This is a genomic window from uncultured Metabacillus sp. (genome assembly GCF_947503125.1).
Taxonomy (GTDB): Bacteria; Bacillota; Bacilli; order Bacillales; family Bacillaceae; genus Metabacillus.
On the sequence record NZ_CANNCR010000038.1, the window covers coordinates 1 to 43,898 of the forward strand.

Consider the following 43,898-nt stretch of genomic DNA (forward strand, 5'->3'; position numbering starts at 1 on the left):
AAACCGCCGATAAATCGGAAAACTCGCCGATAAAGTGAGCAAAACCGCCGATAAATCGGAAAACTCGCCGATAAAGTGAGCAAAACCGCCGATAAATCGGAAAACTCGCCGATAAAGTACGCAATTTCGCCGATATCCCAGAAAACTCGCCGATAAACCGCGCACTTCACCCATAAACCGATATTCCGCCCCATACCCAAATTCACCAAACCAAGCAGAATTACAAAGCAAGTGGAGGAGCTTAATCATGGAAAAGAAACGGATTGTTGTCAAGATCGGTAGTAGTTCGTTAACGAATGCCAAAGGGCAAATTGATCAGGAGAAATTTTCGGATCATGTTCAGGCAGTAGCCGCTCTTCGCAAAGCGGGTCACGAAGTGCTGCTAGTATCATCAGGTGCAGTGGCAGCTGGCTTTGCGAGACTCGGCTATCCAACAAGGCCGATTACATTAAAAGGTAAGCAGGCAGCAGCTGCAGTTGGACAAAGTCTTCTTGTGCAATCATATATTGAGCAATTTAGTCAATTTGATATTATCCCTGCGCAAATTTTGCTTACACGAAATGACTTTTCGAAGCAGGATCGTTATAAAAATGCTTATGCAACGATTTCAGAGCTTTTAGAGCGGGGGATTTTGCCGATTATTAATGAAAATGATACTGTTTCAGTAGAGGAGCTTACCTTCGGTGATAATGATATGCTTTCGGCACTTGTTAGCGGTCTTGTTCATGCTGATCAGCTAATTATTTTAACTGATATTAATGGGCTTTATGATTCAAATCCACGAACGAACCCGCTTGCACAAAAAATCGACTACATTCCTGAAGTAACAGATGACATGCTGAAAGCAGCAGAAGGAGCAGGGTCGAAGGTAGGTACAGGTGGAATGAAGTCAAAATTAATGGCGGCTAAAACAGCAATATCACTTGGTGTTCAAGTGTTTATTGGCTTAGGAAAAGGAAGTCAAAAGCTGATTGAGATTATTCAGGGTGATGGAAATGGGACCTATATCGGAAAGGAAGGCTTAGCCTCAATTAATAATAGCAGGCAGTGGATCGCATTTCATTCTGAAATATCCGGTACAATCTATGTGGACCAAGGCGCTGAGGATGCCCTTGTCTATAACGGGAAAAGTCTTCTGCCTGCAGGGGTCTACGATATAAAAGGGTCGTTTGAAAAATGTGATGTTGTTGAGGTGGTTGGACCAAATGGCTTGCTGGGCAAGGGCGAGGTTCTATTTTCTTCTGATGAGCTAAAAAACATCATGGGGAAACGAAGTGAAGAATTGAGAGAGGACAAGGTTCTTTCTTCAATTGTTGTGATTCATCGAAATAAATGGGTAAAAGCATAGGGAGGGAAAAAACATGAGTGAGGTTTTACAAAAGGGAAAAGCAGCAAAGGAAGCTAGTTTTGTAATGGTAGATATGTCTACAGAGGAGAAAAATGAGGCATTAGCCAAAATAGCGGATCAGTTATTAGTAGATCAGGCGTATATTTTAAAAGAAAATCAAAAGGATCTTGAAGCTGGAAAAGAGAATGGATTATCAGATAGCATCCTGGATCGCATCATGCTTAATGAAAAAAGGATCACGGATATGGCAGAAGCGATTCGCCTATTAATCGAATTGAAGGATCCAGTTGGTGAGACATTAGAAACGATTCAAAAAGACAATGGACTTCTGATCAAAAAGAATCGTGTGCCACTTGGTGTGATCGGGATGATTTATGAAGCAAGACCTAATGTTACAGTCGATGCCGCAACGTTAACATTAAAGACTGGAAATGCGGTTATTTTAAGAGGAAGCTCATCTGCAAGCTTTTCAAATAAAGCTCTTGTCAAAACAATTCACACGGCACTAGAAAAAAGCAATGTGCCAGTGAATGCTGTCCAGTTAATTGAGGATACAAGCAGAGAAACAGCAAAAGAGCTTTTCCACTTAAAAGAATATTTAGATGTATTAATTCCTCGCGGCGGAAAAAACCTGATCGATACAGTCGTTAGAGAGTCAACAGTCCCTGTTCTTGAAACAGGCGCTGGAAACTGCCATGTTTTCATTGATGAATCTGCAGATTATAAAATGGCTGAATCAATCGTGATAAATGGTAAAACACAGCGTCCATCTGTATGTAATGCAATCGAAACGATTTTAATCAATGAAAAATGGTTTGCACAATATGGCAAGGATCTCCTCGATTCACTTCATGACCAAGGTGTTGAAATTTACGGAGATGAAGCCGTAAGAAGTGTGTTTGCTGCTGCGAAGCCAGCAACAGAAGAGGATTGGTATACAGAATATTTAGCACTTTCGATCAGTGTAAAGGTTATTCAAAGTGTTGATGAAGCAATAAATCACATTAATAAATATGGAACATATCATTCTGAGGCGATTATTACTGCCGATCAGGAACATGCTGCCAAATTCTTAAATAAAGTTGATGCTGCAGCGGTTTATCATAATGCCTCAACACGTTTTACAGATGGCTCTGAATTTGGTTATGGCGCAGAAATCGGCATCAGCACTCAAAAGCTTCATGCACGCGGTCCAATGGGATTAAATGCCTTAACCTCGAGTAAATTTTATGTATATGGAACCGGACAGATTCGTCAATAAAACGGAAAGGGGCTGTACCTCAATTAAGGGGCAAGCTCCTTTTATTTTTACACTTAACGATTGATGGTAAAATAGTCATTAGATGAATGAAATCGAGCAAATTTATTGGGAGGGGAGACTTTGATCACTTACACTATTTATCCACAAGGTGACAAGGCGGTCACCGTAAATTTTGGTGATTACATACATATAGACATACACCGTAAAGTCATCAGTTTCACTAAATACATTGAATCCCACCCGTTTTCTGGATTGCTTGAAGTCATACCAAGCTTTACATCTGTCACGATTACATATGAACCCATCATGATTGAAGCTTCTGCGACGAATAATTCTCCGTTTGATATTGTTAGTAACATCTTAAAATCAATGCTATCTGAACTCCCTGAAACAATTGACCATCCAGCAAAAACAGTGACCATTCCAGTTTGTTACGGAGGAGACTATGGTCCAGATCTTCAAGAGGTAGCTGATTACCATCAAGTAACCCAGCAAGAGATCATCAGCATCCACTCAAGTCAAGTGTATTTAGTCTATATGATTGGTTTTGCTCCAGGCTTTCCTTATTTAGGAGGGATGTCGAAAGAAATTGCTACGCCCAGAAAGGCAACACCAAGGCTAAAAATCCCCGCTGGAAGTGTTGGCATAGGCGGTGAGCAGACAGGTGTTTATCCAATAGAAAGTCCTGGCGGCTGGCAGATAATTGGCCGCACGCCGCTGCAGCTTTTTCAGCAAGATGCGAAACAGCCAAGTCTTCTGCAAGCTGGAGATCTTGTCCGAATTCAACCAATCACACTACAAGAATTTAAAAGCTGGGGGGCTGATGGCAGATGACAATGAAACTACTGGAAGCTGGTCTATCAACAACTGTTCAGGATTTGGGCAGAGTCGGCTATCAGCAATATGGTGTTGTTGTGTCAGGTGTGATGGATGAGACTGCTGCAAAAATCGCGAATGTTCTTATTGGCAATATGGAATATGACGCGGTACTTGAATTGACCTTAATCGGACCTACTTTGCTTTTTCAGCAAAATGCGCTTATTTCCATTTGTGGAGCTGATTTATCTGCAACCATTGATGGCAAACCGGCGCCAATGTGGAAACCGGTCTATGTAAAAGAGGGAAGCATTTTGCGCTTTGGCCGTCCGCAGCTAGGCTGTCGTACCTATTTGGCTGCAGCAGGGGGATTTGATCTTCCAATTGTCATGGGAAGTCGCAGTACTTACGTTAGAGGTGGGATTGGCGGCTTTCACGGTCGTCCGCTTGACAAGGGGGATGTGCTTAAGCTGAACGGAATAAAAAGCAGTCATACAAGGGTGCTAGAGCAATTCCTTTGCAAGAGAATGAATTCAGCTTCGTTTTGTACGACAACTTGGACAGTCAGCTATCAAATGAAACCTAATTATCAGAAAGATCCGGTCATCCGATTTATAAAAGGGCCGCATTTTGAACACTTTACGGAAGCAACCAAGAAACGAATTTTGAATGATGCCTATCAGGTTACATCGAATTCTGATCGCATGGGCTACCGACTATCAGGTTCACCACTTGAATTAAGCAAAAATCTTGAACTGTTATCAGAAGCAGTGACAATGGGGACCATTCAAGTTCCGAAAGATGGACAACCAATTATTTTAATGGCAGATCGTCAAACCATTGGAGGGTATCCGAAAATAGGGTATGTTGCCAGTGTTGATTTTCCTGTATTAGCACAGGTTCTGCCGGGGAATCAACTGACGTTTCAGGAAATTAGTATTCTTGATGCACAAAAGCTGTTGCTTCAAAGGGAAAAACTGTTTTCAAAATGCAAAATTGGATTAATACAAGCGTTTAGGAGGATGAATGATGGCTCGGATTGATTTGAACTGTGATATGGGTGAGAGTTTTGGCAGATATACGATTGGATCTGATGAGGAGATTATTTCTTTGATTACATCAGCCAATATCGCATGTGGCTTTCATGCAGGGGATCCAAGTACGATGAGGAAAACGATTCGCCTAGCAATGGATTACTCCGTAAGTATTGGTGCCCATCCCGGATTAAATGATTTAAACGGATTTGGAAGGAGAACGATGGCAGTGTCAGCTGCTGAGGTATATGATCTTGTCGTATACCAAATCGGTGCCATTTATGGTTTTGTCTTAGCGGAAGGGGCAAAATTAAGCCATGTGAAGCCGCATGGTGCCTTATATAATATGGCAGCTGTCAATCAAGAACTGGCTGAAGCGATTGCCGAGGCGGTATATGATATCAATCCTGAGCTGATTTTATATGGGCTGTCAGGAAGTGAAATGATCAAAGCTGGGAAAAAAATCGGATTAAAAACAGCAAATGAAGTATTTGCGGACAGAACGTATATGGAAGATGGAACGTTAACACCGCGTTCAAAGGAAAATGCCTTAATTAAAGATAAAAACCAAGCGATTTCTCAAGTGCTCAAAATGGTAATAGAGCAAAAGGTGGGCACGGTGTCTGGTGTGGAAGTGCCGATCTCTGCTGACACCATCTGTATCCATGGTGATGGCGAAAACGCTGTTGAATTTGCCAAAAAAGTAAGGAAAACCCTTTATGAACACGGGGTAGAGATAAAAGCTATTTAGAATGGAGTAGCTTTACCTTGTAAAAAAATATTTTAGATTAAGAGTAGGCATGGTGATGATATGGAATTTTTCACGATATTAATTCCGATATTTTTTATTTTTGGTATAGGATTCGTTGGGCAGAAGAAGATTGGGTTTGATACGAAGCCCTTATCGGTGATGGCGATTTATTTAATGCTTCCTTTTCTGGCTTTTCAGACATTTTATACGACGGATTTAACGATTGATTATGCAATGATGACGCTTTATACGGTGGGATTAGCCTTTTCGATTATCATTGTTATTTATGTCATTTCCTATATTAGAGGATATTCCTTAAAGAAAACATGTGGAATGATCCTAGCTTCTGCATTTATGAATAATGGTAATTATGGAACACCTCTGATTTTCTTTGCTTTTGGAGAAGCCGGACTGCATTATGCCGTTATTTTGATGGTTATTCAGCAGCTGCTTATGTGCACAGTTGGTATTTATTATGCTGCAAAGGGATCGCCTGATGGAGGCGGAATAAAAATGGCTGTGAAAGAGGTTGTAAAGGTGCCGATCGTATATGGAGCCTTGTTCGGCATCCTTTTTCATCTCCTTGAGATTCCGATCGGGAGCTCTTTTATGGAAGCGATTGAGATGGTTGGAAATGCGGCCGTTCCAACCATTATGATTATTTTAGGAATGCAGCTTGCGAAAATATCTGTAAAAAAATTAGAGTTTGCCCCGCTCTCGCTTTCCTTAGGGTTAAGACTCTTTTTATCACCAGTCATCGCGTTTGGAATTACCCTAATCCTGCCGATTGATGATTTATTAAAGCAAATTATGATTGTCCTTTCAGCAATGCCGACAGCTGCAAATACAACGCTGTATGCCTTACAATACGATACGGAACCGCAATTCGTTTCAACAGCCACTTTATTCAGTACGGTTTTAAGCTTGGTTACATTGCCGGTTGTACTCTATGTATCTAGTTTGATTTATGGATAACTGCTGCAACAACGAAATAAAGGAGACACCGCGGGCTCAGAAACCCTTTAGGCAGCTCGCGGACCACCAGCTAAAGAATTGAGGGGCTGTAGCCGTTCCAATCAACAAAAAATACAATTGGTAAAATAAAGAATAAGAGAGTCGTAAAATCTCCAACAGCAGATTCAAGCTTTTTTATAATGATCCATGAATTTAAGAGACTATGCCTTTGTCGTGTAAAGAACATATGTCGACCGGTCCTCATCAATTTCAGCAGAAATTTTTCTGTATTCTTGTTCGTCTATCCATAAAAAATCATTTCCTATCAGGGATAAAGCCTCTTCATGTGAATATAAATCATATGTATAGATGAGCGGCGACACACTATACTCCTTATAGTCACGCACTTCCAGCGTAACATGGGTATAGCTTTCGGCATGTTCAATAATTGCTTCTTCCTCATCTAATTCTACATAAATAACGTAATATTCCTTTTCAAGACTTGCTGATGTCTTATGATACACCTTTTGATCTTTAATAAAATAATCACATAGTCTTCGACAAAAAATTTCAGTTGGTTCAGAAAATTCATAATGATACAATGCAGGGTAATTTTTTTGCTCATCATTTAAACGATATTCCAATTTATAGTTTTTTTTCATATTTACCTCCAAAGTCTAGGCTATTTCTACTATACTATATGAGGGTGGAAAATGATGTATGGACTTTGTGAATTATTTAAAATTAGTTAAACAGTTTTTAAGGAGTTTACTTAATTAGATCACTAGATTGTTATTTTTACAGTGGGGGGAAGACAATTGAAGAAGACAAATAAATTATTAACTGGAATCATTTCAGCAACGATGATGACGATTTCTGGTTGCAGTAATAATGAATCATTGCCGCCTGTTCCAGAGGGAACAGATTGTGATGATTGGGAATGGGAAGCAGATGAAGGGGTTTGGGAGTGTGATGATGATACTTCATCTCATTATGGTCATTATTATTACGGCGGAAAATTCTATAATTCCAAAAGCAGCTTAACCGCAAGCTCTACTTATAAAAGCTATAAATCGAGCACTTCCTTTAAAGGAGGCGGATCTGGATTTGGTAAAGGTTCTAGCGGAGGTTTTGGCGGGTAATGTCACACTCTTTTCATTTAGAAGAGCATTTGAGCAAACGGCGTGATGCTTATAGCAAAGTCAATCATTTTTGGCACGATTTATATGACAGTGAATATGCGTTATATGATATCGCTCTAATGACAGAACAGGAAATTGCTGACATTCACATAGCGACGCGACGCATCGGCCACATTTTTTTTAAAACAGGCAACTTGCTGAGAAGTTCATCAGACGAAACATTATTACAGTTGGATCTGCCGCACAGCATCCTACCCTTTATAAGGCATCGTGCATTACCCGTTGATTCAGTCATTTCCAGAGTTGATTTAGTTCAGACAGCTGATGGGCTTAAGATGCTTGAGCTTAATAGTGATACACCTACCTTTGAAAAGGAGGCTTTTTATGTAAATGCTGTCCTATGTAAAGAGTTTGGTGTAGAAGACCCCAATAAAGGTTTAGCAGAAATGTTAGGAAAAGAAATGCGTAAAGCGTTAGCAGAAATGCTGCACCGTTCAGAGATTGACCATGAACCAAACATTGTGTTTACATCACATGAAGCTCATGAGGAAGACAAATACACGACCTTGTTTTTAATGGAAACAGCCAATGTCCCGGCAAAATATGTTCCTTTACATAAGCTGACAATCAAAAAGCAAGAAGGGTTGTATGATGATGAAGGGAATAAAATTGACCTCCTATATCGACAAACCTATCCGTTAGAGCATTTGGTTGAGGATATGGATGAACAAACAAATGAAGAAATCGGGGTACAGCTACTTGAGCTTATTGTGTTAAACAAGCTGCACATGGTGAACCCCATATCAGCATTTTTACTGCAATCAAAGGCTGTTCAAGCAGTTATTTGGGGCATGATGGAACGTGATCATGCTTATTTTACAGCAGAAGAAAAGCAATGGATTTCAACTTATTTTTTACCTACTTATCTGGAAGAGGACATTTTCTTAAAGAGTGGTGTGAAGTATGTCAAAAAACCAAGTTTTGGTCGAGAAGGAGACACCGTATCCATTTACAAAGGGAAAGAAAAAATCTTAGAGGATGCTCATAAAACTTATGATAAATCATTGCCTGTTTTTCAAAAGTATATAGATCTGCCTGCCCAAGAAATAAAAACATGTGATGGAATGAACGAAGGAAAAGTGCTAATTGGAAGCTTTTTAATCAATGGAAAACCATCTGGCATCGGGTTAAGGGCAGGGAAGCAAATTACCGATAATAATGCCTATTTCTTGCCAATTGGACTAAAACGTTAAAGAAGGGACATGAGAATATGTCATTTTTAGATTTGTTTTTATCGACAATATCCTATATTGGAGTAGCTGTTGTGCTTTTAATCATTGGAATTGCCCTATTTGAAGTCACAACAAAGAATAAGGAATTTGAATTAATCAAAAACGGAAATAAGGCAGCAGTTTATGCTTTTGGCGGACGGATTTTAGGTTTAGCGATTGTCTTGTATTCATCTATTTCGAACTCTGTCAACATTTTAGATATGGTGGTTTGGGGAAGTGTCGCTATTGTTATTCAGATCATTATCTTTTATGCAGCCGAGCTGCTGACTCCAAAATTTAATATTACAAAAGCCATTGACGAGGATAATCAGGCAGTAGGCTTATTTTTATTATTTTTATCTGTTTCTATTGGCTTGATTATTGCTGCATCACTTACTTATTAACCAGTTAGAATGAAAGCGGGTGACCATTTATCATGTCATCCGCTTTTCTCGTCATGTTCCTCTTTATTTTCCTCCACTACCATCCCAGGATCAAAGTACTTGATTGCACTATAGCTAGCGGGGTCAATTGTCACGACCTCATCTGTTTCCGTTACAAAAGCGATCTCATATATTTTACCGATTTTTACATGTTCTAATTCTTCATCCCAGATAGACAAATTTGGACGTAGTAACCCTAGTGTCGCACAGCCTGTATCATGTTCCAGTTTAACAATTTTAAAGAAGACTGTTGCAAAATAATTAGTTGTTTCAGCTTTTCCCCATGTGAAAAAGGGATCTCCTTTTTGTGTTTGCAGGATAAAAGGAATGGTTTTATAGGCTGGAGCCTCAATTAATTTATGAGTTGATCGTAAATACTCAGCTCTTTCCTGCATTTGCTTGATTTTTTTTAGCGCATGCCAAATTGACGGCAGCGTATTTGCGTATTGCTTATTTGCATTTTCAGTCATCACTAACATCACCATCTTTCTTTAAAAACAATTTACGATAGGATATTGAATTTCTTAAAAATTGGTGTTAGTTCAATGTTAAACAGGCTTGTTTTAAGGAAAATTCATGAGAATGTTATGTTTTTTGTCATATTTTTACTTTTTTATTAATTTAGAATAGAATTGGAAGGCTTTGTAAATAGTAATAAGCAAAGAATGCGTGAGAACACACCACTAATTTTCATGAAAGTTAGATGTTTTAGACGTTAGCCAGTGTATTTTGAATGTTTGTATAGCAACTAACCATTGAATGAACTTTGAACGAAATTTTTAAAAATGAAGAATAGGAAGCTTTAATATGACGTCAAAAACAGAAGCAATATTTTGGAGCATAGCATTACCGGGTTTTGCCCAAATACTTAATCGAAAACTGTTAAAAGGCTTTGTCTTTATCTTTTTAGAATTCCTTATTAATGTTAACAGTAATTTTAACACAGCCATTATGGCTAGCTTCTTAGGGGAAATTGACAGAGCCGTAAACATTGTTAATTATCAGTGGCTCATGTTTTATCCATGTGTCTACATGTTTGCGATGTGGGACGCATTTAAAGATGCTGAGGGAGATAGATCACCATATTCATTTTTTCCCTTTGTCTTTGGTGCTTATTTTGTTACGGTCGGCTTAATGTATTCACCCGTTTTTAAAATAAATGGCGTTTTATTAGGACCTATCTGGCTGCCAATCCTTTCGCTTATTCCTGGCTTACTTGTTGGGTACATTATTTGGATGATTATTTACTTTGTTAAGAAGAATAAAAAGTGAACGTCTATCCCGCCTTTCTACCCAAGCATGTAGATAACGTTTTTACCAACTGCCTGAATACTCCATTTACTCTTTATTTTTATTTTTATTCTTATTACCCCAATAAAACCAAAGCCTTTTTCGAAATTTATATGAAGGTTTAGGTTTTTTGTTCTTTTTTAAAGGGTAGTAAAGTATAAATGATCGTAATTAAAATCAAATTTACATTTTATCAAGGCGTATTTCTGCTAAAATAAATGGATAGTGATACTTATCACGCATAAACCCCCACATTCAATGCTTTGTCGGATCAAAATCTTTAGGTAGACCCAAACCATATCTTTAATACAAGTTTTTAGATTATCTTTCATTTTTTGCAGGAGGATACCATGACATCGGAACAACAATTAATTCATAAGACTTTTTATGAGACGTTTTTGACTGATCATGATCAAAGACGGCCTTCTCAAGTGCTTGGAGAAGCTTATTATGAGGAGCAAAATCGTGATGAAAGCTTTGATTTGTCCTATATTCGTTATGCCCAGGGAGAAATTTATTACCATGATCAGGATTATGAAGCAGCCATTTTTAAATGGGAGAATATAAAAAATGAGCTAGAGCCATGGGCCATGATGAATATTGGGGATGCTTATTATCGACTAGGACTGCTTTCTTCTGCTGAAGATAAATACACGTCGATCGAAACAGAAGACAAAATATTAAGCAGTGAAGTGGCGCTTAAGCTTTTTTCGCTTTATCAAGAAAGAAATAAGGTGGAAAATGCTTATGACATTATTAAAAAGGTCTTACATATTAACCCAGATTATCCGCAGGTTACAAGAATCGCCAGGGACTTTTATGAAGAAAAAAATGATACAGACCATGCAGTTAAGCTTGCGGTTTCTGAATCCATTCGAACAGAGCGGGAAGAATGGTTCCAGGTATTAATTTCGTATGTGAAAGCAGGATATACGAAACAGTTTGAGCCTGAATTTTTTGCCGAAGCAATGTTAACGTTATTTGAAGCAAGTAAGAGCTCCTTTGCCCAATTTATTGGAGCATTGTGGGAAAGCTATCGAAATGAAACATCATACCTAACATGGCTAAAAACAATCAATGATTTCTTTTTTTCAGTCGACCTTGAAGAGAATGACTATTCTTGGGGTCAGACCACAGTGTTATTTGAAGAGACATTTCTTGAGTTAACAGATGGTTCTTATTATTTAAGAGAGCTGCACGATGTGATCCCGAATTTATTGGCAAATTGGCTGATGCTTTCAACTCGTGCTAATGGATTATTCCCTTCCGCAACCGTGTTGGCTTGGAATGAAATCTTTCCTGGTACTGTACTTCCAGATGCTGTTTATAAAGCAGAGACCATTATTTTTGAAGCTGACAACGGACAAAGCGGCATAGAAAATGCGCTGCAGCTTTATAATATAATTAATGCATGGGCAGAAACTCATTCTGTTGGGGTTGATCATAAAATAAATTGGTGGATGAAAGAAATGATCAATCCAAAAATAAAACATCATTTCCTTTTAGCTGGAAAAGCAGGAAGCGGAAAAACAACGTTTGTGCATTCTTTATTAGGTGATCAGCCATTCAAAGGGTCGACATCTTCCCTAGTGGTTCTGCATGATGATGATGAAATCTCAATGGAGCATATTTCAGCTGCTGAAAAACGACCTGTTCACAATCAACGTGAGTTAGTAGAACTTATGCAGGGGGAGGATCCTGAGCTCTTTCTTGTGAAGCGTCCATGTATATTCTTGCATGAGAATCAATGTGCAATCATTGATACACCGCCTGTAAATGGAAGCGTGGAAATGAGAAATGAACTTTTTGATTCCCTGCTTTTAGCTGACGGAATGCTCTATGTTCTTGATGGAACTTCTCCATTAACTGATAGAGAATATGATGTTTTATCCCAAATGAAAAAGTTTGCACCAAGCTTAAACGTCCACTTTTTGTTAAATAAAGTTGATTTAATAGCAAGTGATTCGGATGCTAAAGCCATTTCTGATGAAGTTAAGGCAAAAATAGCCTCACTTTATCCTGAAGCAGACGTTTTACCATATTCGTCCTTGCATCCTTTCCACCAGCAACTGAGCCAGCTTTCAACATTTATCAATACGCATTTCCAATATGATGTAAAAGAAAAGCAAGAGAAACGGACAGCAAAAGTATTAACACTCATCCGTAAAAGTTTAGCTAGTCTTTTACAAAAACGTGTTGATATGGAGAAGGGCTTGATTGACTCTATCCAGTGGAATGAAGATCTCTTAGGAAGGTTAAAGGGCTTTACAAATAAACTTACTGACCTTCAGCAGGAAAAAGTTGCTTCCATTTTAAAAGCATATAACGACTTTTTGAAAGAAAGCAAAGCTGAAGCAAAGGTGACCATTCCGAAAATGTTAAGGGAATGCAGTGAGCTGATTAAAGAAGACAGCGATCTTAAACAAATTCATCTTGTTCTAAATGAAAGTATGAATGCTAAAATTCAGGACTATTTTGAACAGCATATGCTACCAAAAATATGTGAAAGACTTGAAGATTGGATCACAACTTCTCAAGAAGAATTGCTTGATAGTCAAGCATACTTAGCTGAAATGAGCGAAACTTTTAATGATATTTATCAGGAAGAAAAGCTGCTATTGCAATGTGAGTTTACGATTATAGACGATTGGCGCCGTGATATTAATCGGATCACAGGTAGAATGCATTATGAAAAAGAAAATATTATGCTCAAGAATAAACCGGCTCAGCTCATTTTAAAAAGTGCTGGCAAATTATTTGGAGCGATCAATCAAAATAAAATGATGCTTGTTAATCAATATAAGAAGTATGTTGAAAGTGAAACATATGAGGATGTGACAAAATCCATTGTCACAAAAATCTTCTTGCCGTTTGAATTATTTGAAAAAGGATTAAGCCAAGATGTTTCTTCATTCTTTACTGGACCAATTCATGAGGTGAAGGAAACCATCGAAGAAACAGAGACAACGATTCAAGAGGGCAAAGAAGGGCTAAGCGAGATGAAAGCAAACCCAGAAATCTTCTATGATCCGTTGAAATTATTTGAGGTTAATCTTCTTCAACAGGAATTTATGCTTCGGGCAAAAAGAGATTATAGTCATACAGGATGATTGAATGACTGAGTTTGTATGGAAGAGCAGTTCTTCTGTACAAAGCTCAGTCTTTTTATATAAACGGAATGATTACTCTAAGATGGCAAATAATAAAAGGGCATATTCATATTTTAAAAGTCTCTAGGAGGCAAAATGGACAGGAATTATGCCATAGATTTTATTAAATTTTTCGCGATATTAGCAGTAGTCACTATTCACACTGTCCCAAAGGATAGCATCTTTGGACTGTTCGTTCTTGATAATCTTTCTAGATTTGCTGTTCCTTTTTTCTTTTCAACATCAGGCTATTTATTCGGGAAAAAAATGAAGCGAGATGGAAAAACTTTCAGGTACTTTAAAAGATATGTGCTTAAAATCTTAAAACTTTACGTTTGCTGGGTAGTTTTCTATGCCATGTATGATATTCTCATACTCGTCTTAAGCAGTCATGATTTACAGAGTGATGTAATGGACTATGTTAAAAATTTTACATTGCTGAATGTATTGTATTACGGAAAAGGGACAAGCGGATACCAATTATGGTTTTTACCCGCTTTAATATGGAGCATCACCATTATTTATCTCTTTTTTAAGATGAAGAAGATAAACATTCTCATCATCGTTGCATTTGTATTGAACATAATAGGGCTTTTTGGGCAATCCTATGCTATCTTTTATGAATTTCCACTAAACACCCGTGATGCTTTATTTATTGGCATATTTTATACGACGTTAGGTTTTTTCTTTGCGTTAAATCTTGAATCAGATGTTAGTCATTTAAGCAGGAAAGCATATCTGTCATTTGTTTCGCTTTTTTGTATTCTTCAAGTTGTCGAAGGCTTTATTTTAGAAAAGGTGATTGAGGCAAAAAACGGAGAATACTTTATTTCCACCATCTTTTTAACATTCTCACTATTTTCCTACATCTTAACGAATAAACAGCTGGGGAAGGGCAGGTTTCTTACAAGGATTGGAGCAAATGCTTTAGGGATCTATGCGATTCATGTCTTTTTTATTGATATGATCGATAAGACGTTAAGCTTTTTGCACTTGAATTCCTTTTCAGGTCATTTCGTCTGGAAACTAGTTGATACTGTCATAGTGTTTAGTTTATCCTATCTTGCGTATGGTTTTCTTCAACATGTGAAAGATCATATAGATCTGGGGAAATCGAATTAGCAGTAACAAGCGCCCAAAGCAACTGCTCTGGACGCTTTTGTTTATTTTATTTAGAAGCTTGTTGTTCAACAGCTAAAGATTCAGGTCTTTCACACGTACTTTCCATATGATAATGTGTACCATTATCTGACGCATCATGGAAACCGTGCATGGCTTCTAATACATGGAAGGCCAAATCTCCATTTGCACGGAATTTGCCTCCTTCAATGATTGCCATAGCCATATCAGCCACACCTAAACCGCGGCTGTTTTGGGAATATCCATATGATAAGGGAACCTCGACAAATTCTTTTTCATCACGTTTTCTTATCTTGACAGGACCGCCGAACGTATTCGGGTCTGGAACAAGCAGAGTGCCCTCGCTTCCGTAAATTTCAATTGGAGGTAGGGAGGTGCCGCCAAAGGCATCAAAGCTTGTTGTAATCGTCCCAATGGCACCAGATGCAAAATCAATGACACCGGAAATATGTGTCGGAGTTGCTACATTAATTTTCGTGCCGGCTTTCGGTTGGCTGCTGATTGTACGTTCCGGGTAACTAATTCGGGCTGAACCAGAGATTCTTTTAATCGGTCCTAATAATGAAACCAGTGCTGTTAAATAATAAGGACCCATATCAAACATTGGGCCGCCGCCAATATCGTAATAAAAGGCTGGGTCTGGATGCCAATGCTCATGTCCTCGGCCAATCATAAATGCAGATGCGCCGATTGGTTCCCCGATTTCTCCTTTTTCAATAAGATGAATAGCTGTCTGAATCCCAGCGCCTAAAAAGGTGTCAGGTGCACTGCCAACTAAAAGCTGATGCTTATTAGCTGTTTCTAAAATTTGCTGACCTTCTTCGCGTGTAACAGCAAGAGGTTTTTCTGTATAAACATGCTTGCCTGCTTCAAGGGCCTGGATACAAACAGCTGCGTGTGCTTTCGGTATCGTTAAATTAATAACTAATTGAATGTCAGGATCAGAAAGAAGTTCTTCAACAGAACAAGCCTTTGGAACGCCGTATTTTTCTGCTTGAGCTTGTGCACGCTGCTCATCTAAATCCGCACAGGCTATAAGCTCAAGATGATCGAACTTTTGTACATTCTCCATGTAAATGGAACTAATATTTCCGCAGCCAATAATACCAACTTTTAGCTTTTTCATAGTGTAACCCTCCATTGTTTTTATTCTATATAAGCATTGTTATAGTGAGTTAGGGCATGGAGCCTTGCGCTTTTCTTAAAAGGTAAGAAAGTATAAAATTTTAACTTAGTTTTTGTGTCTAGCTCCAGCGCCTAGCCCCTCTAGGGTCTAGCCACTCATGAATTGAAGGCAAAGAACACCTTCTATTCATGAGCGTCTTATTTGCCCTAGGCTGATCAAGGCGCTTGCACTTTTCTTATTGACTATCTCCCATTCCAGTGTAAACTCTTCCATTTCCGATGCTTGATGCACCAGAAGCTGCCAATTCTAGAGCTCGTTTCTTTCCTTCGGCAGCCCATAGGAAGCCGCGGCGCATAATGAGGGAAACCTCTGGCATGGCTACGATATTTGCTTGATGGCCTAATGAATTATAGAAGACATGTCCTTGTCCCCATCGTTTTGTCCATACGACAGGCATATCAACAGCTTTATTTGTTGCATGCGGGCCATCAACAACCGGGAAGCGTGTAGTGGCTAGAACCTCTACAGCCGGGTCCACATGAAGGTAATATTGTTCACTTACCACTTTAAAGTCTGTTAACCCTTCTAACAGCGGACTTGTCGAATGCTTGATATTGACCATATATTCCACACCATCATTACCAGGATGTGCTACCCAATTTCCGCCAGTCATAAACTGCCAGTCAACATTGTTACGGAAGGAATCACACATTCCGCCATGACATCCAGCTAAGCCGACGCCATTCATAACAGCTTCAGAAATATTTACCACATATTTCTTTTCAATTTCTCCCATCGTCCAGTGGGGAACGATTAAATCTAGTGATTTTAGCTTATCGGGATCTGCATAAGAATCTAGTGAACTTGAAACCTCTACTTGAAAGTTTTCCTCCTCCAGAATTCTTTTGAAAATCTCTGCAACTTCTTCTGGTTGATGACCATCCCAGCCTCCCCAAACGATTAATGCGCTTTTCTTCATTTGAAAACACTCCTTTTTTCTAAAATTAATAAGATTTCAGGTAGCAATTTTGCAACTTATGAAAGGAATCTTGCAACTTTTTGGATTATTCTAATATTCTCCTTTAAAAAGTTCTTTGTACTGTGGATAAGCGCCTTCGACATCCAGCTCCAGCGCCTAGCCCCTCGAGGTCATAAGACGAATTGGAACTGAAGGCAAAAAACGCCTTCTATTCCAATTCGTCTTATGCTTGTCGGGGCTGATCAAGGCGCTTCCGCTTTTGGTTTTAAACGTCAGAAATCCTAATCCACTGTCGTTTATCAATTGAAAGATCAACCGCTTCCAAAACTTGTTGGCATTTTACGCCATCTTTGAAGTTCGGGACAGGCTGACGGTTTTCGCGGAGTGCTTCCATAAGCTCAACAACTTCGTGTATAAACGTATGCTCATATCCGATTGTATGTCCAGGCGGCCACCAGTTTTCAGCATAAGCATGAGCAGGGTCTGTAGCCAATACGCGACGGAAGCCTTGAACATCCTCTCTGTCATCGGTGAAATAAACCTGAAGTTCATTCATTCGTTCGAAGTCAAAGATGACACTGCCTTTTGAGCCGTTTATTTCAAATGAATTTGTGCAGCGATGGCCTGAAGCATAACGGGTTGCTTCAAAGCTTCCTAAGGCACCATTAGCAAACCTGGCTAAAAACAGTGTAGCATCATCAACGGTTACTTCACCTTTTTCTGCATTTTCATTGCCGGTAGCAGATAAGCCAGTCATGTTCGTTGGAATTGGACGCTCTTTAATAAATGTATCGCTCATCCCGATGACTTCATCGATGTCACCGATTAAATAATGAGCCAAGTCAATGAGATGTGCGCCTAAATCTCCATGCGAACCTGAGCCTGCAACCTCCTTTTGGAGTCTCCATGCTAGCGGGAAGTTTGGATCCACCAGCCAATCTTGTAAGAACCATGCGCGGAAATGATAAATATCGCCTAATTTCCCTTCGTCAATCAGTTTTTTCGCTAACATGACAGCTGGAGCAAATCGATAATTGAACCCGACCATATGCTTAACCCCGGCCGCTTCTACAACTTCAAGCATTTCTCTTGAATCCTTCAATGTAAGCGCTAACGGTTTTTCGCAAAAAACATGCTTGCCAGCTTGGGCTGCGGCAATCGTTATTTCTTTATGTACATCACTAGGTGCATTGATATCAATTAAATCAATATCATCTCTTTCTAAAAGACTTTGCCAATCTGTTGTATATTCCTCCCAGCCGAATTGTGCAGCAGCTTCGGCTACTCCAAGTGCATTCCGTCCGCAAATCACCTTCATCTCAGGGTGAAGTGTTTTTGGGAAAAATAATGGTAGGTCGCGATATGCATGACTATGTGCTTTACCCATAAATTTATAGCCGATCATGCCAACTCTAATCTTATCCATACTAATCTCCTTTTCTTATTTGTATTTTTATAGTGAAAATCTAGCGCCGATGATCATTCACTATTTTTTCTAACGGCGCTAGAGCGATGATGCTCGTTCGATCAAGGTAACTGGCAGCCGTTGAATGCCAGCTATTTTGCCTTCATTGGAAATGAGCTGAAAAACCTTTTCTGCCGCCATTTGCCCCATTTCAAATAGCGGAACCTTTACAGTGCTAAGTGGAGGGGATGTCATTTTGGCGATTTCTGAGTCATCATATCCAATTAATGCGTAATCATGGCCAGCTGTATATCCGTGTTCACTTAATCCTTGCATAAGTCCAATTGCCATGCGGTCATTTGCTGCAAAGATTGCTTTATAGTCTGGCAGCAATGGTGCAATTTCAGCAGCAGCTTGAAAACCGCTTTTCCTACTGTAGTTTCCTTTAAAAATGATTTTCTCATTGAATGCTACTTCAGCTTGACTGATCGCTTTTATATATCCTTGTAACCTTTCGGCACTATTAGAAAATTCCATAGGGCCATTTAAAAAGATGACATGTTCAAAGCCTTTCCTTAGCAATGAGGACACTGCTTGGAAGCTGCCGTCCACATGGTCAGCATCAATTGAGTGGAAGGAATGGCCAGAAAATGTTTGGTTAACAAGACAGTAGGGAAGATGTAAGTCATGAAGCTTTTCAAGCGCATCAACTTCACCAGGAATATTTTTAGAGCCAAGGATAATGCATCCATCTACTCTTTGAGAACGAAACAGCTGTACATAGTCTTTTGGCTCATCAGGTGATTGAAATAAAAGCAGCAAGCCATAGCCTAATTCACCGAGCCTGGCACCAATCCCGCTTAGCAGTTCAGAAAAGTAATGGGTTGACATTAGGTTAACCTTTGGCAAATACGGAACAATCACACCGATATTGTTGCTTTTCCCCCTTGCAAAACTTTGCGCGATTGCATTTGGGTGGTAGTTAAGCTCTTTGGCTGCTTGCAAGACTTTGCGTTTTGTTTCTTCCCGCAAAGGGCCGATATTATTAAAAACACGTGAAACAGTGGCTTCAGATACACCTGCCAGTTTCGCCACTTCTTTTCTGTTAGCTAAGACATTCACCTCCAAAAAAAATGTACACGCGTACATTTTCTCTATTATTCTATGATTTGTCAATTGGTTTTTTGAAATTTTCAAAATCTTTTTTAGAATGATGAAATGATGTTTATAAATGGCTAAAATAAATCCAATTCAGCATGAAAAGTATTACATGTCTAACCTGTTATAGGTTATGATAAAAAAGTGAATATTTGTTCTTAAAGATAAAGTGATGCAAAACTCAACGTTAATTGAAGTGCTGAAATACCAGACAGTTTAAACGAGAAAAAGATATAAAAGGGGAAGGAATTGAACCATTTGTTAAAAAAAGGGAAGAACAAGAGGTATATTGCAATATTCCTAAGTTTGCTTTTATTGTTGGTTTCCGTGCCTGTTGTATCAATGAAGCTTCCCGTCCGGACATCAGGAGAACATCCAACGGTTTTTATAGCAGGGGATTCAACAGTGCAAACATATTCTGAAAAATGGAAACCAAGAGCTGGCTGGGGGCAAATGCTGCCACATTTTTTTAGTCCTGAGATTTCCTTTAAAAACTATGCAATCAGGGGAAGAAGCTCAAAGTCATTTATCAATGAAGGCAGACTAGATAAAATATTAAGACATATAAAGCCAAATGATTATTTATTAATCCAATTTGGTCATAATGATGCCAAAAAACACCGCGATGATCTTTACACATCTGTGCATGAATATAAAAATTATTTAAAGCTATACGTCAATGGAGCTCGAGCCCGTGGCGCAATACCTATATTAGTTACGCCTGTAGGCAGAAGAGATTTTCACAAGGAAACAGGTAAATTTAAAAGCAGCTTTCCCGAATATGTCAAAGGAATGAAAGAGGTCGCAGCTGAGCTTGATACCTCGCTCGTGGATTTAAGCCTTCTAAGCATTGCCTACTATGACCGAATAGGACCAAAAGGTACACTTTCTGTCTTTTTACATATCGAACCAGGGGTGTACAAAGCTTATCCTAATGGGGCTAAAGATGATACACATTTCCAGGAATATGGGGCTAATCAAATTGCGTACTTGATGGCTCACGCAATAAAGGATCTGGATGTTCCATTATCAAATTATGTAACGATAAAATGAACGAATAAAAGTCTCCTATTATGGAGGCTTTTTATTCGTTCTTTTTACACTGGAAAATAGGACATTTAGAACAAAATGCTAAGTTGTATAGTCCTAAGGTCATAAAAATAGTGTTAGTTAAATAGATTCATTTTTTAGATCATATCTGTTTTTTAAACAACAACATCTGTTTTTTATATATCCAATAAATGGACAAGCGGATAATATTTACCTGTAAGCGCTTTCTATTAGTGGGATGGAGGTGAAGAATCGAAATGGAAGGGTGCTTATATTATATATTGAAAGGATGGAAACTTATTGGCCACGAAACGAACAAACAAAGTAAATAAGATTTTTGCAATGCTTCTTAGTTTATTACTCCTATTGTCATCAGTTCCAGTTTTTCCCCATCAAGCGAATGCAGAAGAGTTTGAAGTAAAGAAATTTGATTTTGGTACTGAAACGGGCCCGGTTATGGAGGGCTATACAAAGGTTACTCCTGAAACAGGTTATACGGCCGAAAGCAAATATGGTTTTGCCGATCCCTCCAAGGTAACAGCTTTCGATCGGACTGGTTCTGATCCATTAAAATCAGATTATATCACAACTATAGAAACCTCCTTCAATGTTGATCTGCCTAAAGGAGATTATTCAGTTACCGTGATTTCTGGTGATGAACAAGAAGCGACTGAAATTGGCGTGAAGGCTGAAAGCATCCAGAAGATCCAAAATACCTCAATTCAATCAGGCCAATATATTGAACGTACGTTTGAAATCGCACTCATAGATGGACAACTTACCATCGAATTTACCGGTTCAGCACCAAAATTAAATGGACTAATTATTGAAAAGCTTCCAGAACGTACAGCGGGTGAGCACCCAACCGTATTTATGGCAGGTGACTCTACTGTTCAGACTTATGATGAATATTGGCGTCCAGAAGCGGGCTGGGGTCAAATGATTTCTCGTTTTTTCAGCTCTGAGCTTGCCTTTGATAATCATGCCATCGGCGGAAGAAGTACGAAGACTTTTTATAATGAGGGCAGACTTGATACAATTTTGCGAAATATAAAACCGAATGATTACCTATTAATTCAGTTTGGGCATAATGATGCAACCATCAGTCGACCTGAACGCTATACTTCTGTTCCTGATTATAAAGAATATTTACGAACATATGTGAATGGTACTCGTCAACGTGGAGCAGAGGCCATTTTGGTTACGCCTGTTGGCCGCAGAGATTTCAACGCAGATACAGGCAAATTTAATGTCAGCTTTCCTGAATATGTTCAAGGAATGAAGGAAGTTGCTGAAGAGCTTGATGTCCCATTGGTTGACCTAAGCTCTTTAAGTGTTGCTTATTATGATTCGATCGGTCCAGAAGGAACACTTTCTGTTTTTCTTCATACAGAGCCGGGGATGTATCCAGCATTTCCGAATGGTTCACAGGATAATACTCATTTCCAAGAATATGGTGCTATTCAAATTGCCAGATTGTTATCTGGCGGTATTAAAGAACTAGAGATTCCATTATCATCCTATGTTATTGATATTAAACCACCTGTAGCTGTACCGAATAAGCCAACTGGTTTAGTGGCAAGTAATATCAGCAACGCAGGAGCTGTTTTGACTTGGAATGAGGTGGAAACAGCAGATATTTATAAAGTTTATCGCAAACCTTCAACTGAATCCACCTTTGATTTAATCGGAACAGCAACGGTTCCAAGAATAAGCATGACAGGAATGGAGGAAGGTAAATCCTATGATGTCGTTGTAACGGCGGTTAACGGCAAAGGTGAATCTGAGAAATCTGATGTTGTTACCATCCAAACAAAACAAGCTACAATAAAATTTGATTTTGGCTTAGCTGGTACGCCAGTGGCTGAAGGCTATACGGAAGTAAATCTTTCAACATTATATACTTCTGAAAGAGGCTTCGGAATTGTCGATGCAACAGGGATGATCGGCAGGGATCGCGGAACAGGCGGTGACCTTCTTCGTGACTGGCTTGGTTATTTCAATGTTGGCTGGAAATTTAATGCAGATGTACCAAACGGGCTTTATGCCGTAAAAGTGTATGTAGGAGATTTCTCAGGAAGTGCTAGAACAACTGTTCAAATCGAAGGACAGGATTATGGACAAATTTCAGCACCGAAAAATAACTATACAGAGAAGCTGATTCCTGAAGTATCTGTTAAGGATGGCCAAATGAATTTTCAGTTTGGCGGTTCAACAGGGATTGTCAATGGTGTGGATCTGACACCAATATTGCTCGCTCCTTCAGAACTTAAGGTGGAGGAAAAAAACCTTGATCCTTCAAAACCTTCTGTCACCCTTTCATGGAAATCAGTTGAGGATGCGGAGAAATACAATGTTTATCGGAAAGTGGCTGGCACAGATGCAAATGAATTGGTTGGCCAATCGGAAACAAATTTCTTTAAAGATACATCTGTTAATGTTGGTCTAAAATATGAATACACAGTTACAACCATCGACAGGGCGAATGTGGAGACGGTTCCATCTATGCCGTTTGAGGTTTCCATGATTGACCCTTCCCAGCCAGTACCAGAAGCACCAAAGAATCTAGAAGTAGCAAAAGTGAAAAAACATGATCTTACTATTAAATGGGATAAGGTGGAAGATGCGATCACATACAATATTTATCGTTCAGAAAAAGCTGATGGAGAGTTCGTCTTAGTTGGCAAAACGGATAAGACAAGATATATCGATGAAACTGTGTTGACAACCATTCCTTATTATTATAAGGTTGCAGCTGTTAATGCAGGTGGAATTTCAGAGCTATCAGAAACTATTAAAACACCAGCTGTTACGGTGTTGAAACGGCAAATGGAGGATTTAGGCCGTTCACCGGTTGCGGTACAAACGGAGGAAGGTGTGTTTGTCAGCTGGAGGCTATTAGGAACAGACCCAGACACAGTAGGCTTCCATATTTATCGGGATGGCGAGAAAATAACCTCTTCACCAATTACAGACAGCACGAACTATTTGGATAAATCTGGAAAAATGGATTCAATCTATGAAATTCGAGCAGTTGAAGCTGGAAAAGAACTAAAACAACAAGAGACAACAAAGGTTCTCAGTAAAAATTATTTAGATGTGCCCCTGCAAAAGCCAGAGGATGGGATAACACCACTTGGTGATCCATATTCCTATCGTGCAAATGATGCAAGTGTTGGAGATCTTGATGGTGATGGAGAATATGAATTGGTGTTAAAATGGGATCCAACAAATTCAAAGGATAACTCTCAAGCAGGGTATACCGGGAATGTTTATATTGATGCCTATGAGCTTGATGGAACATTAAAATGGCGCATTGATTTAGGGAAAAACATTCGGGCTGGAGCTCACTATACCCAATTTTTAGTTTATGATTTTGATAGTGATGGAACAGCTGAAATTGCCATGAAGACAGCGGATGGAACGATTGATGGTCAAGGAAATGTCATCGGAAGAGCAGATGCAGATCATCGCAATAGCTCGGGATATATCTTGCAAGGAGAGGAATTCTTAACGGTCTTTGATGGCAAGACAGGCAAGGCGCTTCAATCTACAAACTATGAACCGCCACGCGGTGATGTCGCTTCATGGGGAGATTCATACGGAAACCGTGTCGATCGGTTTTTAGCCGGGGTTGCTTATCTTGATGGAGAACGCCCAAGTATCGTGATGGCACGCGGTTATTATACAAGAACGGTGTTAACTGCCTATAATTGGAGAGACGGACAGCTGACAAAACAGTGGACGTTTGACTCTCAAGAGGAAGGAAACCGCGAATATGCCGGACAAGGATACCATTCTTTAAGCATTGCTGATGTTGATAAGGATGGGAAGGATGAAATCGTATACGGCCAAATGGTTGTGGATGATGACGGTACAGGATTATATACAACAGGCTTAGGTCATGGTGATACTCTTCATGTAAGTGATTTCCTCCCAGAACGCCAAGGGCTTGAAGTATATGCTGTACAAGAAAATAAAAGTGCGGAATATGGCTATGATATGCGGGATGCTGCAACTGGTGAAATCATTTGGGGCCAAAAAACAGGCCAGGATACAGGCAGAGGCCTGATCGCAGATATTGATCCAAGACATGCTGGTGCAGAAGCATGGGCCATTTCAGGTGCGTGGAACAGCCAGGTTGGCGGTTTGCATACAGCAACAGGCGAAAAAATTTCTGATCGTATTCCTACCTCTAATTTTGCGATTTGGTGGGATGGTGATTTACTTCGCGAATTAGCTGATCACCAATACGATGAAGCAAAAGGCGCAGGAGCAGGTAAGATCGACAAATGGGATTATGAAAATAACAAGCTAGTAAACTTGCTTACTGCAGAAGGAACCCTTTCTAACAACTCAACGAAAGGTACTCCGGCGCTGCAAGCAGACCTATTTGGCGATTGGCGTGAGGAAATCATTTGGCGTACAGAAGATAGCAGTGCATTACGCATCTTTACGACAACAGAGCAAACAGATCATCGCCTCTTTACGCTCATGCATGATCCGCAATACCGATTAGCGATTGCATGGCAAAATGTCGGGTACAACCAACCGCCGCATCCAAGCTTTTTTATCGGTGAGGGAATGGAGAAGCCCCCAGCACCTAGTATTGATGTAGTGGAAAGCAAAAGACCTGATACAACATCTCTTAAAAAATAAAAAAAGTAAGATTATTAGGTTTATGATATTCAAACAGGGGGTAGTAAAAAAATGACAGTATCCCCCCTGATACTTTCCTATATGAAAAACGAATAAACTTGAAGAGCCTCCATAGTGCTATGGAGGTTTTTTCTTGTTTTGCTTTTATTTAAAGGTAATAAGCATAAAATTTGAACTTAGTTTTGGTGTCTAGCTCCAGCGCCTATCGCCTATCAAACTTCAGATCATCTCCCTACGATAAGTTCTTTATCTCAGTCGATGCTCCTCCAGTTTATACGGCGATGACCAAGGAGCTTGCGCTTTTGTTCAAGTTTAAGAAATTCTTCATTTTTCTCCTATCTTTATTTTAAGATCTCCTGTTTATACTAAGGTCATCAAAAGCAAATGAAACTCATGTTATAATTTGGAAAGGAGGTATGTGGAGATGAATGATTATGTTGTATTAGTAGTAGATGATGATAAAGAAATCCGTGATGCGATTGAAATATATTTGAAAAATGAAGGTATGACCGTGCTTAAAGCAAAGGATGGCATAGAAGCGATCGAATATATAAATGAACATGAAGTCCACTTAATTTTATTAGATATTATGATGCCTAGAATGGATGGTATTGCTGCAACATTTAAAATACGTGAGGATAAAAACATCCCAATCATTATTTTAAGTGCAAAAAGTGAAGATACCGACAAGATCTTAGGTTTGCAGGTCGGTGCTGATGATTATGTGACAAAGCCTTTTAATCCATTAGAACTGATTGCAAGAGTCAAATCACAGCTAAGAAGATATGTAAAATTAGGACCGTTTGAAGGGATAAAGAAAACAATTGATTTAAACGGACTTACCATTGACCAATCAGCAAAGGAAGTAGCGGTAAATGGCGAGCCGGTTAAATTAACACCGATTGAATATAAAATCGTTGAACTCTTGATGGTCAACGCGGGTCGAGTATTCTCTATCTCTGAAATTTACGAACGGGTGTGGAAGGAGCCTTGCTATAACGCAGAAAACACCGTTGCTGTACATATTCGTAAAATTCGTGAAAAAATTGAAATCGACCCTAAAAATCCGAGATATTTAAAGGTGGTATGGGGAATTGGATACAAAATGGAAAAGTAGAATTGCCATTGTCACATGGTTTATTTTACTTACTTTTGGAATAAGCGGTGTTTTGACCGCACTAGTAAATGATGAGAACGATTATATGAAGCAAAGTTATTTTAACACCTCCCAATTTGAAGACACGCTTGGGCAATTATTCATGTATATTAATGCATTTGAAATATCTTATGAAGAAAAAGCAGAGCTAAAAAAATCGATAACCGTTTCAGATGAAGAAATTGAAGAGTACCGTTTCAGATATGGTGACCTCACCGAACAAATTACTAGTATTGAACAACAGTATCAATCTAGAATTGATGAAGCACAAGCAAATGAAGATCAAAAAGTTGCTGATATTTATATCAAGGAAAGAGATAAAAAAATTGAAGATATCACGAAAAATTTTGAAAGTGACGAGTACATCAAGGAGAAAATTGTAAAAGAAAAAGAACAAAAAATAGATGAATATTATAAAGAGCTTGAAGGTTATCGACATGAATATGAAAAATATAAAGAAGCATTTGTCTATTATTTAAAAAATACCACAACAGGAGAGGTATACACGAACCTTCCTTCAAAAGAAAGCAAATCAGTTGAAACATATATAAATAATGACAAAATGATTTTCATCCAAAGCTACCCAACAAAAAATCAAAGCTATCTTAGCATGAGAGAGCAGCCCTTAATATCTGGATATGAAGAAGTGATGCTTAATAACTTAAACAATGACTCAAATGCTTTATATGAAGGTAAAATAGGGATTTCTAACGATACACCTAACTCAAATTTTATTATGGTCGATTATTATACTTATGATAACCAGCAAAAAGTATTTTGGGTTTATACAATCGCATCGGTTATTGCTTTGATCGTAAGTATCATTATTGGTAAGAAAACAAAGATATTTAAGAGAACTGCCCCGAAAATGTGGGAGGGAATATATAATAAAATCCCGATTGATGTTGCCATGCTTCTATTTGGTATTACGGCAATCATTACAATGGTTATAATTGTTGATCAGTCCTATCTAGGTTATAGTTATCAACTAATGGGGATATTAGAAATTATTTTTTATCAACTGATCCTCATGACGATCTTTTTCGCTTTAACGGTTATCCAAGGAATATATCTATACTCTCGATTTAAAGCATTACATCCTAATAAAGATGTTTGGAAGAGTACATTATTCTTTCAATTTTTTAAAATGATAAGTAACGCATTTTTGAATCGAAGAATCGGAACACAAGTATTTCTTCTCTTGGCAATCGTCTTTTCATTCGGAGCCGGGTCAATTCTTATCTTTGTTGAACCAGTATTTTTGCTCGGATATGTCCCTGCTTTTTTTCTAGTGGCTGTACCGATATTTATTCTTATTATAAAAAGAACCGGCTACTTTAACGAGATTAGCAACAATGCACACGCATTAGCAAATGGTGATTTTCAACCTGATTTAAAGGTAGTTGGAAGGTCCGTATTTGCCAGGCTAGCAGAAGATATCAATACAATGAAGCGTGGGGTAAAAACATCACAAAAGGCCCAAGCGAAAAGCGAAAGGCTCAAAACCGAGTTGATTACCAATGTCAGTCATGATTTGCGCACCCCTTTAACATCGATTATTACGTATTCTGAGCTTTTAAAAAATCAGAAGTTAACTGAGGACGAACGAAAAATGTATATTGAAATTATCGACCGCAAGTCTAAGCGCTTAAAAGTGTTAATCGATGATCTGTTTGAAGCCTCCAAAATGGCGAGCGGGAATATTGAACTTGTAAAGGAAAAAATTGATCTTGTCCAGCTGCTTCAGCAAGCATTAGCTGAATCGAATGAAGCGATACAAGCTTCCAGGGTTCAATTTCGCGTGGTAAATCCAGACAACCCTGTTTATGCCTTTGTTGATGGTCAAAAGCTATGGCGCGTATTCGACAATTTAATCGGTAATATTCTAAAATACTCGCTTGAACACACAAGAGCTTATATTACAATCAGTGCGGTAAATGGTGAAGCCATGATTACCTTTAAAAATATTTCAAAATATGAGCTTAATGATGATGTGAATGAATTATTTGAACGATTCAAACGCGGAGATAAATCACGTCATACAGAAGGGTCAGGATTAGGGTTGGCGATTGCAAAATCAATCATTGATTTGCATGAGGGCTCCCTAGACATCAATGTAGACGGTGATCTGTTTAAAGTTACAATTGTATTAGGGTTAATGCAGGAATAGAAAATAAGCTGTCTCGAAAAAGGACCGACCTTTTTGGGACAGCTTTTATTTTGCTTTAAGAAATTATATAAGCGCTTCGACACCCAGCTCCAGCGCCTAGCCCCGACAAGCATAAGCCACTCATGAATTGAAGGTAAAGAACGCCTTCTATTCATGAGCGTCTTATTTGCCTTAGGCTGATCAAGGAGCTTGCGCTTTTCTTATTTACATGAAATTAACGTTTTGGAACATATCGTCTTTACATTATGAGCTTAGTATTTGTATAAGTAACCATTTTTAATTATTGGAGGAAAAATGAAAGAAAACATTATTTTTATTCATGGGTTAACTGGCACAAAAAATGCGTTTAATAAACAAAAGAAGCACTTCGATCACTCTTTTAATACGTATTCTTATGATTTACTTGGCCATGGAGAGGATCGAGGGAAGGTTGTTGATTTTACATTGGATAACTTAGTCGCACAATTAGAGAACCTTTTTGAGCGTGAAGGACTTAATGAAGCACATCTATGTTCACTTAGCTATGGGTGTTATCCAAGTATACTATTTGCAAATAAGTGGAAAAGGAAAGTGAAAAGTCTATGCTTTATCGGCGGTCATTATAATTCGACATCCCCTCTATTTGATGTGTTTAAACATTATTGGGAGATTCGCAATGAAGACTACCCATCATGGTTAAGAAAATATTCGCACGATATTTATCCAAAAGAAAGTGTAATCGATCCTTATTCGATTATTTCCCGTAAAATTTATTATAGATATGGTCTTGAACTTGATGAAAATATCTTAAAAATTGCGATTTATCATCGTTTAACCTATGATTTGCGCAGTGACATTTCAAAAATTAGCGTCCCAGTTCTTTGGGTGATGGGAGATCATGATTCTTTATACAAATCAACATTAACTGATTTAGAAACCTTACTCCCGCACGTTATTTATAAAGAAATTAAACATGCCGGCCATGCTGCGAATATGTTTAGAGCCAGCTGCTTTAACGAAATGTATGAGGAATTTCTACATTCAAATTCAGTAGCAAGACGTAACTCGGAAACGAAAAAGGAAATCAAATAGTGAAATTTCTATGTTTGCTTTCTGTTTAAAATGGGTATTTTTAGAATTAGTTATGAAGGTTTATCTATTTTATAGATTAAACTTGGAAGATTAATCTTAAATAGATATCAATTTTAGTAATTTAAGATGAAATTCTTCTCGAATAATGATATGATAGAATTATCTTACTATTTAATAGAATAGCAAATTTAGGGGAAGGTGACACTATGACAACTAGAATAGAGACAAATGATAGCAGCATCCCTTTACGTCGTGATGTAAAATCTCTAGGTCATATTCTTGGGGAAATTCTTATTCATCATGGGGGAACGGAGCTTCTTGATAAAGTAGAAAAATTAAGAATGATGGCAAAGTCTCTTCGAACTAGCTTTGATGAGGAAACATATAAAGAACTAAAGGAAGAAATCGTGAACTTGGACACGCCGATGCGGAAACAAGTTATTCGCGCCTTTTCGATTTATTTCCATCTTATCAATGCCGCAGAGTCCAATCACCGCATTCGCCGCCGTCGTGAATATCAGCTCCAAGATAACCAAGTAGCACAACCAGCATCAATTGAAAGTGCCCTTTTATCATTAAAAGAAAATGAAATTGATGTAGATACCATTCAAAATGTATTAAATACGTTATCTCTGGAATTAATTATTACAGCTCATCCGACAGAAGCAACGAAGCGTTCAGTGATTGAGATTCAAAAGCGTATTGCCACTATTTTAAAAAGCTTAGATAATAAAATGCTCACGAAAAAAGAGCGTAAAAAGCTAGAGGAAAGCTTATTAAATGAAGTAACCATTCTTTGGCAAACAGATGAATTACGTCATCGTAAGCCTACCGTAATGGATGAGGTGCGCAATGGTCTTTATTATTTTGATCAAACATTTTTTGATGTTCTTCCAGAAATTCATCAGGATCTTGAAGAAGGTCTTAGCGAACAATTTCCAGGTTATAAGTGGGAAGTACCTAATTTCCTTCGCTTCGGTTCCTGGATTGGCGGAGACCGAGACGGCAACCCTAATGTTACACCAGAGGTTACATGGGAAACATTAGAAAAACAACGTGAACTAGCACTGAAAAAATATAAGGAAGCATTAATTGAAGTCATGAAACGCTTTAGTCATTCCACAACACGTACTGAGGTAAGCGAAGAGCTAATTGCGAATGTTGAAAAGGATGAAGCAGCTTATATGGGCAGCGATAAACATTGGCCGGTAGAAAATGAGGTTTATCGTCGGAAAATTGCCGTTATTTTGACACGTCTAAAAGAAGTGGGGAAATCTGACATTGGTTACCAATCTTCTGAGGAATTATTGGAAGATCTTTATATGATTCAGCGAAGCATCAGCAAGCATCAACCGGCAAATCGTCAGTTGAAAATGCTCAAAAAATTAATTCGTCAAGTTCAGTTATTTGGATTCCACTTAGCTACTCTTGATATTCGTAACCATAGCGGAGAACATGAGGCAGCCATAACTGAAATATTGGCTAAAGTGAAAGTAGCTGAAAATTATGCTGCCCTCTCTGAAGAAGAAAAAATTAAAACATTGGAGACGGTTCTCAAAGATCCGCGTCCTGTTCTTTTATTAAATGAAGATTATTCAAAAGAAACACAAGAAATGATTAAGGTCTTTACGATGATTAAGAAGGCCCATGATACATTCGGCAAAAAATCAATTCTTGTTTACCTGGTAAGTATGACACAATCTGCAAGTGATTTGCTTGAAGTATTGGTGCTTGCTAAGGAAGCGGGCATTTACCGACTTCATGCAGATGGTACTGTTGAAAGCCATTTAAATGTTGCGCCGCTTCTTGAAACAATTGATGACTTAACTGCAGGTCCAAAAATTATGGAAAAATTGTTTAATATGGATGTTTATCGCAACCATCTAACCATTCATGGCGATTCACAAGAAATCATGCTTGGTTATTCTGACGGAAGTAAAGATGGCGGTACGTTAACGGCAAACTGGAAGCTATATAAAGCACAGCTTGAAATCCATGATATGGCAAAACGCTATGGAATTGGATTGAAATTCTTCCATGGCCGCGGCGGTTCATTAGGTCGCGGAGGCGGTCCATTAAACAGAAGCATTTTATCCCAGCCAGCGGAAACACTGGGCGAAGGGGTGAAAATAACGGAACAGGGTGAAGTGTTATCTTCTCGCTACCTGCTAGAGGATATTGCTTACCGCAGCTTAGAGCAGGCAACTTCAACATTGCTTGAAGCTTCTGTTAACCTTGCGAAGGGGTCAGAGCAGCAGCATTTACGTGAAACGGTTTGGGAAAAAACAATGGAAGAAATCTCAGCGGTTTCGCTTAAAAAGTATCAATCGCTTGTGTTTGAGGATCCTGATTTCTTAACGTATTTTACAGAAGCAACACCATTGAATGAGCTTGCAGAATTAAATATTGGCTCTCGTCCTATGAAGCGTAAAAACCGCAATCGCTTTGAAGACTTACGTGCGATTCCTTGGGTTTTCGCATGGACACAAAGCCGTCAGCTTTTACCTGGATGGTATGCAGCAGGTACCGGATTGGAAAGCTTTGCTTCAAAGGACGAGGAAAACTTAAAGCTATTACAGCGCATGTATGAAGAATGGCCGTTTTTCCGTTCAACCATTGATAATCTGCAAATGGCACTAATGAAGGCTGACATTACAACAGCTAAGGAATACACTGATCTTGTAAAAGACAAGCAAATTGCAGACCGTATTTTCGGCAACATTGTTGAAGAATATGAAGTAACAAAAGCTATTCTTCTCAAAATTACAGGTGATGAGGAACTACTAGACCATACACCAAATATTAAAGAATCGGTTCACCGCAGAAATCCATATGTGGACCCATTAAACTTCCTTCAGGTTGAATTGATCAAGGAACTTCGTGAACAAGAAGAGCCAAATGAAGAGCTATTAACAGAAGTGTTATTAACAATTAGCGGTATTGCGGCTGGTTTACGTAATACAGGTTGATAATTAAGAGGCAATTAAGGGCCAGACCCCAAAGGCAATATAATGGATATCTAGCAATTTTTAATCCAAAATATTGTGAAAGAGGGGTCTGACCTTTCCCTTCTTAAGTCAGCAACGGGATTTGCTTTGACAGAGGAAAGGAAATCTGTTAATTGAAGAACAGCAGTGGGTCAGGAACCGTCATGTTGTTGCGATTGCGAACAATGAGTGGAAAGAATACTAAAGATAGCGAAAAGAGGGTGGCTCAAATATTGAGTTATCCTCTTTTTTTGATTTAACGTAAAAAAACGTGTTATGTTATCTGACATACTAATTGTTCTTCTTATTTTTCAACACTATACTTTAATTATTAATTAGCATTACTAAAAATAGGATAAAGATTCTCATCGTTGATTGAGAATAAAAAAGCTGTCTAGGGTTCCGTTGATCGTTGTAAAAACATTCGATCAAGCCTGGTCCAAGAGAGAGCGTATAGAAATTACAAATTGTAACTTCTATATACACGGAAGGATAAAAGCCTGGGAGATCACACATCTCCTTAGGCTTTAATTTTTTTCCTCAAATAGCCTTTTACAAAACGCTATCCAAGTAGCAAAGTGAAGGGCAAATTTTATGTAACTTAATTTCTGAATATTAAAAAATTAAAGAAAGAGGTAATGGAGATGACGAAAAATACGGAATTGAAGAAATCCTTAAAGCTCTTTGGTGTGGTTTTCCTTGGTCTGGCATGGATGACACCAATGATCTTTTTTACAGTTTATGGTGTTGCCTTTGAAGCAGCAGGAGGTATGCTTGCTGCAGCGTATGTAGTAGCGTTTATTGCCATTTTCTTTACTGCCTACAGCTATAGCCAAATGGTGAAGGCATATCCGATCTCAGGGTCTGCCTACACCTATACTAAAAAGGCGATTAATCCGCAAATGGGCTTTCTTGTTGGCTGGGCACTTTTACTTGATTATATTGTTTCGCCAATTATTGCTTGTTTAACCTTTGGTCTTTTTATGAATGCTCAATTCCCGAGTATTCCTGTTTATATTTGGATTATTGTGTTAAACCTTGTCCTTGCTCTAGTTAATATTATTGGAATTAAGTCAGCTGCACGTGTTAGCGGATTTTCAGTTGTCCTTCAGGTCGTTTTTATTTTCTTCTTCTGTCTATTGGTTATAAAAGATATTGTCAGCGGCGGGAGCGGTGCGGCGTTATTTTCTATTCAACCCTTCTTCTCATCAGATTTTGAACTTTCAACGATTTTTTCAGGTGCAGCTCTTATCTGTTTTTGCTTCTTAGGCTTTGATGCTGTGACGACGATGGCAGAGGAAACAGTGCAGCCAAAAAAAACCATTCCAAAAGCGATCTTTTTAATCGTCTGCATTGCAGCTGTTCTCTATATCGCAATCTCTTATTTAACCCAAATTGCATATCCTGACTATTCTTTTGAAAATTCCGATACAGCTGCATTCGAACTGGTTCGAATGGTTGGTGGAAATTTGTTGAGTGCAGTATTTACAACTGTGCTGATCGTTGCTATTTTCACTCAAGGTGTTTCCTCTGTGACGAGTGTTACCCGGTTCATCTATGCATTAGGAAAAGAATCAATTCTTCCAAAAAAAGTTTTTAGTTATGTTCATCCGAAATTTAAAACACCAGTACTAAATATCGTGTTTGTTACCATTATTTCATTTAGTGCGATTGTCATTGACCTTGATACAGCCGTCACATTTGTCAGTTTTGGTGCCCTTACTGCCTTTACTTTTGTAAATTTATCTGTTATCACTCATTACTATATAAGGAAAAAACAGCGGACCTTTAAGCATTCATTGCTTTATCTTGTCTTCCCATTAGTTGGTGCGGGATTTATTGGCTGGTTGTTAACATTATTAGAAAAGCAAACTCTGTTAATTGGAACAATCTGGATCATACTAGGGTTTATTTATATTGGGGTTAGATCAGCCTTCGTTAGAAAATCTGCTTCTGGATTAAAGGGAGGAAAAGTGGCAATAGAAAATAGATGACAAAAACTATGTTAGAAAATGTAACATGAGTGGTGCTGGAGAATATAGTTTATCTTACAATGAATTTACTGAATCATTTGAAATTGAATAAAGGTTCTCACAATGAGAACAAAAAGCTGTCTAGGGTTCCGTTCTATATGTTGGAGAATTCCCTCCTTCCTCATAAAAGAAGTCTGGTCCGAGAGAGAGCGTATAGGTAATGGGCCCCTCTTACCTATATACACGGAAGGATAAAAGCCTGGGAGATCACTCTCCCAGGCTTTTATCCTTTTTTTAGTATCTGCAAAGCAAGACGTCTAACTAACCTACTTTACTTATTTTACGCAAAACCACAAAGCGCAGGAAGTGCGCATTTTTTAGAAAAGGGAGGAATCATTTCATGAATAGCATTTGGAGCAAAACCATTCCAGCAGGAGGAAAATGGTCGGGAGTCATTGGAAAGGGGAAACTAATTCAATTTACAGCTTTAGGAGATAACGCAAATCTTTCAACACTAATGTATCATGCAGCTAACTTATCGGAACGCTACAATATGCCTGATACGCTAAAAGCACAGCATACTGCGCACTTAACAAAAGGCCATGTGTTAATGAGTGACAATGGAAGGGTGTTAGCGAGTATTGTTGAGGATAGCTTAGGCTGGCATGATAGCATCTCGGGTTATACAACGCGCATACAGACAGATGAAAAATATGGCATAACAAACTATCAACAGAAGCGTAATGATTGGTTTAGAAGCGGTGAGGAGAACCTCCTAATGGAGTTAGTGAGAAACGGATTAAGTTCACGTGATTTAGTCCCAGTCCTTAACTTGTTCTCTAAAGTTTACTGTGATGAAAAAGGTGATATGCACTATACGGAACATCATTGCCGAAAAGGTGCGACCGTTACACTTAGAACAGAAATGGACACATTATTTATTTTCTCTAATACACCAAATCCTTTAAATCCGTATCGTGACTATCCATCTGTACCAATTACAATCGAGATAGTTGAAGCGAAGCCAGTTGAAGATGATGACTATTGTTTAAATTATAGATCAGAAAACCGTCGAGCTTTTGAAAATACATGGGAGTATTACACATTATTAGGCAATGCTAATCCAGTTGCTGTTAATAAATAAATGAAATAAACAGGGAGGAAGAAACATGGCTGTCTTAAACTATACGGAAAGTCCGCGAAAAGAAGAAGAAGCAATTTATGATCAAACAATTCTTGCTGGTGAAGGGTGGATGCATGAGCTTTTGCCAGGGCAGGTGTTAAGAATAGTAGATTTAGAAGGCAACCAAGCGGCAGATACGCTGTTTTATGATGCTGAAAATCCAGATGATCATTATAGTGCAATTGCGACTATTGCAGGTCAAGGAAATATCTATTTATCAACAGGCACTGTATTACGCTCAGAATCTAATAAAGAGTTGTTAAAAATTGTAGCAGATACTTGCGGTCGCCATGATACATTAGGCGGTGCATGCTCGGCACAAAGCAACACAGTTCGTTATTCACACGATACACTTCCAATGCATAATTGCCGTGATACATTCATGCTTCAGCTGGCAAAGTATGATGACACATATACAAAACGAGATTTGGCCCCTAATATCAACTTTTTTATGAATGTACCTGTAACACCAGAAGGAGGACTTCAATTTGCAGATGGTGTGTCAGCACCGGGAAGATATGTTGAAGTACAATCAATCGTAAAAACGATCGCGTTAATCAGCAATTGTCCACAGTTGAATAATCCATGTAATGCATATAACCCAACACCAGTCCGCGTGTTGATCTGGAATAACTAGTAGAAGAGAAGGAGTGATTGATATGTTTAAAAAGGTTCTTATTGCTAACCGCGGAGCAATTGCAGTCAGAATTGAGCGTACGTTAAAAAGACTTGGTATCTCTTCTGTTGCGGTTTATACAAAAGCAGACCAAGATAGCTTGCACGTAGACAATGCCGATGAAGCAGTGCATATCGGCGAGGGAGCGGCAAAGGATAGTTATTTACACGCTGAATTAATTTTACAAACAGCACTTAAGACTGGTGCAGAGGCGATTCACCCAGGCTATGGGTTTCTAAGTGAAAATGCTGATTTTGCAAGGGCTTGTCTTGAAAAAGGAATCGCATTTATTGGACCTACTCCAGAGCAAATGGAAATGTTTGGATTAAAGCATTCAGCGAGAGAAATTGCGGAAAGAGCCGGTGTACCAATGCTATCTGGAACGGATTTAATTGAGAATCTTGAAGCAGCTTTAATGTATGCTGAAAAAATCGGCTACCCGGTTATGTTGAAAAGCACGGCAGGCGGCGGTGGAATTGGAATGCGTGTATGTCATAACGAAGCTGAGCTAAAAGCTGCGTATGATGGGGTCCGCCATCTTGCAGAAACGAATTTTAAAAATGGAGGTCTTTTTTTAGAAAAATATATAGAAAAAGCCCGTCATATAGAGGTACAGATTTTCGGGAATCAGTTTGGAGAGGTTGTTTCGTTAGGGGAGCGTGACTGTTCCATACAGCGGCGCAATCAAAAGGTGATTGAGGAAAGCCCGGCTCCCAACCTATCCAACGAAGTACGTGAAAAAATGTTCGCTGCAGCAGAGCGCTTAGCTAGTGAGGTCGGATACAGAAGTGCAGGTACTGTAGAATTTTTATATGATCCTCAAAGCTCGGAGTTTTATTTTTTAGAAGTCAATACAAGATTACAGGTTGAACATGGTGTAACTGAAGAAGTGTTGGGAGTGGATTTAGTAGAGTGGATGGTTAAAGAGGCAGCAAATGAATTAAAGGATTTACAATCCCTTATTCATAAGCTAAATGGACATAGCATCCAAGCACGAATTTATGCGGAGGATTGTCTTCATGATTTCCGACCAAGCGCAGGTCAGCTTGATCAGGCCATTTTTTCAACCCTTTCACGGAATGAAACATGGGTAAGAGATGGAATCGAAATTACTTCATTATATGATCCAATGCTGGCGAAAATCATTGTTCACGGTGAAAACAGAACAGATGCAATCGCTAAATTAGTTCAGGCATTAAGTGAAACACGCATGTACGGCATTACAACCAATCTTCAGTATTTACAAAGCTTGCTCAAGGAAGAGGATTGCATAACAGGTAATGTTTATACACGAATGTTAAATGGCTTTAAGCCAGTTGAAAACACCTTGGAAGTATTAGATGGCGGCGTGCAAACAACCATTCAGGATTGGCCGGGAAGAACAGGTCATTGGGATGTGGGTGTGCCACCATGTGGTCCAATGGATCCTTTATCCTTCAGAATCGGAAACAAATTATTAGGAAATGAGGATGATGCACCAGGGTTGGAGCTCACATTGCGCGGTGGTTCTTATCGCTTTCGAAATGAGATGTGGTTCTGCTTAACGGGAGCTGATATGGAAGCCATGCTGGATGGCGAGTCTGTTCCAATGTATAAACCGATTCTGGCTAAAAATGGTCAGATACTATCATTCGGTGAGGCAAAAGTTGGAATGCGCACATATTTGTTGATCGCTGGCGGCTTTGATATGCCGAAAATATTAGGCAGCTCATCAACTTTTACGCTTGGAAACTTTGGGGGTCATGGCGGACGCGCTCTTCGTACAGGAGACATATTGGCTGTTTGTCATCACTTCAAACCAAGCCATTCTCAAGAGCTCCCGGCTTTCCATCAGCCGCAAATGAAGCACTCCTGGACAATCGGAGTTATTCCCGGGCCGCATTGTACAGAAGAATTTTTGCAAGAGAGCTATTTAACCCAGTTGACAGAAACAAAATGGAAGGTTCATTTTAATAGCTCAAGAACCGGTGTCCGCCTTGTCGGGCCTAAGCCGCTTTGGGCAAGGGAGGATGGAGGAGAAGCAGGGCTGCACCCATCCAATATTCATGATAATGCGTATGCAATAGGTACGTTAGATTTAACAGGCGATATGCCGATTCTACTTGGTCCCGATGGTCCTAGTCTCGGAGGGTTTGTTTGTCCAGTAACGACTGCCTCTGCAGAATTTTGGAAAATTGGCCAGCTTCACCCTGGGGATACCGTCCAATTTCAGCTCATTACATTAGAAGAAGCCGACCGTTTACGAAAGTTGCAGGAAAATAATCTTCATGCGATAGGGCATAACGAGTTCAATCTTTTAAACAAGGTTGAAATCATACAAACAAATGAAGCATTATCTTCTGATTATCCAGTGCTTGCTTTTGAGAAACATAATCGAAAATTTCCAATTACCATTCGTTGTTGTGGGGATGAACACTTATTAGTAGAGTACGGGGAAATGGAGCTTGATTTATTACTTAGATTTCAGACCCATATATTAATGGATGTAATCAAAAATACCAGCGAAATTCCAGTTTTAGACTTAACACCTGGTATACGCTCATTGCAGATCCACATTGATGCCTCAAAAATAACAGTGAAAGAAACAGCTGAAAAGGTATTAGAGATTGATAGCAAGCTCCCGCCGCTTGAATCCATTCAAGTACCATCAAGAATTGTTCGCTTGCCGCTATCATGGAATGATCCCTCTGTACAGCTTGCAACAGAACGATATCAGCAAAATATCCGGCCTGACGCACCATGGTGTCCTGATAATTTAGAATTTATTAGAAGAATTAATGGACTCGAAAGCATTGAAGATGTAAAACATATCGTCTTTTCTGCCAATTATCTTGTACTTGGACTAGGGGATGTCTATTTAGGTGCACCTGTTGCCACACCAATTGATCCTAGACATCGTCTTGTGACAACAAAGTATAATCCGGCACGGACCTGGACGCCTGAAAATGCTGTTGGCATTGGCGGAGCATATATGTGTGTTTATGGTATGGAGGGACCGGGAGGCTATCAATTTGTTGGAAGAACTATTCAAATGTGGAACAGGCTTCGTTCTACAAAGAGTTTTGAACAGGGGAAGCCTTGGTTATTACGCTTTTTTGACCAAATTCAGTTTTATCCAGTAGAAGCTGGTGAATTGCTGGAAATGCGGGAGAACTTTTTACGGGGCAGATTTGAGGCGGATATTACAGAAACAACATTTGATCTTGGTGACTATTTATCATTTCATGAGGAGATTAAGGAAAGCGCTGAGCAATTTCGTGTTCGCCAACAGGAGGCCTTTAAAGCGGAACGTGAAAGATGGAAGGAGCTGGGTATTGCCGAGCATGTGTCTGAGGAGGAAACCTCAAATGATCCTCATGAAGAAGTTCTTCCAGAAGGGGCAATACCTGTTCACTGTTCAATGCCCGGAAGTGTGTGGAAGGTTCTCGTTACACCAGGGCAAAATGTGAAAAAGGGCGATGTTTTAATCATTGAGGAGAGCATGAAAATGGAATTCCCCCAAACAGCACCTTGTGATGGGATTGTTGCTGAGGTGTACGTAAAACCTGGAGACGCAGTCCATGCAGGACAATTATTTGTCAGTTTGTTTGAGGAATTGAATGAAAAGGTGGGTGCTGCACAATGAAGAAAGTTGAATTACCTAAAAAACTAACAATAGCTTGGCTCCGTAAAAAATATTTAAAACATGAACTTGCTCCAACTGAGGTAATAATTGAAATTATTCAACGTGTCAAAAGAGATGAGGGAATGAATATTTGGATCACATCGCCAAATAAAGATACCATTCAGCCATACCTTGAACGATTACAAACGCTCGACATCGACTCCTCACCACTTTGGGGGATTCCTTTCGCTATTAAGGACAATATAGACTTGGCAAATGTCCCAACTACTGCAGGTTGTCCTGAATATGCCTATACACCAACAGAACATTCAACGGTTGTCGCACGATTAATCGAAGCAGGAGCTATCCCGCTTGGAAAAACCAATCTCGATCAATTTGCAACAGGATTGGTAGGCACGAGAAGCCCATACGGAGAAGCGCATAACGCTTTACGACCAGAGCTCTTAAGCGGCGGCTCAAGCTCCGGTTCTGCCGTTGCGGTGGCAAGAGGGCATGCCGTTTTCTCCCTTGGAACAGATACCGCAGGTTCAGGGCGAGTACCTGCTGCTTTAAATGATCTAGTCGGATTAAAGCCGAGTTTAGGAGCATGGCCGACAAAAGGAGTTGTCCCAGCCTGTGCAAGTCTTGACTGTGTCACTGTTTTTTCTCATAGCTTAGAAGATGCAAAGAAAGTTGATGCAGTGGCAAGGGGAATAGATGAGCACGATCCTTGGTCACGCCAACTTCCATTTCCAGTTCAGAAATTGCCTGAGAAAATCTGTTTACCAAGAGAGCCATTAGCGTTTTTTGGTCCATTTGCCAATGAGTATAGAGCTGCATGGGAACAAGCGATTAGTAACTTAAAACAATTAAATATTCCGATAGAATATATTGATGATCAATTATTTTCTGAAGCTGCAGCCATTCTTTATGATGGACCATATGTAGCAGAACGATGGGCTGATATAGGAGGCTTTATTAAAGAGCATCCAGGCAGTACTTTTCCAGTAACAGAACAGGTTTTGCGCTCTGCTACCTTACCCAAATATGATGCTGCTTCCGTGTTTCAATCCATACATCGTTTGCAAGTATTAAAACGTAAAGCTAGCAATCTTTTAAAGGATGCCGTACTAGTAATGCCAACAGTAGGCGGGACATGGACTCGAGATCAAGTAAGAGAGGATCCTATCAAAACAAATAGCGATATGGGACGCTATACGAATCATTGCAATTTATTGGATTTATGTGCTATTGCCGTTCCTGCTGAAGAAGCCGCAGCGAATCTCCCATTTGGGATCACCTTCTTTGCTCATTCAGAAAACGAAGGTCTTATTATAGGTGCAGCGGAAGCGTTTATGAATCGAAATAAAGGCCAGGAAAAGAAAATATATGTAGCAGTATGTGGTTTGCATATGAGAGGCTTTCTATTTGAAAAACAAATGCATGAGTTTGGTGCGGTTTTTGTGAAGGAGGCAATCACAGCGGAAAAATATCAATTTATTAAACTGCCGACATCTCCTGCAAAGCCTGGCCTTATCAAAAAACAAACAGGTGGTAAAGCCATTGAATTAGAGATTTGGGAAATGCCTTTGCATTCTTTTGGAGAATTTGCTGTTTTAATTCCTTCTCCTCTTGGAATTGGTAAAGTGGAGCTGCAGGATGGTACAGAAATACCTGGATTTATCTGTGAAGGCTATGCAGCAGATGGATCGGAAGATATAACAGATTTAGGAAGCTGGAAGAAGCTTGAGGTAAAAGTTTAGCAGAATCGTATTATATGACTTCCATCTTACAATACACCCTTGCCTGGTTAAAAACCAAGCAGGGGTATTTTTGTACTATCACCAGAAAGTATAAAATTTTATGGATGATAGTATAAGAAATACTAAGGCTTTCGCCATTAGGACTTGGCGATACGCCAAGTTTTTCTAATACTATCAGAATTTATATATTTTCTTAACATAGCTTGCGTTTCTGAATCTAGCTCCAGGCGCCATCGGCTCGAGGTCATAAGTCAAACAGGAATTGAAGGTAAAGTACACCTTCTATTCCTGTTCGCCTTATGCTTGTCGCTGATAGGCAGGCGCCTTGCGCTTTTTTTATGAATTTTGTTCTTCTGATCATTTTCTTCGGGTAATAAGCAGGACTTTCTGTTTATGAACTTGAATAAGTCTGTAACGACCTTGTGAATGATTAGTGGTCTAGAAGCTGATAATAGGAGTGGGAGAAAGTTGAAACAAACGGTCATCGTTTATCGAAAAGTACCTGAGGATGTTCTAGCCTTATTAAGGGAAAAGTTCGTTATCAAGTATTTTCATAACTTAGAAACAGACCATGATCCTGATTTTCTAAAAGAATTACCTACGGCACATGGACTGTTAGGTGCTAGTTTGAAAGTAAATAAGGAGTTGCTCGATCAAGCGCCGTATTTAAAAATCGTATCAAATATATCAGTAGGCTATGATAATTTGGATTTAGAAGAATTGAAAAAAAGAGGCATCCAAGCAACAAATACACCAGGAGTATTAGTTGATACAACAGCAGATACTGTTTTTGGCCTATTGCTTGCAACGGCTAGAAGGATGCCTGAGCTTGATTTATATGTGAAATCAGGTAAATGGAGAGGAACGAAGGACGAGGATTTATTCGGTGTAGATGTCCATCATAAAGTACTTGGTATTATTGGGTTAGGGGATATTGGAAAAGCCATTGCCAAACGAGGCCATTTTGGCTTTGATATGGAGATTCTTTACCACAATCGCTCAAGAAATAAACAGGTGGAAAATGAGTTTAACGCTGTATATTGTGAACTTGACGAATTGCTTAGTAAATCGGATTATGTGTGCTTAATGACACCGCATACACCTGAAACGGATAAGATGATCGGAGAAAGAGAATTTCGCTTAATGAAAGACACCGCAATATTTATCAATGGTTCAAGAGGTAAAAACGTTGATGAAGCAGCATTAATAAAAGCTTTGCAAACCGGACAGATTTTAGCTGCAGGTTTGGATGTTTATGAAACAGAACCTGTAAGCAAAGATAACCCATTATTGCAGCTTTCCAACGTCGTTACGTTGCCGCATATCGGATCGGCCACAAAAGAAACAAGGGAAAAAATGGCGAGACTGGCAGCTGAAAACTTAGTAACCGGGCTTGAGGGCGGCACTCCTCCGAACTTAATCAAATAATTAAGTGTATGGGACAGAATAAAGGTTCTGTCCCTCTATTTAATTAATCAGGATTGATTATAGATCCGAAATTTTTCCTAGACTAAGAACATAGCCTGAAAAAAGGGGAATGTTTTAGTTGGAAAACCTATTAACAAATCAAATCGTTGTCTATTTAATCGCTGCCTATATTTTGTCTCATGTCCCAATAATTGGACGCTATTTTACAATGATCAATACATTGATTCATGAAAATGGTCATGCCTTAGCTGCGCTCCTTCTTAATGGCAAGGTGTACTCGATTAAATTATTTATAAATACGGCAGGAGAAGCGGTTACAGGTCAACGCGGCTGGTTTTCAAGTGTCGTGATTTCTTATGCTGGATATACCTTTTCTTCCCTAGTTGCTTATGGTTGTTTTATGCTGCTGAACATGGGAAATAGTCGTTTCATTTTATATGCGTTTTTAGCGATTGCCATCATCAATTTACTGCTGTGGATAAGAAATCTGTATGGAGTTATTTGGCTCATTTCTTTTATTGTTATATGTGGATGGACAGTTTATAGCGGCAGCAGCGGCTTTCAAACGTTTTTTGCCTATTTTCTGTCATCTGTCCTTTTAACAGAGTCTGTTTCATCTGCCTTACAAATTTTTATGTTAAGCATAATAAAAAGTAAGTCCGCAGGAGATGCAACAAGTTTGGCACATTATACGAAAATTCCTGCCTTCCTTTGGGGATTTGTTTTTTTCTTTCAATCACTTTATGTTGCTATTATCGCCATTCGCGACCTTGTTTGACCAATCTGCGAATCTTTTGTTCGCCTTTAGGTAGTGTCAAAAGTTCTATGAAAAAAAACGTTTTAGTTTTAATTAACACCGAAGTGAACTTGTTGACCGCCGCAATCGCTCTTGACAAACACACCAATGGTTT

At 39.0% G+C, this 43,898-nt stretch carries 31 protein-coding genes and 2 riboswitches; of the genes, 25 read left to right on the forward strand and 6 right to left on the reverse strand.

Annotated elements, in window-relative coordinates:
* Positions 1 to 247: 247 nt before the first annotated feature.
* From proB to Q1B07_RS19035, 6 genes are all read left to right on the forward strand, one after another.
* Positions 248 to 1,348: a glutamate 5-kinase gene (gene proB, locus Q1B07_RS19010; RefSeq protein ID WP_299093010.1), complete on the forward strand. Its 1,101-nt coding sequence runs from the start codon at positions 248 to 250 to the stop codon at positions 1,346 to 1,348.
* A gap of 13 nt (positions 1,349 to 1,361) precedes the next feature.
* Positions 1,362 to 2,609 (forward strand): glutamate-5-semialdehyde dehydrogenase, encoded by a 1,248-nt coding sequence (locus Q1B07_RS19015; protein WP_299093009.1) that lies wholly within the window; start codon positions 1,362 to 1,364, stop codon positions 2,607 to 2,609.
* Positions 2,610 to 2,729: 120 nt separating this feature from the next.
* Positions 2,730 to 3,443 (forward strand): 5-oxoprolinase subunit PxpB, encoded by a 714-nt coding sequence (gene pxpB / locus Q1B07_RS19020; RefSeq protein WP_299093008.1) that lies wholly within the window; start codon positions 2,730 to 2,732, stop codon positions 3,441 to 3,443.
* Positions 3,440 to 4,468, forward strand: a complete 1,029-nt coding sequence (locus Q1B07_RS19025) for a biotin-dependent carboxyltransferase family protein (RefSeq protein WP_299093007.1) — start codon at positions 3,440 to 3,442, stop codon at positions 4,466 to 4,468. Before pxpB ends, Q1B07_RS19025 begins: the two co-directional genes overlap by 4 nt.
* Positions 4,455 to 5,210, forward strand: a complete 756-nt coding sequence (locus tag Q1B07_RS19030; protein WP_299093006.1) for a 5-oxoprolinase subunit PxpA — start codon at positions 4,455 to 4,457, stop codon at positions 5,208 to 5,210. The genes Q1B07_RS19025 and Q1B07_RS19030 overlap by 14 nt, the downstream gene beginning before the upstream one ends.
* A 60-nt stretch (positions 5,211 to 5,270) precedes the next feature.
* On the forward strand, positions 5,271 to 6,185 hold the full coding sequence (locus tag Q1B07_RS19035; protein ID WP_299093005.1) for an AEC family transporter: 915 nt from the start codon (positions 5,271 to 5,273) through the stop codon (positions 6,183 to 6,185).
* A 200-nt stretch (positions 6,186 to 6,385) separates the two neighbouring features.
* Here the strand turns inward: Q1B07_RS19035 and Q1B07_RS19040 are convergent, their stop codons facing one another.
* A complete protein-coding gene (locus Q1B07_RS19040) occupies positions 6,386 to 6,826 on the reverse strand; it encodes a hypothetical protein (RefSeq protein WP_299093004.1) in 441 nt (146 codons plus the stop codon).
* Positions 6,827 to 6,982: 156 nt separating this feature from the next.
* Between Q1B07_RS19040 and Q1B07_RS19045 the strand changes: the two genes are divergently transcribed.
* The 3 genes from Q1B07_RS19045 to Q1B07_RS19055 are packed head-to-tail and all read left to right on the forward strand — an operon-like array spanning position 6,983 to position 8,981.
* Complete coding sequence (locus tag Q1B07_RS19045) at positions 6,983 to 7,306, forward strand: hypothetical protein (protein WP_299093003.1); 324 nt, start codon at positions 6,983 to 6,985, stop codon at positions 7,304 to 7,306.
* Positions 7,306 to 8,559 carry a glutathionylspermidine synthase family protein gene (locus Q1B07_RS19050; protein WP_299093001.1) on the forward strand — a complete coding sequence of 418 codons (1,254 nt, stop codon included), beginning with the start codon at positions 7,306 to 7,308 and terminating at the stop codon, positions 8,557 to 8,559. The genes Q1B07_RS19045 and Q1B07_RS19050 overlap by 1 nt, the downstream gene beginning before the upstream one ends.
* Positions 8,560 to 8,576: 17 nt before the next feature.
* Positions 8,577 to 8,981 carry a DUF350 domain-containing protein gene (locus Q1B07_RS19055; RefSeq protein WP_299093000.1) on the forward strand — a complete coding sequence of 135 codons (405 nt, stop codon included), beginning with the start codon at positions 8,577 to 8,579 and terminating at the stop codon, positions 8,979 to 8,981.
* A 35-nt stretch (positions 8,982 to 9,016) separates the two neighbouring features.
* On the opposite strand, the gene Q1B07_RS19060 is transcribed toward Q1B07_RS19055, so the two are convergent.
* Entirely contained in the window at positions 9,017 to 9,490 is a 474-nt protein-coding gene (locus Q1B07_RS19060; RefSeq protein ID WP_299092998.1) for a CotY/CotZ family spore coat protein, read from the reverse strand.
* 337 nt (positions 9,491 to 9,827) lie between these two features.
* Between Q1B07_RS19060 and Q1B07_RS19065 the strand changes: the two genes are divergently transcribed.
* The 3 genes from Q1B07_RS19065 (at position 9,828) to Q1B07_RS19075 (ending at position 14,581) form a co-directional block, all read left to right on the forward strand.
* The gene (locus tag Q1B07_RS19065; RefSeq protein ID WP_299092996.1) at positions 9,828 to 10,292 is read left to right on the forward strand and encodes a hypothetical protein; all 465 of its coding nucleotides are present in this window, start codon (positions 9,828 to 9,830) and stop codon (positions 10,290 to 10,292) included.
* Between the two features lie 368 nt (positions 10,293 to 10,660).
* The gene (locus tag Q1B07_RS19070) at positions 10,661 to 13,420 is read left to right on the forward strand and encodes a GTPase domain-containing protein (RefSeq protein ID WP_299092994.1); all 2,760 of its coding nucleotides are present in this window, start codon (positions 10,661 to 10,663) and stop codon (positions 13,418 to 13,420) included.
* A 135-nt stretch (positions 13,421 to 13,555) separates the two neighbouring features.
* On the forward strand, positions 13,556 to 14,581 hold the full coding sequence (locus tag Q1B07_RS19075) for an acyltransferase (RefSeq protein WP_299092992.1): 1,026 nt from the start codon (positions 13,556 to 13,558) through the stop codon (positions 14,579 to 14,581).
* A gap of 46 nt (positions 14,582 to 14,627) precedes the next feature.
* Here the strand turns inward: Q1B07_RS19075 and Q1B07_RS19080 are convergent, their stop codons facing one another.
* The 4 genes from Q1B07_RS19080 to Q1B07_RS19095 form a co-directional block, all read right to left on the reverse strand.
* A complete protein-coding gene (locus tag Q1B07_RS19080) occupies positions 14,628 to 15,725 on the reverse strand; it encodes a Gfo/Idh/MocA family oxidoreductase (RefSeq protein ID WP_299092990.1) in 1,098 nt (365 codons plus the stop codon).
* 235 nt (positions 15,726 to 15,960) lie between these two features.
* Entirely contained in the window at positions 15,961 to 16,704 is a 744-nt protein-coding gene (locus Q1B07_RS19085; RefSeq protein ID WP_299092988.1) for a ThuA domain-containing protein, read from the reverse strand.
* 265 nt (positions 16,705 to 16,969) lie between these two features.
* Positions 16,970 to 18,130 carry a Gfo/Idh/MocA family oxidoreductase gene (locus tag Q1B07_RS19090; protein ID WP_299092985.1) on the reverse strand — a complete coding sequence of 387 codons (1,161 nt, stop codon included), beginning with the start codon at positions 18,128 to 18,130 and terminating at the stop codon, positions 16,970 to 16,972.
* 78 nt (positions 18,131 to 18,208) lie between these two features.
* Complete coding sequence (locus Q1B07_RS19095) at positions 18,209 to 19,231, reverse strand: LacI family DNA-binding transcriptional regulator (RefSeq protein ID WP_299093011.1); 1,023 nt, start codon at positions 19,229 to 19,231, stop codon at positions 18,209 to 18,211.
* A gap of 285 nt (positions 19,232 to 19,516) precedes the next feature.
* Between Q1B07_RS19095 and Q1B07_RS19100 the strand changes: the two genes are divergently transcribed.
* The 13 genes from Q1B07_RS19100 to Q1B07_RS19160 all read left to right on the forward strand — a co-directional run bounded on the left by Q1B07_RS19100 (position 19,517) and on the right by Q1B07_RS19160 (position 43,765).
* Complete coding sequence (locus Q1B07_RS19100) at positions 19,517 to 20,320, forward strand: rhamnogalacturonan acetylesterase (RefSeq protein WP_299092983.1); 804 nt, start codon at positions 19,517 to 19,519, stop codon at positions 20,318 to 20,320.
* A 297-nt stretch (positions 20,321 to 20,617) separates the two neighbouring features.
* The gene (locus Q1B07_RS19105; protein ID WP_299092982.1) at positions 20,618 to 24,976 is read left to right on the forward strand and encodes an SGNH/GDSL hydrolase family protein; all 4,359 of its coding nucleotides are present in this window, start codon (positions 20,618 to 20,620) and stop codon (positions 24,974 to 24,976) included.
* Between the two features lie 424 nt (positions 24,977 to 25,400).
* Positions 25,401 to 26,093, forward strand: a complete 693-nt coding sequence (locus tag Q1B07_RS19110) for a response regulator transcription factor (protein ID WP_299092980.1) — start codon at positions 25,401 to 25,403, stop codon at positions 26,091 to 26,093.
* Entirely contained in the window at positions 26,071 to 28,302 is a 2,232-nt protein-coding gene (locus Q1B07_RS19115) for a histidine kinase dimerization/phospho-acceptor domain-containing protein (protein WP_299092979.1), read from the forward strand. The genes Q1B07_RS19110 and Q1B07_RS19115 overlap by 23 nt, the downstream gene beginning before the upstream one ends.
* A gap of 294 nt (positions 28,303 to 28,596) precedes the next feature.
* Entirely contained in the window at positions 28,597 to 29,373 is a 777-nt protein-coding gene (locus Q1B07_RS19120) for an alpha/beta hydrolase (RefSeq protein ID WP_299092978.1), read from the forward strand.
* A 206-nt stretch (positions 29,374 to 29,579) separates the two neighbouring features.
* The gene (gene ppc, locus Q1B07_RS19125) at positions 29,580 to 32,342 is read left to right on the forward strand and encodes a phosphoenolpyruvate carboxylase (protein WP_299092977.1); all 2,763 of its coding nucleotides are present in this window, start codon (positions 29,580 to 29,582) and stop codon (positions 32,340 to 32,342) included.
* Positions 32,343 to 32,743: 401 nt separating this feature from the next.
* A riboswitch (guanidine-I (ykkC/yxkD leader) is annotated at positions 32,744 to 32,869 on the forward strand.
* A gap of 135 nt (positions 32,870 to 33,004) precedes the next feature.
* Positions 33,005 to 34,354: an APC family permease gene (locus Q1B07_RS19130; RefSeq protein ID WP_299833299.1), complete on the forward strand. Its 1,350-nt coding sequence runs from the start codon at positions 33,005 to 33,007 to the stop codon at positions 34,352 to 34,354.
* A gap of 109 nt (positions 34,355 to 34,463) precedes the next feature.
* Positions 34,464 to 34,601, forward strand: a riboswitch (guanidine-I (ykkC/yxkD leader).
* Positions 34,602 to 34,733: 132 nt separating this feature from the next.
* Complete coding sequence (locus Q1B07_RS19135) at positions 34,734 to 35,477, forward strand: urea amidolyase associated protein UAAP1 (protein WP_299092974.1); 744 nt, start codon at positions 34,734 to 34,736, stop codon at positions 35,475 to 35,477.
* A 25-nt stretch (positions 35,478 to 35,502) separates the two neighbouring features.
* On the forward strand, positions 35,503 to 36,153 hold the full coding sequence (locus tag Q1B07_RS19140) for an urea amidolyase associated protein UAAP2 (protein ID WP_299092972.1): 651 nt from the start codon (positions 35,503 to 35,505) through the stop codon (positions 36,151 to 36,153).
* A gap of 22 nt (positions 36,154 to 36,175) precedes the next feature.
* A complete protein-coding gene (gene uca, locus Q1B07_RS19145; RefSeq protein WP_299092971.1) occupies positions 36,176 to 39,817 on the forward strand; it encodes an urea carboxylase in 3,642 nt (1,213 codons plus the stop codon).
* Positions 39,814 to 41,559 (forward strand): allophanate hydrolase, encoded by a 1,746-nt coding sequence (gene atzF, locus Q1B07_RS19150; protein WP_299092969.1) that lies wholly within the window; start codon positions 39,814 to 39,816, stop codon positions 41,557 to 41,559. The genes uca and atzF overlap by 4 nt, the downstream gene beginning before the upstream one ends.
* A gap of 468 nt (positions 41,560 to 42,027) precedes the next feature.
* Positions 42,028 to 42,987: a D-glycerate dehydrogenase gene (locus Q1B07_RS19155; RefSeq protein WP_299092968.1), complete on the forward strand. Its 960-nt coding sequence runs from the start codon at positions 42,028 to 42,030 to the stop codon at positions 42,985 to 42,987.
* 118 nt (positions 42,988 to 43,105) lie between these two features.
* A complete protein-coding gene (locus Q1B07_RS19160; protein WP_299092966.1) occupies positions 43,106 to 43,765 on the forward strand; it encodes a M50 family metallopeptidase in 660 nt (219 codons plus the stop codon).
* The last annotated feature ends 133 nt before the right edge of the window (positions 43,766 to 43,898 follow it).

What these genes read in the sequence shown, in the direction of transcription:
- proB (WP_299093010.1), top strand. Translation starts at nt 248, where the DNA reads ATGGAAAAGAAACGGATTGTTGTCAAGATCGGTAGTAGTTCGTTAACG.
- Q1B07_RS19015 (WP_299093009.1), top strand. Translation starts at nt 1,362, where the DNA reads ATGAGTGAGGTTTTACAAAAGGGAAAAGCAGCAAAGGAAGCTAGTTTT.
- Q1B07_RS19025 (WP_299093007.1), top strand. Translation starts at nt 3,440, where the DNA reads ATGACAATGAAACTACTGGAAGCTGGTCTATCAACAACTGTTCAGGAT.
- Q1B07_RS19030 (WP_299093006.1), top strand. Translation starts at nt 4,455, where the DNA reads ATGGCTCGGATTGATTTGAACTGTGATATGGGTGAGAGTTTTGGCAGA.
- Q1B07_RS19035 (WP_299093005.1), top strand. Translation starts at nt 5,271, where the DNA reads ATGGAATTTTTCACGATATTAATTCCGATATTTTTTATTTTTGGTATA.
- Q1B07_RS19040 (WP_299093004.1), bottom strand. Translation starts at nt 6,826, where the DNA reads ATGAAAAAAAACTATAAATTGGAATATCGTTTAAATGATGAGCAAAAA.
- Q1B07_RS19050 (WP_299093001.1), top strand. Translation starts at nt 7,306, where the DNA reads ATGTCACACTCTTTTCATTTAGAAGAGCATTTGAGCAAACGGCGTGAT.
- Q1B07_RS19055 (WP_299093000.1), top strand. Translation starts at nt 8,577, where the DNA reads ATGTCATTTTTAGATTTGTTTTTATCGACAATATCCTATATTGGAGTA.
- Q1B07_RS19060 (WP_299092998.1), bottom strand. Translation starts at nt 9,490, where the DNA reads ATGACTGAAAATGCAAATAAGCAATACGCAAATACGCTGCCGTCAATT.
- Q1B07_RS19065 (WP_299092996.1), top strand. Translation starts at nt 9,828, where the DNA reads ATGACGTCAAAAACAGAAGCAATATTTTGGAGCATAGCATTACCGGGT.
- Q1B07_RS19070 (WP_299092994.1), top strand. Translation starts at nt 10,661, where the DNA reads ATGACATCGGAACAACAATTAATTCATAAGACTTTTTATGAGACGTTT.
- Q1B07_RS19075 (WP_299092992.1), top strand. Translation starts at nt 13,556, where the DNA reads ATGGACAGGAATTATGCCATAGATTTTATTAAATTTTTCGCGATATTA.
- Q1B07_RS19080 (WP_299092990.1), bottom strand. Translation starts at nt 15,725, where the DNA reads ATGAAAAAGCTAAAAGTTGGTATTATTGGCTGCGGAAATATTAGTTCC.
- Q1B07_RS19085 (WP_299092988.1), bottom strand. Translation starts at nt 16,704, where the DNA reads ATGAAGAAAAGCGCATTAATCGTTTGGGGAGGCTGGGATGGTCATCAA.
- Q1B07_RS19090 (WP_299092985.1), bottom strand. Translation starts at nt 18,130, where the DNA reads ATGGATAAGATTAGAGTTGGCATGATCGGCTATAAATTTATGGGTAAA.
- Q1B07_RS19110 (WP_299092980.1), top strand. Translation starts at nt 25,401, where the DNA reads ATGAATGATTATGTTGTATTAGTAGTAGATGATGATAAAGAAATCCGT.
- Q1B07_RS19120 (WP_299092978.1), top strand. Translation starts at nt 28,597, where the DNA reads ATGAAAGAAAACATTATTTTTATTCATGGGTTAACTGGCACAAAAAAT.
- ppc (WP_299092977.1), top strand. Translation starts at nt 29,580, where the DNA reads ATGACAACTAGAATAGAGACAAATGATAGCAGCATCCCTTTACGTCGT.
- Q1B07_RS19130 (WP_299833299.1), top strand. Translation starts at nt 33,005, where the DNA reads ATGACGAAAAATACGGAATTGAAGAAATCCTTAAAGCTCTTTGGTGTG.
- Q1B07_RS19135 (WP_299092974.1), top strand. Translation starts at nt 34,734, where the DNA reads ATGAATAGCATTTGGAGCAAAACCATTCCAGCAGGAGGAAAATGGTCG.
- Q1B07_RS19140 (WP_299092972.1), top strand. Translation starts at nt 35,503, where the DNA reads ATGGCTGTCTTAAACTATACGGAAAGTCCGCGAAAAGAAGAAGAAGCA.
- uca (WP_299092971.1), top strand. Translation starts at nt 36,176, where the DNA reads ATGTTTAAAAAGGTTCTTATTGCTAACCGCGGAGCAATTGCAGTCAGA.
- atzF (WP_299092969.1), top strand. Translation starts at nt 39,814, where the DNA reads ATGAAGAAAGTTGAATTACCTAAAAAACTAACAATAGCTTGGCTCCGT.